Below are 42,853 nucleotides of genomic sequence, written 5' to 3' on the forward strand. Positions count from 1 at the left end.
AAAGGTTTGGTGAATATTCTTGGTGGTTGCTGTGGTACCACACCAGAGCATATTAAAGCTATTGCTGAAATTGCCAAAGATTATAACCCAAGAAAAATAGTGAAACCTGAATTTTCCACCGCATTATGATAGAAACAGTGAATCAAGAAAATATACAGGAAGAAATTTCCCCGGAAAAAGAACAACAAGAGATTAGGCCTTTAAAATTATCTGGTCTCGAACCTTTAATAATTACCCCCGATAGCAATTTTGTAAATGTTGGGGAAAGGACTAATGTAGCGGGTTCCAAAAAATTCCTTCGCCTAATTAAAGAGGAGAATTTTGAAGAAGCCCTGGAAGTAGCAAGAGACCAGGTAGACGGTGGGGCCCAGATTATCGACATTAATATGGACGATGGTCTTATTGAAGGCAAAGAGGCGATGGTGAAATTCCTTAACCTTATTGTTGCCGAGCCCGATATTGCCCGGGTTCCTATTATGATAGATAGTTCTAAATGGGAAATTATTGAAGCCGGCTTACAGGTAGTGCAGGGGAAATGTGTAGTGAATTCTATAAGCCTTAAAGAGGGCGAAGAAGAATTTATAGAACACGCTAAAAAAATAAAGCGTTACGGTGCAGCCGTAATTGTTATGGCTTTTGATGAAGTTGGGCAAGCCGATAATTATGAACGTAGAATTGAAATTGCAAAACGTTCCTACGACATTTTGGTTGATAAAGTGAAATTTCCACCAGAAGACATAATCTTCGACCTTAATATTTTTCCTGTAGGAACGGGGATGGACGAGCATAAACGCAATGCCATAGATTTTATTGAAGGAACGCGTTGGGTAAAAGAAAACCTTCCGCATTGCAGTATTAGTGGTGGTGTGAGTAATGTTTCATTTTCTTTCCGCGGAAATAACCCGGTGCGGGAAGCGATGCATTCGGTGTTCTTGTATTACGCGATTAAGGCAGGAATGAATATCGGGATTGTAAATCCTGCGCTTTTAGAAGTATATGATAATATTCCCAAAGACCTTTTAGAACACGTAGAAGATGTAATTCTTGACAAAAGGGAAGACGCTACCGAGCGTTTACTTGAATTTGCTGAAACCGTAGTGGGTTCTAAAAAAGCAAGCAAAGTAGATCTTTCGTGGAGGGAAAATCCGCTTCAGGACAGGATTACTCACGCTTTGGTAAAAGGAATAGACGCTTATATTTTAGAGGATATAGAACAGGCCCGCCAGGAAGCCAGCAAACCTATCGAAGTAATTGAAGGTCATTTAATGATTGGAATGAACGTGGTAGGCGATCTTTTTGGAAGCGGAAAAATGTTCCTTCCGCAGGTAGTAAAATCGGCCAGGGTAATGAAGAAAGCAGTGGCTTACCTTCTTCCTTATATTGAAGAAGCAAAAGAAGCCCCCCAACCCCCGAAGGGGGAGCGCTATTGGCAAACGGCTGAACCGGCACTCTACGGTTTAATGAAAGAATTTGCTAAAAAGCACCGATATAACCAGCCAACCGAAGCTGAAACTGTTCTTTGGGAATCATTAAAAAATAAGCAACTTGAAGGATTTAAGTTTAGAAGACAGCATATTATTGGAAGCTATATAGCCGATTTTGTTTGTCTTAAAAAGAAACTTGTAATAGAAGTTGATGGTTTAATCCATCAATTACCCGAAAATAAAAAAAGTGATAAGGAGAGGACGGCTTGGCTAAAAGAGCACGAATTCCGTGTGATTAGGTTTACCAATGAAGAAGTGCTTGGCAATTTAGATCAGGTATTGGATAAAATTTTACGTACGCTTAAGAAAGCTCCCCCATCGGGGGCGGGGGGGGCAGGAAAAGTCCTTATGGCTACGGTTAAAGGAGATGTGCACGATATTGGGAAGAATATTGTAAGTGTGGTTTTGGGCTGTAATAATTACGAAATTATTGACCTGGGCGTAATGGTGCCTCCGGAAAAAATTATAGAAACTGCAAAAGCTGAAGGTGTTGATGCCATTGGTCTCAGCGGATTAATAACACCTTCTTTAGACGAGATGGTGTTTTTAGCCAAGGAAATGGAACGCCAGAATTTTGACGTGCCTTTACTTATTGGTGGCGCCACGACTTCAAAAGCGCATACGGCGGTAAAAATAGACCCGCAGTATAAAAATGCGGTTGCTCATGTGAACGATGCATCGCGTGCTGTCACGGTAATTGGGGATCTTTTAAAGGAAGAAACACGCACTAAATATATGAGCGATCTTAAAGCCGAATATGATAAATTCAGGCTTAATTTTAAGAAAAGAAGTAAAGTGAAATCTTTTCTTTCAATTGAAGAGGCGCGAAAAAATAAGTATTCCATAGACTGGAAATCAACCCAGATTACAGAGCCAAACAAAATAGGAATTCAGCAAATAGATAATTTCGATTTAAAGGAACTGGAAGCTTTTATAGACTGGAGCCCATTTTTTAGAAGCTGGGATCTCCACGGGCGTTATCCGGATATTTTAACCGATAAAGTGGTGGGGGAACAGGCAACTTCTTTGTTCAAAGATGCAAAAGTTTTACTGAAAAGAATTCTGGATGAAAAGTTACTAAAAGCGAAAGCTGTCTACGGATTATTTCCGGCGAATACGGTTAATGATGATGATATTGAAGTGGAATATGAAGAAAATTCCGAAGAAAAAAAGATGCTTTTCAGAACGCTTCGGCAGCAATTAAAAAAACACGGCGGAAAGCCAAATTTTGCACTTTCCGACTTTATTGCGCCAAAGGAAAGCGGAATCCAGGATTATATAGGTTGTTTTTGTGTGACTACAGGTTTTGGTACTGCAGAATTAGCTAAAAAGTTTGAGGAAGATTTTGACGATTATAATTCAATAATGATAAAAGCCCTTGCCGATCGTCTCGCAGAAGCTTTTGCTGAATATTTACACAAAAAAATAAGACGGGAAGACTGGGGCTACGCGCCCGAAGAGAATTTAAGCAACCAGGAATTAATAAAAGAAACTTATAAAGGAATTCGCCCAGCTCCGGGTTATCCTGCCTGCCCAGATCATTTAGAGAAAATAAGTATTTGGGAAATTTTAAAGGTAAAGGAACGAATTGGAGTTGAACTTACCGAAAGTTTAGCGATGTGGCCGGCTGCGAGTGTAAGCGGATATTATTTTGCCAATCCCGAAGCGCGTTATTTTGGCCTGGGAAAAATTAAAGATGACCAGGTGAAAGATTTTGCTGAAAGAAAAGGAATTCCGCTGAAAAAGGCCGAAAAATGGCTTAATCCAAATATTGCAGATTAAGAGCTCTTGCTAGCCTCCCCAAAGGGAAGGAATCGGAAAAAATAAATTTAGATTAATTAATAATCCAACCAATATTTTCCTATTGGATAAAGAACTGGGAAGTATTTATGAAAGTAACAGAACATATAAACCGGGCAAAAGGAGAAACATTGTTTTCTTTTGAAATTGTTCCGCCGCAAAAAGGAAGAAGTATACAGGATCTTTATAATAATATAGATCCACTAATGGAATTTAATCCGCCGTTTATAGATGTAACTACCTCGCGGGAAGAACACGTTTACATTAAAAAAGATGATGGTTTACTGGAAAGAAAGATTACCCGTATGCGCCCGGGTACGGTTGGTATTTGTGCTGCAATAAAGCAAAAATATAATGTAGACACCATTCCGCATGTGCTCTGTGGAGGGTTTACCCGTGAAGAAACCGAGTATTTACTGGTAGACTGTCACTATTTGGGGATTGAAAATGTAATGGCACTTCGCGGGGATGCTATGAAACACCAACGCTATTTTGAACCAACCCACGGGGGGAATTGTTTTGCCAGTGAATTGGTAACCCAAATTAAAGATTTGGGAGAAGGAAAATATTTAAACGAAGTTATTGAATCTAATAACAATGCCGATTTTTGTATTGGCGTGGCCGGTTATCCTGAGAAACACCTGGAAGCTCCTTCTTTACAAACAGATCTAAAACGCCTTAAGGAGAAAATTAATGCAGGCGCAGATTATGTGGTTACACAAATGTTTTTTAATAATAAAGCTTACTTTGATTTTGTAGAACAGGCAAGGGAAGCAGGAATTACTGTTCCCATTATTCCCGGTATTAAACCCATAGCCGTTAAGAGGCATTTGCAATTATTACCACAGGTTTTCAGCATAGATATACCCGAGGATTTAATTAAAAATGTAGAAGCCTGTAAAGATAATAAAGAGGTAAGGAAAGTTGGTATTGAATGGGCCATATCACAATCTAAGGAACTGAAAGCTGCCGGCGTTCCTGTTTTGCATTATTATTCAATGGGAAAAAGTACTAATATTCAAAAAATTGCGAAAGCGGTTTTTTAAAATATTAGGCTACATTTGCGGGTAATGAAGAAAATTACCGCCCTTATTTTTCTTTTGAGCATTTTTAATAGTTCTGCCCAGGAGTTCGGGAAGAACTATTATTCTTTTGATGCCTTTTATTTCTACGGAACCATTGCCGAACATAATCCTGATATTGCCCATTTAATTACCGGGCATCCAACAGGTTTAATTCTTGGTTTTAATAAAAAAAGTTTCGGATTTGAAGATTGGGAAAAGCGCTATAATTATCCCGATGTTGGCGCTTCTTTTACCTATCAGGATATGAAAAATCCCAGTTTAGGTGAAAATTACGGACTCTATGCGCATATGAATTTCTACCTTTTTAAAAGAAATTTAATGTTTAGAATAGGGCAGGGCCTGGCGTATGCTTCCAATCCATATCATCCAGATGATAATTATAAGAATAATGCCTACGGTTCGCGCTTGCTAAGTTCTACTTACTTAATGGCGAATTACAAAAAAGAAAACATTTTTGAAGGTTTGGGACTACAGGCCGGGCTTTCTTTGATTCATTATTCCAACGCCGATTTTAAATCGCCGAATGCCAGTACAAATACCATCACTTTTAACCTGGGAGTAAATTATGCTTTAGATCATCAAAATCTGCCCAATTATATTCCAAAAGGGCCAAGAGAAAAATATACAGAACCCATTCATTTTAATTTTGTGTTGCGAAGTGGCGTAAATACTATGGGAATTATCGGTTCTAAACAGTATCCGTTCTTAACTTTTTCAGCTTATGCCGATAAGGTGCTTAATCATAAAAGTACACTGCAAGCTGGAACCGAAGTTTTCTTTTCCAAAGCTATGGAAGAACGTATTTATTACCAGTCGGTAGCTTTTCCTTCCGGAAATACCACCGGGGACGAAGATTCTAAACGGGTTGGGGTTTTTGTTGGGCACCAATTAAACTTCAATAAATTATCGGTGATCGCGCATTTGGGATATTATGCATATTATCCCTACGAGCATTTTGTAGATCAATTATATAATAGGGTTGGTCTGCAAAGAAAAATCACCGAAGATCTTTGGGCATCGCTTACCGTTCGCTCTCATTATGCGAATGCCGAAGCAGTAGAATTTTCAATAGGATATCGTTTATGAAAAAGCAGGTTTTAGGAATAGCGATATTGATTTTTAGCTTTTTCGGCTGTGATTCTGAAGAAGCACCGACTTGTGTACAAACTTCCGGGGAAATTATTACTGAAGAATTTAGCGTGGATGCTTTTGAAGAAATTATAGTTTATGAACGCGTAAAATTGTTTATTGAACAGGGCGATGAATATAAAGTGAAGATCGAAACGGGGGAAAATCTGCTTGAAAATGTTTTTGCTGAAGTTGTAGATAACCGACTTGAACTGAGAAATGAAAATTCCTGTAATCTTTTTAGAGATTACGAGATCACTAAAATTTATGTCACTACGCAGAGTTTAAACTGGTTGCAAAACAGCAGCGGCAGCGCGATTGAAAGTGTGGGAACGCTTAATTTTCCTGAGCTTTGGTTGCGCTCATTTAACCAGGAACGAGATCCCGAAATTCATACCAATGGTGATTTTATCCTTGATCTTGAGGTTGAAAACCTAAGAATTACTAACGATAATATTTCTAATTATTTCCTATCCGGAAATGCCGAAAATGTAAACCTTTTCTTTGCAAATGGAGACGGCAGGCTGGAAGCCGGTGAGTTGATTGTTCAGCATTATGATGTTTTACACCGTGGAACCAACAAATTAATTATCAATCCGCAGCAATCTTTAAAAGGTGATATTTTTGGTTTTGGAGATATAATTTCAAAAAACCGTCCACCGGAAGTTGATATTGAAGAACACTACACCGGCCGACTTATATTTGAAGCCCCCTAACCCCCGAAGGGGGGACTCTCAGCGTTTCGGAAATGATTCCCTGAAATATAATTACTTTAATTTTTAAAAAAAATCTTTGCAAATAAGATCAAACTAAACTCCCCCTTTGGGGGCCTGGGGGGCTGTAAGTTCCGCGAAGAGACTTTCTAAATTCTTTGTTTTTTGATTTAACTGAAGCGTTTTTAATCCGTTATCGTGGGCAAAATCGAATACTGCGGGACGCATATCTTTTTTGGTGTCGAATGTAAGTTCATAGGCAAATCCGCCTATATTTTTAGCTGAAATTAGGTTTGGAATTTTCTGAATGGCCACTTGCTCCACCCTGTAATCGAATTCCACTAAAATAACCTGTTCATTTTCTTCCCTTAAATCTTTTAAATTTTTATCGGCAACTACCTTTCCTTTATTAATAATAATCACACGGTCACAAACGGCTTCAACTTCCTGCATAATATGAGTAGAAAGAAAGATGGTTTTTCCAGATTTTTCCTTTCCAATATTCTTAATAAGATTCCTTATCTCTACTAATTGATTGGGATCTAATCCAGTAGTAGGTTCGTCTAAAATCAAAACCTGGGGATCGTGTAGCAGGGCAGTGGCGAGACCAACACGTTGGCGATAACCTTTAGAGAGCTGCTCTATTTTTTTATTGGCTTCGGGTTTTAGCCCTGTGAGTTCTATTATTTGCTCAATTCGGGATTTATCGGTCTTAAAGATCCTGGAATTAAATTCCAGGTATTCCCGAACGTACATTTCAGTATATAATGGATTGTGTTCGGGCAGATACCCAATTTGCTGTTGAATTTTATGTAAATCGTCATCCAGGGAAATTCCATTTACTTCTGCTTTTCCTTCTGAAGCACTTAAATAACCAGTAAGGATTTTCATTAAAGTGGATTTTCCGGCACCGTTTGGCCCCAAAAAACTAACAATCTCTCCTTTGTTCAGCTTAAAAGAAACGGAATCCAGCGCCTTTTGTTCGCCATAAAATTTTGAAATTCCCTCAACGTGAATAGACATAGCAAGCATTTTTTCAAAAGTAAGGATTTTTAACGCGCCAATAATAGTTCAAAATTAGATATAACAGGTTTCAGAAAAGTTATTCCGTTAGGAATTTCGGAATTACTAAGTGATTATTTTAAAAGCTATTATAAATCTTTCGATGAATCTTTATAAAAAAAATCAAGTCTGTAAAAAGCTTATGAAAGCTTAAAAAAATCTAAAAAATGGTTTTTGTTTAGGTAATAATATTCTAATTTAGCCCCATAACAACGAAACAATGAATCACTTAATTAGCTGGAACGCATTTTACTTTTTTTATTTCTATTTCAGAGATAGGAACGGGAATGCTATGTAATTAAGTAAGAAATTATATAAAAAAGTCCCGATAAACATCGGGACTTTTTTTTTACTCGATATCGAGATTAATTAGAAATTAATGGATAAAATTATCGCAATTCAGGGAGTGCAAGGCTCATTTCACCATTTGGTGGCCCAGGAATATTACCACCAGGAGGTTGAGGTTTTAGAGTGCATGTCTTTTGCCGAACTTACCAAAAGCATTTTAAATGGGGATGCCACCGAAGGTGTGATGGCTATAGAAAACTCTATCGCCGGATCAATTTTGCCGAATTATGCTTTGATAGATGAGAATAATCTAAAAGTGGTAGGTGAGCATTACATCCCGATAGATATGAATTTTATGGCACTGCCTGGACAAAAAATAGAGAACATTAAAAAAGTCTATTCGCACCCTATGGCGCTTTTACAGTGTAAGGAATTCTTTAAAAAGCATCCGCATATTAAATTAATTGAAGACAGTGATACGGCCGAAGTTGCCCGAAGAATTTCAGAAAAGGGTAGTACAAAAGTTGCGGCGGTGGCTAGTAAAGCGGCAGCGGGATTATTCGGATTGGAAATTCTTGCAGAAAGTATTCATACCAAGAAAAGCAATGCGACTCGTTTTTTGATTATCAGTACTAAGAAAAAAGAGCCAAATGGCGATAAAATAGATAAAGCTTCTTTAAAATTTGAATTGGAAAGTAGGCGTGGTAGCCTGGTTTCAGTATTGAATATTTTACGGGATTTCAATCTGGATATGACCAAAATACAGAGTATGCCCATTATAGAATTTCCGTGGAAATATTCATTTTTTATCGATGTGACTTTTGAAGATTATTCCGAATTCCAGAAAGCGATGGATATTCTAGAAGTAATGACCGAGCGATTAACAATTTTAGGAACCTACAAAAACAGTTTGTAATGATAGAGCAGGCAAAAAGGTTGAGCAACGTAAAAGAGTACTATTTTTCTACAAAATTGAAGGAAGTGCGTGCAATGGCAGCTGCCGGAAAAGATATTATTAATCTTGGTATTGGTAGCCCAGATTTGGCGCCACCGCAACAGGTTATCTCAGCTTTAAACTCAGCTTTGGTAAATACCGGTGCTCACCAATATCAGCCGTATAAAGGCACGCCAGATTTTAGAAATGCCATTGCTGAATTTTACCAAAATCATTACCAGGTTTCTCTAGATGCTGAAACTGAAATTCTTCCGCTTATGGGGAGCAAGGAGGGAATCACTCATATTTCTATGGCTTTTTTAAATGAAGGCGATGAGGTGTTAATTCCAAATCCCGGGTATCCAACGTATTCTTCGGTTACAGAACTAGTGGGCGCAAAAGCAGTTTATTACGATTTAAATGCTGGGGGAAACTGGTTGCCGAATTTAGAAGAATTGGCAAAGAAAGATTTAAGCAAAGTTAAATTGATGTGGGTGAATTATCCGCATATGCCAACCGGAGCTTCAGCAAACGAAAAGCTTTTTGCTGATTTGGTAAAGTTTGGAAAAGAAAATAACATCCTCATTGTAAACGATAATCCATACAGTTTTATCCTTAACGACAATCCAAAAAGTATTTTAAAAGCGGAAGACGCCAAAGATGTGATTTTAGAACTGAATTCTTTAAGCAAAAGCTTTAATATGGCGGGCTGGAGAATAGGAATGCTCTGCGGAAGCGAGAAAAATCTAAACACTGTTTTAAAAGTAAAAACCAATATGGATAGTGGAATGTTTTATCCACTTCAGGCTGGTGCTGCAGCTGCTTTGCGTTTAAACGGAGATTGGTTTTCTGCCCAAAATAAGGTTTATCAAAGCAGAAAAGAAAAAGTATTGAAATTGGCTGAAGCTTTGCAATGCGAACCCGAAAAAGATCAAACCGGAATGTTTGTTTGGGCAAAGGTTCCAAAGGGAACAAACGCAGAAGCTTTTGTAGATTTTCTGCTAAATAAATACCACATTTTTACCGCGCCGGGTTTTATTTTTGGAAGTAATGGCGAAGGTTATATAAGATTTTCACTTTGCGCTACGGAAGAAAATATAAACCGGGCAATTAAAAGAATAGTAGACTAATGAAAGTTCAAATAATAGGAATAGGACTTATAGGCGGCTCTTTTGCGCTGGATATTAAATCAGCTTTTCCCGAAGCAGAAATCTTTGGAAGTGATGCCGATGAGCAAAACTTAAAAAAAGCGAAAGAACTTGGAATTATAGATCATTTTTCGATAATGGAAGATGTACAACACGCCGATGTGGTTTTGGTAGCGGTTCCCGTAGATGTAGCCAATAAAGTGGTGGCCGAAGTTTTAGATCTGGCAGGTGAAAATACCCTGGTTTTTGATGCCGGTTCTACCAAATCCGGGCTTTGTAAAGAAATCGCAAATCATCAAAACAGAAGGAACTTTTTAGCGGCTCATCCTATTGCAGGAACCGAGTTTTCCGGGCCCGAAGCAGCAATTCCTAATCTATATAGGAATAAGACCAATATTATCTGCGAGGTAGAAAAAACAGCTTTTAAACTTCAGGAAAGAGCGCTGGATATTTTTCAGAAACTGGGAATGCGAATTCGATATATGGATCCGGTTTCGCACGACAGGCATATCGCTTATGTTTCGCATTTATCGCATATAAGTTCATTTATGCTGGGAAAAACGGTTTTGGAAAAAGAACGTAACGAGCGCGATATTTTTGATTTGGCGGGCAGTGGATTTGCTTCCACGGTAAGACTTGCCAAAAGTTCTCCGGCTATGTGGTCGCCAATATTCAGGGAAAATAAAGAGAATGTGCTGGAAACTTTAACTGAATACATTAATAATCTAACGCATTTTAAAGACTTGCTGGAGAATGATGATTTCCAGGAAGTTTATAATGAAATGCAGCGCACCAATCATATTAAATCAATTTTAAACGGAATAAATTAAAAATCAGGATTAAATTTTAAATTATGGAAAACAACAAAGAACAAAGAAAGTGGCTTGACGATTTCGGATTAGACCATCCGCTAGTAATCGCAGGTCCGTGCAGCGCTGAAACCGAAGAACAGGTTTTAAAGATCGCTCACCAATTAAAAGATACCGATGCTACGGTTTTGCGTGCCGGGATTTGGAAACCCAGAACCAGACCGGGAAATTTTGAAGGTGTTGGAGCGCTAGGTTTAAAATGGCTGAAAAAGGCCAAAGAAGAAACCGGGATGCTAACCACTACCGAAGTTGCGAATGCACACCACGTGGACCTTGCTTTAGAAAACGATGTTGATATTCTTTGGATTGGAGCCAGAACAACGGTTTCGCCATTTATTGTTCAGGATATCGCTGATGCTCTTAAGGGCACCGATAAAACTGTATTGGTGAAAAACCCGGTAAATCCAGACCTTTCACTTTGGTTGGGAGCTGTGGAAAGATTTCATACTGCCGATATCAAAAATTTAGGAGTAATTCACCGCGGATTTTCAGCTTACGAAAAAACCAAGTACAGAAATAACCCTGAATGGCAGATCGCTATTGAGCTTCAGAATAAATTTCCAGATCTTCCTTTAATTTTAGATCCGTCACATATTGCAGGACGTAGAGACATTATTTTTGATCTTTGCCAAACCGCATTAGACCTTAATTACGACGGACTTATGGTTGAGACCCACCACACTCCCGATGATGCCTGGAGTGACGCTGCACAGCAAATCACCCCCGCAACACTAGTTCAGATTATGAAAGATTTGAAGATTAGAAAAGAGGTTTCAGAAAGTGAAGAATTTCAGAATAAATTAAGCACTTTAAGAGCTAAAATTGATGTGGCCGATAATCAATTGATCGAGCTGCTTTCAAAAAGAATGAAAATTTCTGATGAAATTGGCCAGGTGAAAAAGGCACAGAACGTTTCGGTTTTACAAACCAAAAGATGGAACGAAATTCTTGGAAATATGGTATTGGAAGGAGAGCAACACGGATTAAGCGAAGAATTTATTCTACGTTTATTCAAAGCAGTTCACCAGGAATCCATTAACCACCAGGAGAAAATTATGAAAGCTTAAGAATCTTGTTTTCCATGATTTTTGGTTTAAAGGCAAGTAGTGAATGTTGCATTTGCTATTTTAGCAAAGTGGTTGTTTGAGAAAAATTAAAGGACGTCATCCTGTCCCGAGACTTCGGGATTGTTTCCGTCAAGCTGAACTTGTTTCAGCTTCTAATATGTTAACAACTTAGATCCTGAAACGAGTTCAGGATGACGGATTAAGTTAACTTTCAAACAGCCACTTAAAAAACCATAATGTGAATGAAAGGAACCGTTTATAAATCTACCGGAAGCTGGTACCAGGTGAAAAGTGAAGCGGGAACGTTTTATGACTGCCGAATTAAAGGGAAATTCAGGATTAAAGGTATTAAAAGTACCAATCCTGTGGCCGTTGGCGATAAGGTAGAATTTGATATTGAAGATAAGGAAGGTGCAGAGCAAGGAGTGATCAAAAAGATTGAAAAGCGGGAGAATTACATTATTCGAAAATCGGTTAATCTTTCTAAGCAAACCCATATCATTGCCTCCAATATAGATCAGGTTTTTTTACTGGTTACCCTTAATAATCCGCCTACACTTACCACTTTTATAGACCGTTTTTTAGTAACAGCTGAAGCTTACCATGTAAAAGCGGTTTTGCTTTTCAATAAAGTTGATAGCTATAATGAAGACGAACTGGTGGAGGTGAAATACCTGGCGGCCATGTATAGAAATGCAGGTTACGATTGTATAGGAATTTCAGCAACTACCGGAAAAAATGTAGATAAAGTTAAGGAGATGATGCTTGGTAAAACCAGTATGTTTGCCGGCCATAGCGGAACGGGAAAATCTACCTTAATCAATGCCATAGAACCCGGTTTAAATTTAAAAACTTCCCGGATTTCTGAACAGCATAAACAGGGACAGCATACTACTACTTTTGCTGAAATGTTTGATCTTACTTTTGATGCAAGAATTATTGATACCCCGGGAATTAAAGGTTTTGGAGTGGTAGAAATTGAGCGTGAAGAATTGGGTGATTATTTTCCTGAATTTTTCAGAATAAAACAAGATTGCAAATTTCATAATTGTTTACACCTGGAGGAACCAAAATGCGCTGTAAAAGATGCCCTGGAAGAAGGTAAAATTGCCTGGAGCCGTTATAAAAGTTATTTACAAATTTTGGAAGGAGAAGAAGACAATTACAGAACAGATATTTATCCAAAGAAATGAGAGTAGTTTTACAGCGGGTTTCTAAAGCTTCAGTACAAATAAACCACGAAATTAATGCGGTAATACGCACCGGATTATTGATCTTATTAGGAATAGAAAATGAAGACTCGCAGGAAGATATTGACTGGCTTTGCAATAAAATAGTAAAAATGCGCATTTTTAGCGATGAGAACAACGCGATGAATCTGTCTTTGTTAGATGTTGACGGCGATGCCATTGTAGTAAGTCAGTTTACATTACATGCTTCCACCAAGAAAGGGAACAGACCCAGTTTTATTAAAGCGGCCAAACCTGATGTTGCGGTTCCACTCTATGAAAAATTTATTGAGAAATTTGAAGAAACTTTAGGAAAACCAGTGGGAACCGGAGAATTTGGTGCAGATATGAAGGTGGAATTAATTAATGATGGGCCGGTAACAATAATTGTAGATTCTAAACAAAGGGAATAAAATGAACATAGAAAACGCGCAAAAAGCTGTAGACGATTGGATAAATGAACACGGAGTTCGATATTTTAACGAGCTTACCAATATGGCGCAACTTACCGAAGAAGTAGGCGAAGTTGCCCGAATTATTGCACGCCGTTATGGTGAACAAAGTGAAAAAGAATCTGATAAAGATAAAGATTTAGGAGAAGAGCTTGCAGATGTAATGTTTGTAGTGCTTTGTCTTGCCAATCAAACCGGGGTTGATCTCCAGGAAGCTTTTGATAAAAAACTGGATTTAAAAACTAAAAGAGATCACGACAGGCATCATAACAACGAAAAGTTAAAATAATGAAATTCAAAGAGATGATTTCGCAAAAAGCCTTCTGGAAATCGGTTTTATTCCTCGGCCTGGGCTTTCTAATTGTGTATGATATTGTAAGTATGCTGTTTGAATACGGCGGATTTCATTTTGAAGCCTATTTCACTGAACGTACAGAAGATGGGAAGTTATTTCGCTTTATTGTGGGCCAATTTCTTGCAGCTTTTGTTTATGGATTCATCATTTCGTTTGGGCAATTCAGGGCAAAAAAAAAGAAGGATGCTGAAAATTAATATAAGCAATTAATGAACTTAGAAATTTCAAATACAAAGAAGCACCTTAGCGGCACTATAAAAGTTACCGGTTCTAAAAGTGAATCTAACCGTTTACTAATTCTACAGGCTTTATATCCAAATTTAAAGATTAGTAATCTTTCTAATAGTGACGATACCCATTATTTGCAAAAAGCTTTAAAAAGTGAAGAAGAATTAGTAGATATTCATCACGCGGGTACGGCAATGCGATTTCTAACGGCTTATTTTTCTAGCCTGGAAGGTAGGGAAGTAGTTTTAACCGGAAGTAAAAGAATGACGGAACGGCCAGTTAAACTCCTCGTAGATGCACTAAAACAAATGGGAGCCGATATTTCTTATGAAAAAAACGATGGCTACCCTCCAATTAGGATTAAAGGAAAAAAACTTACCGCAAATCGTGTTTCTTTACAGGCTAATATTAGTAGCCAGTATATTTCGGCGTTAATGCTTATTGCACCTTCACTTCCCAACGGTCTCGAAATAAATTTGGAAGGCGAAATTACTTCTACCCCTTATATTAAAATGACTTTAGAAATCTTGCAACGCGCAGGAATTAAAGGAAGTTTTGAAGGAAATACTATTAAAATTGAATCTACACAAGAATTAGAAAGGCAAACTTTAGCCGTAGAGTCAGATTGGAGTTCGGCTTCTTACTATTATAGTTTGGCCGCTATAAGTGAATCTGCCGATCTTAAATTAAGCACTTATAGAAAAACCAGTTTACAGGGAGATTCCTGCCTGGCTAAAATTTATAAGCAATTTGGTGTAACCACTAAATTTGAAAATGATCATATTATTTTAGAAAAACGTCCTGGTACAAAACCAAAACATATTGAAGAAAACCTTCAAAATTCGCCAGATATTGCCCAAACAATTGCAGTAACCTGTTTGGCCTTAAATGTACCCTGCCACCTTACCGGTTTACATACGCTAAAAATTAAAGAAACCGATAGGCTGGTCGCTCTAAAAACCGAAATTGAAAAATTTGGCAGTCAGGTAAATGTGACCCATAACAGTTTAGAACTTCTTCCGAAGCAAAATTTCTCTCAAAATGTTTCAGTAGCCACCTATAATGATCATCGTATGGCAATGGCTTTTGCGCCTTTAGGACTTAAAATTCCTTTTGAAATTGAAGATGCTGAAGTAGTTTCAAAATCATACCCGGGGTTTTGGGAAGATTTTGAAAAACTCGGTTTTAAGATTGAAAAAACTTCAGTTTAAAAGCTTTTTTCAAATAAATCCTTAAATACTTGACAACCCCTATCTTGAGATTGTATATTTGCCGCTTCTAAAAATGCAATTATGGGAATGAAACTTTCACACTTCAATTTTGAACTTCCAGATGAACTTTTGGCAGAGTACCCTTCAGAGAATAGGGACGAAGCTCGCCTAATGGTTCTAAACAGGAAGGAGCAAACAATTGAACATAAACAATTTAAAGATATTCTTGATTATTTTGAGCCTGAGGATGTTATGGTATTGAACAATACCAAAGTATTTCCGGCGAGATTATATGGTAATAAAGAAAAAACCGGTGCCAGAATTGAGGTTTTTCTTTTAAGAGAATTAAATCCTGAAACCAAACTTTGGGATGTTCTTGTAGATCCTGCAAGAAAAATTAGAATAGGGAATAAGCTTTATTTTGGTGACGATGAAAGTTTAGTTGCTGAGGTTATAGACAACACTACTTCCCGTGGGAGAACACTTCGTTTTCTGTACGATGGTTCTTACGAAGATTTCAGAAAAAAATTAAAGGAATTAGGAGAAACCCCACTTCCAAAATATATTAAGCGTAATGTTGAACCTGAAGACCAGGAGCGTTACCAAACTATCTATGCGAAAGAAGAAGGGGCTGTAGCAGCACCAACTGCCGGGCTTCATTTTTCTAAACACCTTTTAAAGCGTTTAGAAATTAAAGGAGTAGATTTTGCTGAAGTTACATTACACGTAGGCCTGGGAACTTTTAGCCCGGTTGAGGTAGAAGATCTTAGCAAACATAAAATGGATAGTGAAGAAGCTTTTATTGAAAAGAAAGCTACACAAACCATTAACAAAGCAAAACTGGAAAACAGGCGGGTTTGTGCCGTTGGTACTACGGTAATGCGTGTTCTGGAAAGCTCGGTTTCTTCAAACCATACTTTGAATGAGTTTGGTGGATGGACCAATAAATTCATCTTTCCTCCTTACGATTTTAGTATAGCGAACTGTATGATCACTAATTTCCATACTCCAAAATCTACGCTGCTTATGATGATCTCGGCCTTTGCCGGTCACGATTTTATGAAGCGAGCTTACGAAGAGGCGGTAAAAGAGAAATACCGTTTCTATACTTATGGAGACGCGATGTTGATTATCTAGTTCTTAATTTGATATAATCTTAGGCCACGAATTCATTAATATTAATGAATTCGTGGCTCTTTTATTTTTTAGAAAAAAGATGTTATTACTGTACGGTTTAAAAATCTATAGCATTAAGTAGTTTTTCAACTTCAAATTTTTCTTATCATCACAATTTAAAACACTTAGCTTCAGCTTAACTTAAAAATCCTTTAATTCTTAGTACTTTTGCAGCGTGAAAAATAAGAAGAAAGACATACGGGCACTTACCAAAGAACAACTGCAGGAATTTTTTGTAGCCAATGGCGATAAATCTTTCCGCGGAAGCCAGGTATATGAATGGCTTTGGAATAAAGGCGCGCACAGTTTTGAGGCGATGACCAATATCTCTAAGGCTACCCGCGAAATGCTGGACGAGAATTTTGTGATTAATCATATTCGTGTAGATCAAATGCAGCGCAGCAGTGACGGTACCATTAAAAATGCCGTAAAATTACACGATCAACTTACGGTAGAATCGGTTTTAATTCCTACAGCTAGCCGAACCACGGCCTGCGTTTCTTCGCAAGTAGGCTGCAGCTTAGATTGCCAGTTTTGTGCTACCGCAAAGTTAAAAAGAATGCGAAACCTGAATCCTGATGAAATTTACGATCAGGTGGTTGCTATAGATAATGAAAGTCGTTTGTATTTTGACAGGCCGCTAAGCAATATTGTTTTTATGGGAATGGGAGAGCCCCTTATGAACTACAATAATGTAATGAAGGCCGTAGAAAAGATCACTTCCCCCGAAGGTTTGGGAATGTCCCCAAAGCGAATTACAATTTCTACCTCGGGAGTTCCAAAAATGATTAAAAAACTGGCCGATGATGAAGCGAAGATTAAGCTCGCTGTTTCCCTTCACTCTGCTATAGATGAAGTGCGAACACAAATAATGCCTTTTAATGAAACCTTTCCTTTAAACGATCTTCGGGAAGCTTTAGAATATTGGTATTCTAAAACTAAAAGCCGAATTACGTACGAATACATTGTTTGGAAAGATATTAACGACTCTCGAAAAGATGCCGAAGCCTTGCTGCGCTTCTGTCAATATGTGCCGTGCAAGGTGAACTTAATTGAATACAATCCTATAGACGATGGCAATTTTCAGCAGGCTTCTTCTAAAGCTACAGATATGTACCAGCAAATTTTAGAAAGCAATGGAATTACAGTAACGGTAAGACGCTCCCGCGGAAAAGATATAGATGCTGCCTGTGGTCAATTAGCTAATAAATCGGCTTAAATTACACTTTAAATTTACTTAATCTTTCAAAGAAAAACCACTGATGAATATTCTCTATAAATAATTATCTTTGGTGGCTTAATGAAAGTAATTTCCCAAATAAAACTTCCGGTTGAGAAAGAGATGGAGCTTTTTGAAAAAAAGTTCCTGGAATCTATGTCCTCCAAAGTTGCACTGCTCAATAGGATAACTCATTATATTGTTAACCGCAAAGGAAAGCAGATGCGGCCTATGTTTGTTTTCCTGGTTGCCAAAATGGTTTCAGACGGGAGTGTGAACGAGCGTACTTATCGCGGTGCTTCGGTAATAGAGCTTATTCATACCGCTACTTTGGTTCATGACGATGTGGTAGACGATTCTAATCGCCGCCGCGGATTCTTCAGTATAAATGCGCTATGGAAGAATAAAATTGCCGTTTTAGTGGGCGATTATTTGCTTTCTAAAGGTTTATTGCTTTCTATAGATAATAATGATTTTGACCTGCTGAAAATTATTTCGGTTGCGGTTAGGGAAATGAGTGAAGGTGAATTGCTTCAAATAGAAAAAGCCAGGCGTTTAGATATTACTGAAGCTGTTTATTACGATATAATTCGGCAAAAAACCGCTACACTTATTGCGGCTTGTTGCAGTTTGGGAGCGGCCTCGGTGAAACCAGATTCTGATGCGATTGCTAAAATGAGACGATTTGGCGAGTTAATAGGGATGGCATTTCAGATTAAAGATGACCTTTTTGATTATGGTGATGAACAAATTGGTAAACCCACCGGAATTGATATTAAAGAACAAAAAATGACTTTGCCTTTAATTTACGCCCTAAATAATTCGACTAAAAAAGAGAAGGATTGGGTGATTAATTCGGTTAAAAATCACAATAAAGATAAGAAGCGGGTAAAAGAAGTAATCCAGTTTGTAAAAGACAAAAACGGTCTTGATTACGCAGTAAAGCGTATGGAAGAATTTCAACGGGAAGCTTTATTAATCCTGGAAGATTATCCGTCATCACCTTATCGCGAATCGCTGGAGCTTATGGTAAATTACGTAATAGAGCGAAAAAAATAAGGCTGTTCGTTAGGTTTAATGAAGTAACGAAACAGCCTTAAATAGTTCTTAGAGAAATTATAGATTAGTTATCGTCTTCGTGAATTTCTTCATCTATTTCTCTTTCTACTTTTTCTGCGCCTTCCTCAACTTTTTTGGCACCCTCTTTTACTTTATCCCCGGCTTTATTCACATTGTCTTCAATGTCTTTGCCAATTGCTTCTACAGCATCTTCTGTTTTTTCCTGGGTAGTTTCACGGCAGGAATATGAACTAAGCGTAAAGATGCTAATTAATAATAAAACTAACTTTTTCATTGAAATTTGATTTTGGTTTAAACTAAAAAAAGCCACTATCTATTACAAAAGTGGCTTTAGAATTTCTTAGAAAGAAACGATTACATATTATCGTCTTCGTTCATTTCTTCTTCCATTTCTTGCTCAGCTTCGTTAGCTTCAGCTTCTATTTCGTTACCAGCTTCTTCCATCTCGTTTCCTGCTTCATCAGCAGCGTTTTCGATGTCTTCACCAGCAGACTCCATAGCATCTTCTGTTTTTTCTTCAGTAGTTTCTCTACAAGAGTAGATAGAAAGTGACATTGTTGCAACAGCAAAAAGTAAAAATAATTTTTTCATTTTAGAATATGTTAATTAGTTGAAAGAACAAATTTAAACTATTTTTTAATTGTGCAAGGGATTCTTTTCAATCAAATATTTCCAATATCTTTTGGGGACGTGTTGGTGATGAAGCCTAATGTTTATGCGGGATTTGATGGTGGTAGCTTCAAAATAATTTTTCCATAAATTCTGAAAATCTTCTTCGCGAGTATCGAAAAAATAATCATTTTCTTCTGAAGAACGTATATTTTTAGCAAAATCAATATTGATAATATCGGTGGTATGTAAATTATAATAGAGTCCGAATTTGCGTTTCAAATCATAAATTATCCACTCCTGGTCGCTATAGCGGGAGGTGAAATGATGCTTTATAACCGGAAGAACATTAAAATCTGGCTCAATCGTGGCAAAATAGATATTGTCTTTAGTAAGCTGAAATCTAACAAAAGCTTCCATACGGTGTTTTTCCCGACTTACCTTTTTAGCGGTTTGCACAATTTTAAGCACATGTGGGCTAGCAAAATCTCCATCTATACTTTTTTTATGCTGAAATGTATGCTGAAGATATTTTAATATTTCCAATTCAATTCCCGGTGCTTCACTTAGGTAAGCGAAATATATACTTTTAGCCCCGCGAGATGAAGCAATCTTTTTAAAAGCTTTCCAAACCCTATCAGCCTTAAATTTATCTGTTATTACCTCAAGACTTTCGCTAAATAATTCCTCATTTGCCATCCCCGTTGGATTTATCCCTACTACCTCTAATTTTTCCTCATAACTTAGAAAAATGCAGCTAAGAAGACCATTAAAAGTGCCGTCGTAAATTAATGAGGTTGTAGGTTGCATTTAGAATAAGCTTAACTGACTGCTATAATCTTTTCTAAATTTTCCAACCGAATTTCGAAGAATAAGGGATTTAATTTTTGCTGAACCTAAATCCTTTGTTTCCCAGCCCCGTGAGTCACAAATTATAAAATACCTTGCACGGTTAAGGGCAACCCCGATGGCTTTTAAATGATCGTAGTTTAACTTTCGGTATCTTCTTGCTTTTAAAATCTTGCTTACCGATTTTAAACCAACTCCCGGAATTCTTAACAAAGTTTCTTTTTCAGCTCGATTAATATCTACAGGGAAATGCTGCGGATTTCTCAAAGCCCAACTTAATTTTGGGTCTACTTCTACATCTAAATTTGGAAATTGCTGGTTTAATAATTCGTTTACATTAAAACCGTAGAAGCGCATCAACCAATCGGTTTGATATAGGCGGTTTTCCCTAAGCATTGGTACTTGCGAGCCAAGCGATGGTAAACGCGGATCATTTCGAATGGGAACGTAACCGGAATAATACACCCGTTTCATATTATAATTCTGATAATAATGATTTGCTGAAAGCATTATATCGCGGTCACTTTCTCCCGTGGCTCCCACAATCATTTGCGTGCTTTGGCCGGCCGGGGCGTATTTTGGAGTGCTTTTAATTAATTTTTTCTCTGAATTATATTGAATAATTTCATTCTTCACCTTTTCCATAGGTTTTATAAAATCGGCGTGATCTTTTTCGGGGGCAAGTTTTTTTAATCCCGAAACTGTTGGGATTTCAATATTTACACTCAACCTATCAGCGTAAAGTCCAGCCTCGTGCATTAACTCATCGCTGGCTCCTGGAATTGATTTTAAATGAATATAGCCGTTAAAATTTTCTTCCAGTCGCAGTTTTTTTGCTACCTGGATAAGCCTTTCCATCGTGAAATCGGCATCTTTAAAAATCCCTGAACTAAGAAACAAACCTTCAATATAATTACGCCTGTAAAAATTGATGGTGAGATCTACCACTTCCTGAACTTTAAAAGCTGCTCGTTTAATATCGTTACTGCGGCGGGTTACACAATAGGCACAATCAAAAATGCAATGATTGGTAAGCAGAATTTTAAGCAAAGACACACATCGACCATCCTCCGTATAAGAATGGCAAATTCCCATTCCGTCAGAATTTCCAAGGCCTTTATTTTTATTGGAGCGCTTACTGCCACTACTGGAACAGGAAACATCGTATTTTGCGGCATCAGCCAGAATTTCCAGTTTTTCCTTAATTCGGTCAAACACCATAGTATTCGAAATTTGAGTCAAAAATAGGAAAAAATCCGATAATTTGGAATAAATACTAATTTTTAAAATCTGGGTAGTTTTCAGGATCTTCCCCCGCCATTTTTGCGAAATTACGGTAAGCCCTTTCTACCTGTTCTTCTGGAGTTGTTTTAAATTCTTCCTTCGTAACATTATATTTTTGCTGAAGGGAATCCAGGCTTTGGTGCATTTCTTCCCTAACTTCGGCATAATCTGGATGATTATATAGGTTGGTCATTTCTGTTGGATCTTCTTTGAGGTCGTATAATTCCCATTCATCTATATCATCATAAAAATGTATTAATTTAAAACGATTGGTTCTTATACCGTAGTGTCTTTTCACCATATGAAAGGCCGGGAAATCGTAATAATGATAATAAATTGCATTCCTAAAATCTTTATCTGAAACTGAATTATTCATTAAAGTGCGTAAAGATTTTCCCTGCATATCCTGGGGGATTTCTGCATTCGCAAAATCGAGAAAAGTTGGCGCAAAATCCAGGTTTTGCGTTAGCGCATTTATTTCGCTTCCTGCTTCAATATCGCCTGGAAGTTGCATTAACATAGGCATAGCCAAAGATTCTTCGTACATAAACCGCTTGTCAAAAAATCCTTTTTCACCTAAATAAAAACCCTGGTCTGTGGTATAAACAATTAGGGTATTTTCATCTAGACCCGATTCTTCAAGATAATCTAAGATTTCCCCAACCCCTTCATCTACGGATGCAACAGTGGCAAGATAATCTCTTAAATAACGCTGGCCTTTCCATTCTGCTAATTCTTTCCCGGTCAAATTAGCATCGTGAAAAGCATCATTTTTAGGTCGGTAAGCTGCATTCCAGGTATCGCGTTGTTCTTTGGTCATTCTGCCAAAATCTGTTTTCCAGGGATTATGCCTTAAAGAATCGCTACCTTTCTCTACACTCATTTTTAGATCGTGACCTTCGTACATATCTTCATAAATGGTTTGCAGCTGTTGTTGTGCGGCTACCTGGCCTTCGTGATCTGAAAAATAACTATCGGGTAAAGGGAATTCAATAGAATCATATTTATTTAAATGCCTTAAAGCGGGCATCCAGTTCCTGTGGGGAGCCTTATGTTGCACCATAAGCATAAAGGGTTTGTCTTCTGCACGGTTATTTTTTAACCAGTCCAGGCCCATTTCGGTAATAATATCGGTGGCATAACCTTCAATCCTGGTCGTATCTTTTCCTTTAATGAAATCTGGATTATAATAATTTCCCTGATCTACAAGTATATTCCAGTGATCAAAACCTTCAGGTAAACCGTGAAGATGCCATTTTCCTACCAGGGCGGTTTGATAGCCCACTTCTTTTAAGAATTTTGGAAGGGTAGGTTGGGAACCATCAAAAACTTCCCCATTCATTCTAAATCCGTTTTCGTGGCTATGTTTTCCTGTTAGGATTACAGCGCGGCTGGGCCCGCAAATGGAATTAGTGCAAAAGTTATTATTAAATTTTACACCATTCTGGGCAATTCTATCAATATTAGGTGTAGGAGCTAATTTACTAACGGGATGACCGTATGCACTAATGGCCTGTGCCGCATGGTCATCGGTCATTATAAAAACTATATTGGGTCGTTTTGTTTCAGAATTTTTATCTTCTTCTTTTTCTGAATTATTGTTTTTACAGGAAATCAAAGAAATACTTAGTAGAAAAAAGCTGAAAAATAGGAGAGAAATTTTGTTAGAAAACATAAAGGAAGATTTTGGTGAGTAAGAACTAATGTACAAAAAGTATGTAATTTTGTTTTAAATTAGACCTATACAAAAACTGCTCAATTGGAATTTATGAAGTTTTTTAAACTGAAAATATTATTTCTTTTCTTATTTGGTTTTCAGTGCTATAGCTTGTTTTCACAACAGCTTACGCCTCCCATACATAATTATTCTTCTACAGCTTATGAAGCAGCCAGCCAGAATTGGGATATTGATGTAGATGAAGAAGGTGTGATTTACGCCGCAAATAATCAGGGTCTCCTAAGTTTTGATGGTCAAACCTGGGAATTATCTTCTTTGCCCAATGGTAGTATTATTCGTTCAGTTTTCGTTTATGAGGATAAAATCTTTACGGGGTCTTATAAGGAATTTGGATATTGGAAGAAGGATGATACGGGCAAATTGTTCTATACTTCACTTATTCCAAAGCTTGGAAAATACGCAATGCAAAGTGAAGAATTTTGGGAAATCCTGGAGTTTAACGGTGATATTTATTTTAGATCCTTTGGAGCGATTTATAAATATGATAATAAGACTATAAAACCTATTCAGAATATTGTAAGTAATAAGATGTTGGTTTATAGAGATAAGCTCTTGTTTGCGGTGAGAAAGAATGGGATACATTTTTTAGATGAGAATAACGAATTACAAAAACTTCCAAATCAGGAAATTTTAAATGATGAAGTAATCGTAGATATGGCAATCCAGGGAGAAAATCTCATTATTGGAACCCGGGAGAAGCTATTTAAGTACAACACCACGGGCTGCAAATTGTTGAAGGATACTAAATTGATGAATGAGTTGGAAAGTTCTGAACTTAACCACATCATGACCTTAGATAACCAAAGAATACTTTTAGGTACTGTTAAGAACGGAATAATAAACTATGATGAAGCAACGCAATCTTACACTATTTTTAACCGAAATAGCGGACTTCAGAATAATACCGTCCTGGGCTTTGTAGAGAAACATGGTAATATTTGGTTAGGCCTGGATAACGGAATAGACCGGATAGAAATTGACTCTCCAGTAGAGTTTTACACCGATGATACTGGCGAATTGGGAGCAGTTTATGATCTCGTTTTTTATAATAATAAAATGTTCCTGGCCAGTAATACCGGCGTTTATACTTTTAATAATAATCAGCTTGAAATTATTAAAGGTGCAGAGGGCCATACCTGGAACCTCGAGATCCTGAACGATACATTATATGTAAACCATAATACGGGCACTTATTACTTAATTCAGGATAGACTGATGCCTGTAGAAACTTCTACAGGAAGTTTTAAAATTAGTGCGGTACCCTACAGCAGAAATGATTATTTAATTAGCAGTTATACCGGAATTCGAAATTTTAGCAGAAAAGATGACAGCATCTATAATCTTGACAGTTTAAATTTTCCGGTTAAAAATGTTGTTTTTGAAAATGAAACCAGCCTTTGGGCAGCACACCCTTACGAAGGTTTTTACAGGGTAGGATTAAAAAATAACTTCAAGGAAACTCAGTTTATAGATAAAATCAAAATCCCCGACGGCGGGAACAGTATTAATACGAATGTTTTTGTAATTAATAATCAAATAGCTGTTTTTAATGGCGACCAATGGTTTAAATACAATTCGTTTAAAGATTCATTATTTGTTTTTGAAGAATTACAGGCTTTTAGAAAACATAAAATGTTACTGAAAGATGCAGGTTCATATTGGTTTAGCCATACCGAAAACAATTCGCTTAAATTAACCAATTTTGATGATGAAAATATTGTAATTGCTCCCGGAAACCTCAATAACAGGCTGGTAAAGAATTATGAGGAAATATTAAAAAATGGAGATTCGCTCTACTATATTGCCTTAAATGATGGTTTCGCAAAATTAGACCTGGCCAGATATGTAAAAAATTTAGATGATGTTCATATTAGCACGCCTACAGTTAAGGGTTTTCTTAATATTAATGGCCGCCATTCTCTGGAAAATAATCCTGAGATTCCTTATAAAAGTTCAAGGGACCTAAATATATATACTTCTTTTCCGGTCTCTGAAGCTATGGGATTACGGTATCGTTTAAGGGGAGAAGATACACTAAGCGGAGAAGTTAAAAATGGAGTGATAAATCTGCAAAACCTTAATCATGGCGATTATGAGTTGCAACTTCTGGCCGTAGGGCCGCAAGCTAAAATAGCAAAAAAGAACAGTTTTAATTTTAGTATTCAGCCCCCGTGGTATCTCTCTAACTTAATGAAACTGGTTTATATGCTTATTATTTTGTCTTTGGTGGTTTTGGTGTATTGGTATAACCAGCGGAAACTTAGAAAACACCAACGAGTGTTAGAAGAGAAATTTGAAAAAGAACACCAGGAAAGGCACAATAATCTTGAAAAAGAAAGATTAAAGAATCAAATAAACTTAAAAAGAAAAGAGTTGGCTAATACTACTATGGTGGCGGCAAAGAAAAATGAAATGTTGATGGAAATTCAAAATGAATTGAATAAGGATAAAAGTAGTTTTCCCAATCAATTTAAAATGAAGCATATATTAAATAAGATAAACCGTGCTATTAAAAATAAGGATGAATGGCAGGTATTTGAAACTAATTTTAATGAATTGCACCAGGATTTCTTTAAAGATATTCTGGATAGTTATCCTCATCTTACCAGCAAAGATTTAAAGCTTTGCTCTTATCTTAAAATGAATCTTACCTCAAAAGAAATTGCTCCATTAATGGGTATTTCTATACGCGGTGTAGAAGTACATCGTTATCGCCTTCGGAAGAAAATGGACCTGGATAAAAAGGAGAATTTGACAAATTTTCTTATAAAAAATTTCTAAGTTCTTAAATTAAACCTCCAAAATTAACATAAAAAGAATACATCATTACTACATCATCGATTTAAAACAATGTTAAAAATTTACTTCAAAATGTAATTAAATGACTGTTAATCAATCAATTAAAACCTTAATTTTTTTGATGTAGCGGTAGTGTACTATATCGTTTGCGTAAAAACTAAGCTTGGTTGTATCTTTCTGTTAAAATTCAGTAAAAATTCAACCGTATGAAATTAAAATTATTTGCCATTTGTATGGTCTTATTATCCAGTTTTGGATTTGCCCAGGAAACCAAATCCATTACCGGGATAATAACAGACCAAAATGAAATGCCTTTACCGGGAGCCGAAGTAAAGGTTATTGACAAAGAGATTTTTGATGTAACCGACTTTGATGGGAATTTTAGTCTCGACAATGTTGAAGTTGGTGATGCCGTAAGAGTAACGTTCCTTGGTTTTATGCCGCAGGAATTTAAGGTGGGACAAAATAATCAATACACCATAGCATTGGAAGAAGATACCGATCAACTTGAAGAAGTTGTGGTAATTGGTTATGGTACCCAGGAGAAAAGGGATTTAACAGGTTCTATTAGTACGGTGTCTGCTGAGGAGATTGAAAAAACACCTACCTCTAACGTTATGCAATCTTTACAGGGAAAAGTTTCCGGGGTGCAAATTGTTAACTCCGGTTCACCCGGTGATTCTCCTACAGTAAGAATTAGAGGACTGGGCACCTTTGGGGAAGGCACCAATGTACTATATGTAGTAGATGATGTTTTGTATGATAATATTGATTTCCTAAACACAAAAGACATTAAATCTATAAACGTTTTAAAAGATGCCTCATCTTCTGCTATATATGGAGTTAGAGCGGCAAACGGGGTTGTGATCATCGAAACAAAATCTGGTAGAAAAAACCAGAAACCTCAATTTGAGTATGATGGTTATACCGGTTTTCAACGTGCACAAAATGTTGTGAAACTTGCCAATACAGAGCAATTTGCTACTATGGCAAGGGAATCTGGGTCTGCGCCAGATGCTCAATTTATTGAAAATGCAATTCAGCGTTATGGCCGTAGCCGAATTAATCCTAATGTTCCCGCTGTGAATACCGATTGGTATAAGGAAATTCTTAGAGAAGGTTTAATTCAAAACCACAGTATTTCTGCTTCAGGTGGAGGAGAAAGTGTGGTTTATGCGGTTGGAGCCAACTATACCGGGCAGGAAGGTATTCTTGATATGAAAAATGATTACGAACGTTTTAATATTCGTGCTAAAGTAGATATAGATTTAACCGATAGGTTAAAAATGGGAGTAAATTCTATATTTAGTAACGCGACCAAACATGCTCCAGAGAACGGAGCCTGGTTTAGAGCTTACTTTGCAGTGCCTACAATGCCGGTAATTGATGAAACAAATACAGAAGCCGGACCTACTCGTTACTCTAATGCTCAACTTCTTGGGTATAGAAGTACGCAAAACCCATTTCAGGATCTTGCTTATAACGAGAATAGGCAAAAAATAAGAAAACAACTTACTTCTGCATTTTTACAGTATGAATTAATAGAAGATAAATTAGATATTAAAACTACTTATAGTCACGATTATTCCAGTTTAGAAATACGCGAAGTAAACCTTCCTTATACACTTGGAAATAATTATGAAAGACGTTCTAGTATTAAAAGAGAAAATAATAATTTCTCCAATCAATACTGGGATAATGTATTGACTTATGAAGATACTTTTGGGGATCACGATTTAACTTTAATGGCCGGTACATCATTTAGAGATGAAGCCAGGAACGAATTTGAAGCCACCGGTTTTGATATATCGGGAATTGGTCTTGAAACAAGCTGGTACCTGGATTTTGCTGATCCGGATTCTTTTGCTAATAATGTAGGAGAAGTAGGTAGAAGATTTTACGGGCTTTCATACTTTGGTAGGGTAGCCTATACCTTTAAAGATAAATACATATTTTATGGTACGTTTAGAGCCGATGGATCTTCCAAATTTACCTTAGATCCCTGGGGCTATTTCCCTTCTGTTGGTTTAGGTTGGGTTGTTTCTGAAGAAGAATTTCTTGTAGATAATGATCTTATAGATTTCTTTAAATTAAGAGCCAGTTGGGGTAAATTGGGTAATGATAATGTAGCAGCCAGTGCAGGTTCTAACACTATTGAAGTGGTAACCGCTCCAATAGGCGATCAGCCCAGAACTGGTTTAACTTCTACCAGTGTATTTTCCAATAATACCTGGGAGGTTATTGAAGAATATAACTTCGGGTTAAATCTTGAAGCATTCGATAGAAGGTTATCTCTTGATGCCGACTATTATATACGTGATACCCACGATGCAATTCTTCCTGTTTTTATTCCAATTGTGAATAGAAGTATAGATAGAAATTCGGGAGTAATAAGAAACGAAGGGCTTGAACTTGTAGCAAACTGGAGTCAACAGGTGTCTGAAGATTTTAGCTTTAGAATAGGTGCAAATTTCACTACGCTAAAGAACGAAACTCTTGAAATTGAAGATGAAAGAGGTTATATCGATTCCGGTTCAGCTGAATTTAGACAGCGAACTACTATTGGTGGTCCTTTACTTGGTTTTTATGGATATGAAAGAATTGGGGTATACCAAAACCAACAGGAAATAGATGCCGATCCTGTTGCTGTAGAAAACAACCTTGTTCCCGGAGATTTAATTTATAGAGATCAAAATGGCGATGGTGTAATAGATGATTCCGATAGGGTAATCCTGGGATCTTTTTTACCTAAATATACCTTTGGTGGTAATATTGGCGTAAGCTATAAAGCCTTTGATTTTTCAATGGACTTTTACGGGCAGGCCGGGAATAAGATATTAAATAGAAAACGTGGGGAAATTATTTTCACCCAGGATACAAATATTGATGCCGATCTTGCTGTTAACAGGTGGCACGGGGAAGGAACAAGTAATACCTACCCTTCTTCAGCAGGACTACGTAAAGCCTGGAACCAGCGTTTAAGTGATTTCTGGGTAGAAGATGGAGATTTCTTCCGCATTCAAAATATTCAAGTAGCTTATAATATTGAAGCAGAGGGTCTTCCTGATACCAGGATATATTTTACTGCTGAAAAACCATTTTCATTCTTTAACTACAATGGTTTTAATCCTGAAGTATCAGACGGGGTAGATAGGCAAACATACCCAGTTCCTGCAATTTACACTATGGGTGTTAATTTAAAATTCTAAAAAAATTATTATGAAAAGATATAGTTTCACAAAAATTTTCCTCCTGTGTCTTATTTTGGGCTTTGGAGTTAGTTCCTGTACCGATAAACTTGAAGAAAGAGAAGGGCAATTAGATACCGGTGATCTTGATGTTACCGATGCCAGTAATATGGTACAGCCTTTAATTGGTGCTTATTACGAATTTGCTACACGTGGTTGGGAAGAACCGCTATTATTAGGGGTAAGAGGTGATGACGTAAACGCAGGTGGTTTGGGAGACCAGCAACAGTTTGCAGATACCGACAGGTATGAGTATGACCAGGGCTATTGGATGTATAATTCGCTTTGGAATGTTCATTATAATGATATTGTTAATATGAACAGCGCAATTTTACAGCTTGAAAGCTTTAAAGAGTTTGCTGATGCCGGGGATATAGATAGAGCAGATCAATATATAGCTGAGATAAAAGTACTGCGAGCTTATCTTCATTTTAACCTGGCCAGAACCTGGGAAGATGTATTTATTATTACTTCCAATCAGCCAGAGGAAGAACTGGAACAGGGAGTTTCTTCAAAAGCAGAGGTAATGCAATTTATTTCAGATGAAATGGATATGGCTATAGAAAACCTTCCAGACGCGCGTCCAAACGAGCGTACCGATATCCAGGGTGGAGTTACGCGATATACAGCTTATGCTCTTAAAGCACTTGCACATCAGGAATTAGAGAATTATCAGGAAGTTGCCGATGCTGCGGGAGCTATTATTAGCTCAGGGAAATTTTCTCTTTATTCAGATTTCTACCAACTTTTTAAAAAACCAGGAGAACTAAGTAATGAGAGTTTGCTTGAAATACAATATTCAGATTATGGAACTGAAGCAGGAGGTGAATTATATCATCTTTTTGCACCTTTTGGTCCGCAAAACTGGACACCCGCTCGTGAGAACGCGCAGAGTGGATGGGGATTCTACGAACCAAGTGATAAATGGATAGAATTCATGATAAACCGGGGTGAAGAAACCAGGTTGGAAACAAGTGTACTGTTTACCGATAGAGGTATTGCAGAGCTGGAAGAAAATGGGGTTGAAGTACCAGGATTTGTTACTAATACTACTCCTTCTGGAGATATTATTAACGATTATGCTCGTGCAAAATTCGCCAGTGGGAAGCATTATCTTCCTTCCATTCAGCTTACCGATGGAAGAAATCAATATAGCGCCGGAAAAAATATGATCGTAATTCGTTATGCCGAAGTGCTACTGATGTATGCTGAGGCTATAACTTTAGGCGCAAGCGGTTCCAGCATTTCTGCTGATGAAGCAGTGAACATAGTGAGAAACCGTGCCGGTATGCCTTCTTTAAGCGGGGTTACTCACGAACAGGTTTTAGATGAAAAATTCGCTGAATTAGCAATGGAATGGGGAATAAGATATTATGATATGATTCGCCATGATAAGTATGGGGAATTAAGTTATGATGGTAGAAATTTCACCGCAGATAAGGAATATTTACCATATCCGCAGGAGCAATTAGATGCCTTACCTATTGAGGCCACAGCAGTAGACAGAAATACTGTGATGAACGATATTTTGTCTGACTTAAACTAAAAAACAATGAAAAAAATCAATAAATATTATTTCGGAATATTTTCATTCATCCTGCTGCTCACTTCCTGTGAGTATGATGGAATAGATCCGCTTACCCAGGTAGATCCGGGAGAAGATGCCGGCGCGCCCGAGGTTACTATTAACTATCCTAACGAAGGGACTACAATTCAGGTGCCTGAACCGGTAGCTGCAATTAACATTCGGTTTGAGGTGGTTGATGATATCGAGGTAGATATAATTGAAGTTCTGGTAAATGGAGATCAAATTGCAACTTTTAACGAGTTTCTCGATTATCGTATAGTAAACCGGGAAGTAAGTTTTGAAAATGTTACCAACGGGGAACATACCTTAACTATTAATGCTACAGATATTGCCGGAAATACTACGAGTAAAACCGTTAATTTTAGTAAAGAACCTCCTTATACTCCAAAATATGCTGGAGAGTTTTTCTATATGCCTTTTGATGCAGATTTTACCGAATTGGTAAATATTTATATGGCTAGTGAAACAGGAGATCCGGCTATTTCAGGAGATGCTTACCTGGGAACAGGAGCCTACGAAGGTGTAGCTGAATCTTATATAGACGTGCCACTGGACCAGGAAGACCTTGGTAGCGAATTTAGTGGTGCCTTTTGGTATAAAGTTAATACTGATGAAGCTAACCGGGCAGGGATTCTTGTAGCGGGAGCTAACGAGGAGCGCCAGCAAGGTTTCCGTCTATTTAGAGAAGGTTCTGCTGAAGAGCAAACCATTAAAATGAACGTTGGAACCGGTACCGGGGAAAGCTGGAATGACGGTGGAATAATAGAGGTAACCAACAACGAATGGGTTCATATCGCGTTCAGCGTAACTCCTACAGAAACTGTGCTTTATATTAATGGAATGCCAGTAAATACAGGAACCATGACTGCAGCTATAGACTGGACCGGAGTAGAACAACTTACCATAGGTGCCGGTGGAGAGACCTTTAGCTATTGGGATCATAAATCTGATATTGGTAGTAATATAGATGAACTTAGATTGTTTAATACTGCTTTAGCCCAGGAAGATATTCAGCAACTAATCAATGCTTCTTCCATTACTTTAGATATGCCTTTTAACGGTGACTTTAGAGATATGGTTTCCAACCGTGAAGTATTAGAAGTTGGTTCTCCGGGATTTGCTGGAGAAAGTGTAGAAGGGAACAATGCTTATGCCGGTGCTGAAGGATCTTACCTGCAATTACCGTCAGATGGTCTGTTAAGCGAAGAATTTAGTACTACTTTCTGGTATAAAGTTAATGCCGATCCAGATCGTGCCGGGATTATTGTTATAGGACCTGAAGATGAAGAAAACCCTGATGCACAAAATAATAGAACCAGTGGCTTCCGTCTCTTTAGAGAAGGCAATGCCGATGAACAACGTATTAAGGCAAATGTTGGAAATGGATCTGCCGATAGTTGGAATGATGGTGGTGTGATTGATGTTGCTGCAGGAGAATGGGTACACGTTGCCCTTGTAATCACCGATTCTGAAAGCCATATTTATTTGGATGGTGAACTGGTGAATACCGGTGATGTTCCTGGCGGAGTAGACTGGACGGGAACCGATATTGTTTCTATTATGTCTGGTGCTCCAAGATTCACAGGATGGAACCACCTGGCTGATAGAAGTTATATGGATAACCTCCGTTTCTATAACAAAGCTCTGACCGCTGAGGAGGTAGAAGCAGCGATGGAAGAATAGAATAATTTTAGAAATAATTCCGGCTCTAATTAGGGCTGGAATCTTTACATCCTACTATCACACTTAGTAAGATGGACCTATGCATCTCAAATTTTGACAAATCTATGTTATCCGCTCCTTCATTAATAAAATTCAAAATGTTTAGAAGTTTATATTTTATAGGATTAATACTTATTTTTTCTTCCTGTTCTTCTGATGATGGACCTGGTTACCAGGAACCCTACCAACCAGGACAGGAGCCCGAAGAAGAGGAGGAGAGTTTAAGTGATTCAGAGCTGTTGGAAAAAGTTCAGCAACAAACCTTTAAATATTTCTGGGATTTTGCCGGCACAAATTCCGGGTTAGCGCGTGAACGCTCCCAGGATGATGCATATGGTGGTGAAGGAAGAAATATTGTTACCATTGGAGGCTCCGGTTTTGGACTGGCAGCTTTTCCGGTAGCTGTAGAGCGTGGCTGGATAAGCAGAGCTGAAGCAGTTGAAAGGCTGGAAAAAATTCTTAACTTTTTGGAAGAAGCTCCTACCTATCACGGCGCTTTTTCACATTGGTATTTAGACGATGTTGCCCAAACACGCCCCTTCGGAGATATGGATGATGGTGGCGATCTTGTAGAGACTTCTTTCCTAATGCAGGGTTTGCTTATAAATCGACAGTATTTTTCTGAAGAAACAAGTATTTCAGAACGAATTACTGAACTGTGGGAAGCTGTAGAATGGGATTGGTACACCCAGGGAGAAAATGTGCTTTATTGGCACTGGTCCCCAACTTATAATTTTCAGAAAGATTTAAAAATTCAGGGGTGGAATGAATCTCTAATGGTATATGTACTTGCGGCATCATCACCCACTCATTCCATTGAACCTAAAGTTTATCACCAGGGTTGGGCATCAAATGGCGCTATGGTCAATAATCGTCAGCATTACGGACTTGAGTTACCGCTTGGGCCATCATATGGCGGTCCTTTATTCTTTGCCCATTATTCTTTTATAGGGCTTGATCCCCGAAACCTGAGCGATCAATACGCAAATTACTGGGATCAAAACACGGCGCATAGCCTAATTCATTATAATTATGCGATAGATAATCCACGGAATTATGAAGGTTATGGAGAAAACAGCTGGGGTTTTACCGCCAGCGATAATTATGAAGGTTATTCGGCACACAGTCCTGCAAACGATTTGGGAGTGATCACACCAACAGCAGCTTTGTCTTCTTTCCCATATACTCCGGGAGAATCTATGAAAGCCCTGCGTTATTTTTATGAAGAAATGGGAGATCAACTTTGGGGTCCTTATGGATTTTATGATGCTTTTTCTGAAGAAGAGAATTGGGTAGCAGATGGCTACCTTGCTATAGACCAGGGTCCCATAATTTCAATGATAGAAAATTACCGAACAGGTTTACTTTGGGATCTTTTTATGCAAGATGAAGAAATACAAGCCGGTTTAGACAAACTGGAGTTTAATTATTAATTCCGAAAATTAAAAATTATACAAAATGACTAACTATAAATTAATTCTAAGCTTTCTTTTAATCGGTTTCGTGCTTTTTAGCTGTAAAAACGAATCAAATAAAGATGAACAGGAATTAGAAAAAACTGAAACCACGTCTCTTTCCAGGGAAGCTTTATTAGATACGGTTCAAAAGCAAACTCTTAAATACTTCTGGGATTACGCCGAACCAAATTCCGGAATGGCGCGAGAACGCTATCATCCTGATGGGGAATATCCAAAGAACGATGCCCACGTAGTTACCACCGGAGGCTCCGGGTTCGGACTTATGGCTATAGTTTCAGGAATGGAACGGAAATGGATTCAGCGTGATTCCGCAGTTGCCCGCTTGGATAAAATTGCTGATTTTTTAGATAATGCTCCAAGATTTCACGGGGTATGGCCACACTGGTTAAACGGTGAAACAGGCGATGTACAGGCTTTTAGCGATAAAGATAATGGAGGAGACCTTGTGGAAACTTCATTTTTGGCGCAGGGATTTATTGTAGTTCGTGAATATTTAAAAAATGGAAACGAAGAAGAAAAAGCGGTAGCTGCTAAATACGATGAGCTTTGGAAGGGCATTGAATGGGAATGGTACACCAACAATAAAAACGGACTCTACTGGCACTGGTCACCAGATTATCAGTGGGAAATGGATTTTATGATTGAAGGTTATAATGAGTGTCTCATCACTTACGTAATGGCTGCTTCTTCTCCAGATCACGCAATTGAACCTGCCGTTTATCACGAAGGTTGGGCTCGTAGCGGTAATATTGTAAGCGATAAAAAAGCTTATGGAATCCCGTTAATTCTAAAGCATAACACCCGTGGCGATAAAGCCGGTCCGCTTTTTTGGGCACATTATTCTTATTTAGGGTTGAATCCGAAAGGTCTTGAAGATAAATATGCTAATTACTGGGATCTGAATGTAAATCATACCAAAATCAATTACGAATACACACAGGAAAACCCGAATGATTCTGAAACTTATAATGAAAATTCATGGGGTCTAACTGCAAGTTATACCCGTAACGAAGATGATGGGATAGGCTATACCGCCCATTCTCCAGATGATGATAAAGGAGTGGTTTCGCCAACTGCGGCGATTAGTTCTATGCCTTATACGCCAGAACTTTCTTTGAATGCGATGAGGTATTTCTTTGAAGATCAAAACGAATTGCTTTGGGGACCAGCCGGATTTTACGATGCTTATAGTCTTGAAGGTGAGGATTGGGTAGCTCCGAAATATTTGGCAATAGACCAGGGGCCACAAGTGGTAATGATAGAAAATTACAGATCAGGCCTGATCTGGGATCTATTTATGGGCGCTCCCGAAGTGCAAAATGGTCTCGAAAAATTAGGATTTAATACTTCTGATTAATTTATATGAATTACGAGCTAACATATTTTAACCGTATTCGGAGTCTTATTCTAATTCTTGTCGCAGTATTGATTACAGGTTCTTCATTGGCTCAACAGAAGTCTTTTGAATTTGTAGTACTGCCGGATACCCAGACATATGTTGAAGAGTATCCAGAAATCTATTTGCATCAAATGCGTTGGTTGGCCAATAATAATGATAGATTTTCCTTCGCCCTGCACGTTGGTGATATTACCCAGAATAACAACGGTAAGGAATGGGATGTGGCTAAGGAGGGCTTTAATATTATTGACGAAAAAGTACCATTTTCCTTTGTGTTAGGTAATCACGATATGGGAAGTGCCAGCGGTAAATTTGCCGATACCCGGAATACCGCTATGGCCAATGCCTACTTTTCACCAAATGAGATTCCTAATCTTGTAGCTTCATTCCCTGAAGGAAAAATTGATAATCTTTTAAGTGAGTTTAAGATCGGGGATCAAAATTGGATGGTATTGTCCTTAGAGTTTGGCCCCAGGAATAAAACGATTAAATGGGCAGATGAGATGATAGAAAAATATTCTCAACATAATTTCATAATTGTAACCCACGCTTATGTTTACGAGGATAGCACACTGCACGACAGTGAGGATTGGTGGCTTCCTGAAAACTACGGAATAGGGAAGGATGCCGGCGAAGAAGCTCCAAATAACGGCGCTCAACTTTGGGAAAAACTAATTAAAAAGCACGAGAATATTTCAATGGTATTTTCGGGACATATTCTTAAATCTGGCGTTGGAACTTTAGTAAGCGAAGGTGAAAATGGGAATAAGGTTTACCAGATGCTTGCCAATTATCAAAAAGGGGTGGAAGGCTCAGAAAATGGTGGAAATGGTTTTTTAAGAATTATTAAAGTTAATCCCGAAAATCAAAGAATTGAAGTAAAAACCTACTCGCCCTGGCTTGACGAGTTTAAGAAAGAGAAGGAGCAAAATTTCACTTTTGAAAATATTCAATTAAAATAATAGCATCAAAAAAATAAATATGAAAAATAGATTTTTATACGTCTTAGCGGTTTTCCTGATAATTTTTCTCATTGTCCCATTTTCAGTAGAAGCACAGGAAAATGAAGCTTTTAAAAAAGAACTATTTATTAAAAATTCTGATACTCTAAATTACCGTATTCTCTTTCCGAAGGATTTTTCTGAGGAAAGGGAATATCCTGTGGTTTTGTTTCTACACGGTGCGGGAGAAAGAGGTAGCGACAATGAAGCTCAACTAACCCATGGCAGTAAATTATTTCTGGAAAAACAGGAAGAATTTCCCGCGATTGTGATCTTTCCGCAGGCCCCAAAAGAAGATTATTGGGCAAAGGTTGAGGTGAACCGCGATAGCGTTCCGCTTCAATTCAATTTTATGAATAAAGAAACGGCTACGAAATCTCTACAATTAGTTATGGAGCTCATGGATAAAATGGCTTCCAAAGATTACGTCAATAAAGATCAAATTTACGTTGGCGGACTTTCCATGGGAGGAATGGGAACTTTCGAGATAATCTATAAAAAGCCTGAAATGTTTGCAGCAGCCTTTGCTATTTGCGGTGGGGCCAATCCGGAAATAGCAAAAGAATATCCGGAAGGTTTTAATATTTGGCTTTTCCACGGAAAGAAAGATGATGTAGTGCTTCCAAAATATTCTGAAGCAATGGCCCGATCTATTAATCACTACGGTGGGAATGCGAAGCTTTCTTTATATCCGGACGACAATCATAACAGCTGGGATTCAGCATTTGCAGAACCTAATTTATTGCCCTGGTTATTCTCGCATAGCCTGGAAAATGAAAATGGAAAATAATTAGTAGATGAAAAATTTCAAATACATACTTATAGGTACGGCCTTGCTTATTAGTCCTTTTATAAGTGCACAGGAGGTAGTGCCGGAAACCTATATCAATCCGTTGGATATTGATTACACCTATATGGTGTATAATTCCAGTAAGAATATTTCTTATCGTTCAGGGGCTGATCCTGCCGTAATTGAATTTCAGGGTGAATATTATATGTTTGTTACCCGATCTTTTGGGTACTGGCATTCTAAAGATTTGATCAATTGGGAATTTATCAAACCAGAACAATGGTATTTTGAAGGTTCCAACGCACCAACCGCTTTTAATTATAATGACTCCCTTGTTTATTTTGCCGGTGATCCTGCAGGTTACGGTAGTATTCTTTATACCGATGATCCTAAAAGTGGTAAATGGACTCCTACGGCTTCTATTTCTAATAATATTCAGGATTCAGAACTGTTTATCGACGATGACGGGAAAACCTATTTGTACTGGGGCTCTTCGAATGTGCATCCCCTTAAGGTTAAAATGCTGGATAAAGACGATCGTTTTCTTGAAACCGGGGTTGAAAAGGAACTTATTAACCTGGTAGAAGAAGAACACGGCTGGGAACGCTTTGGAGAGAATAATTACCATCCAACCTTAAAAGAAGGTTATATGGAAGGGGCTTCCATGACAAAGCACGACGGGAAATACTATTTGCAGTATGCAGCGCCCGGGACACAATTTAATGTTTATGCCGATGCCGCTTATGTGGGCGAAACACCGCTTGGTCCTTTTAAATACATGAAAAACAATCCCATGAGTTTAAAGCCGGGCGGATTTACCAATGGTGCCGGCCACGGGATTACTATGGAACAAACCAACGGACAATACTGGCATTTTGCTACCATGGCTCTGGCTTCCAATTCTCATTGGGAACGCAGGCTGGCTATGTTTCCAACCTATTTTGATGACGAAGGTTTAATGTACACCATTACAAGCTACGGTGATTATCCTTTGTACGGACCCGATCATTCTACAAAAGCTGGACTTCACAATGGCTGGATGTTGCTTTCCTATAAAGGAGAGACAACAGTATCCTCTTCTCAAATGCAAATTAGAAAAAGTACGGCCACAGATGGTGATTTTGATATTACCGAAATGCCACTGGAAAAGAATAGTGAAGGTGAAATTATCTCGAAGTTGTTAACCGATGAAAGTCCGAAATCTTTTTGGGTTGCTGAAGCTAATGACGATAATCAATGGGTGGAGATAGAAATGCTGGCGCCGGGAAACATCTATGCGTTTCAACTAAATTTTCACGACCAGGAGGCTGGTATTTATACCCGTACCGAAGGTTTACGTCACCGGTATACATTGGAGCTTTCAGAAGATGGCGAAAACTGGAAAACCGTTGTAGATAAAAGTAAGAGCTTTGAAGATACGCCGAATGCCTATATCACGCTTAACCAGCCTGTAAGAGCAAAATACGTGCGTTATAACAATATTGAAGTGCCGGGGAATAACCTGGCTTTATCTGAAATTAGGGTGTTTGGAAAAGGTTTTGGCAAGAAACCTGCAAGGGTAAAAAGCTTCGAAGTTTCGCGCCAGGAAGACCGAAGAGATGCATCTTTCACCTGGAAAGCAGTAGAGGGAGCTCAGGGCTATAATATTCGCTGGGGTATTGCTCCTGATAAATTATACCACGCCTGGTTAATTTATGATAGCAATGAACATTTTATGCGCAACCTGGATCGGGATACCGAATATTACTTTCAGATTGAAGCATTTAATGAAAATGGGATTTCAGAGAGATCTGAAGTTATATATGTAGAATAAAAAAATTGAGAATTAATTAAACCAATCGATATGAGAAAGATTTATATGTCAATTAGCCTATTCCTTATGGCAGGAGCCTCTGTGTTACAGGCGCAAACGCAAATTCCGGAGGTAGAAGAAATACTGGGGAAAATGACGCTGGAAGAGAAAATAGGTCAGTTAAACCTCGTAACACCCGGTGGTGGCGTTGCTACAGGATCTGTAGTAAGTGAAGGCGTAGAAAACAAAATTAAAGAAGGAAATGTTGGTGGCGTTTTTGGTGTTTCCAGCCCCGAAAAGGTAAGACAGGCGCAAAAATTAGCCGTTGAGAATTCCCGTCTTGGAATTCCGTTGCTAATTGGCTCTGATGTTATTCACGGATATAAAACCACTTTTCCTATTCCTCTGGGACTTTCTTCCAGCTGGGATATGGATTTGATAAAAGAAACCGCTCAAATTGCGGCAAAAGAAGCCACGGCCGATGGGATTAACTGGAATTTCTCGCCAATGGTAGACATAGCTCGCGATCCGCGTTGGGGTCGTATTGCTGAAGGTGCCGGGGAAGATCCTTATTTGGGTTCCCAGGTTGCAAAAGCAATGGTGGAAGGTTACCAGGGAGATGATTTTACTGCGCCTAATACAATGATCGCTACCGTAAAACATTTAGCGCTATATGGAGCTTCTGAAGCCGGCCGGGATTACAATTCGGTAGATATGAGTAAGATAAAAATGTTCAATGAATATTTGCCACCGTATAAAGCTGCGGTAGATGCAGGAGTTGCCAGTGCAATGACTTCCTTTAATGATATTCACGGAGTTCCGGCTTCGGGAAATAAATGGTTAATTACAGATTTATTTCGTGAGCGTTGGGGTTTTGAAGGTTTTGTAGTTTCCGATTATACTTCGGTAAACGAAATGATTGCCCACGGAATGGGAGACCTGCAGGATGTTTCGGCTTTGGCCATAAACGCCGGACTGGATATGGATATGGTTGGAGAAGGATTTTTAACGACTCTGAAGAAATCTGTGGAAGAAGGCAAAGTTTCCGAAGAACAGATCACCAAAGCGGCTCGCCGAATTCTGGAAGCAAAACATAAATTGGGTCTTTTAGATGATCCATATTTATATTCAGATGAAAGCAGGCCAGAAAAAGATATTCTTTCCGAAGAAAATAGGGCGGTAGCCAGGAAAGCAGCAAAACGTTCTTTTGTGCTTTTAAAGAAGCATGAAAACACACTTCCATTGGCCAAAAATGCAAAAATTGCATTAGTTGGACCGCTGGCAAATAATAAGAATAATATGTTGGGAACCTGGGCACCAACCGGAGATCCTCAGCTTTCAGTTCCGGTGATGGAAGGGATAAAAAATGTAGCTCCAAATGCTGAAATCTCTTACGCAAAAGGTGCCAATATTAGTAACGATACCACTTTTGCTAAAAATGTAAATGTTTTTGGGCCACGTATCGAAATTTCAGAAGAAACTCCTGAAGCAATGATAGAAGAAGCTTTACAGGTTTCTGAAGATGCAGATGTAATTGTTGCTGTGGTTGGAGAAGCTACCGAAATGAGCGGGGAAGCTGCAAGCCGTACCAATTTAAATATTCCTGATAGTCAGCAGAAATTGATTAGGGAACTCGTGAAAACCGGGAAGCCTGTAGTTTTGGTATTGATGAGTGGCCGTCCGTTGGTGATTTCCGAAGAAATGGAAATGCCGGTGAGTATTCTTCAGGTTTGGCATCCGGGTGTAGAAGCCGGAAATGCCATAGCCGATGTGCTTTTTGGAGATTATAATCCTTCAGGAAAGTTAACGGCTACCTGGCCAAGAAATGTTGGGCAAATTCCAATTTACTACCGAATGAAAACCACCGGTAGACCAGCGGCATCACCTTCTGAATTTCAGAAATTCAAGTCTAATTATTTAGATGTTGAAAATACTCCGCAATTGCCTTTTGGCTACGGACTTTCGTACACCGATTTTGAATACGGGGAGACTACTGCAAGTACCGATAAATTAAATAAAGACGGAAGCATCACCATTGCTACTACAGTAACCAATACAGGTGATTATGAAGGAGAGGAAGTGGTGCAGTTATATACGCACGATAAAGTGAGAAGTATTACGCCGCCAATGAAAGAGTTGAAGGCGTTTAAAAAGATAAGTTTAAAGAAAGGTGAAACAAAAGAAGTGAGTTTTGAGCTTACCGCAGAAGACCTGAAATTTTATAATGCAGATCTGGAATTTGTAGTAGAACCCGGCGAATTCGAGTTTTTCGTTGCCGGAAGTTCAGACCACAAATTTACCAATGAATTTACGGTAGAGGAGTAGTTTTTTATTGATGCGCACAACCTTGAGATACCCTACTATCTCTGGGTTATTGAATCCCGCTTCGGCGGGATTTTTTATTTTAAGCGTTTAAACAAATTCTTTGATCGCTCTTTACTTAAGCGGTTGGTTGCTATTTCCATACTTCAATTTGCTGATTTTCTCCATTTAAAAATACCGAATTAAAAAAGTGGAAAACTTCAGGGAAATGGTCGAATGGCATTCCGGAGTGTTCGTGTTTTCCGCCTTCGAAACTGTAAAGTAAGTATGAGGTATTCAGTTTTTTAAGTTTTTCAGTAATTGTTTTGGAGCCGTCCAGCATAATATATCCCGGTTGGTCCCGATCACACCAGTGATGAGGTGCGCTTGCATAGGGCACAAGATTATCTTCAGTACCGTGGAAAAATACCCCGGGAATAGCGTTTTCTTCAGTAATATATCGCGCATCTACAATAGCACCGGCAAGAGAGAAAACCCCGGCAAAATCAAAGTTTTGGTATTTAGAAAAATCCTCGAGCATAAGTTTTTCGTTGTATACCGCGTTTAAAACTGCTTCTGCGCCAGCACTACTTCCGCCCACAATTATCTTTGCTGGATTTATATTAAATTCTTCTTTATTTTTAACCATAAAATTCACGGCATCCATAAAATCTTCAGCAGCCATTTTAAAGGTTTCCATTTTCCCAGATGCGTTATAATCACAACCAAAAGATTGTCCTTTTCGGGTTAACCGGTAAGAAATTTGTACAGCAACATAACCTTTTTTTGCAGCAGTTCTAGCAAAATCTACTTCGGCGGGATTAGTTCGGGTGCCGCCTGCAAATCCGCCGCCGTGCATAAAAATTATTACAGGTCTGTGCTGCATAGTATCATTTTTAGGCTGATAAATGTCCAGTTTTAATTCTTCGCCTTCCTTAGTAGCATAGGTTTTGGTTTCAGTCTCTTCTAGCTGAAAAGATTCGTCTATAAATCTTTGCTGGGCTGAAATTGAAAAACTTAGCAAGAACAGGAGGATGAAAATCGGGTTTTTCATAAATGAATTATAATTTAGCGTCTCAAGATACTTAATTTTGCAGGGAGAATAAGTGGGGATTTTAATTTTAATATTTTATCTTCGCTGCGAAATTAAGATTTCCGCCTGCGCGGAAATGACACTAACAAGTTATGAGTTTACAGGATAAAGTAATGGCAGAGATGAAAGCTGCTATGAAAGCTAAGGACAGTGAAAAACTGGAAGCTTTACGATCGGTTAAAAGTGCTATTTTATTAGCCAATACTGAAAGTTCTGCAAAAGACGGTTTAACTGATGATGAAGAACTTAAAATTTTGCAGAAACTTGTAAAACAACGCAAGGAAAGTGCTGCGATTTACAGGGAGCAAAACAGGGCAGATTTGGCCGAGCCTGAAGAAAAACAGGCCGCAGTGATTGAGTCTTTTTTACCTGAACAGTTGAGTGAAGCTGAAATTGAAGCTAAAGTAGACGAAGTTATCGCTAAAACCGGAGCCAGCGGAATGCAGGATATGGGAAAAGTGATGGGAATGGCAAGCGCTGAATTGGCCGGTAGAGCCGATGGCAAAACCATTTCTACTATTGTTAAGAAGAAATTGAGTAAGTAATTTTTCAGAATAGATTTGATAAAAATATTTTTTAGTTTTTGCTAACTGCTAACTGCTAACTGCTAACTGCTAACTGCTAACTGCTAACT

The 42,853-nt window shown here is 38.1% G+C and carries 35 protein-coding genes; 28 read left to right on the plus strand and 7 right to left on the minus strand.

Annotated features, from left to right (window positions below):
• From AACZ30_RS02770 to AACZ30_RS02790, 5 genes are all read left to right on the plus strand, one after another.
• The coding region (locus tag AACZ30_RS02770) for a homocysteine S-methyltransferase family protein (protein WP_339647727.1) at positions 1-129 on the plus strand (129 nt) is incomplete at its 5' end.
• Between the two features lie 23 nt (positions 130-152).
• Positions 153-3,266: a vitamin B12 dependent-methionine synthase activation domain-containing protein gene (locus tag AACZ30_RS02775; RefSeq protein ID WP_339647728.1), complete on the plus strand. Its 3,114-nt coding sequence runs from the start codon at positions 153-155 to the stop codon at positions 3,264-3,266.
• Positions 3,267-3,373: 107 nt separating this feature from the next.
• Positions 3,374-4,330 (plus strand): methylenetetrahydrofolate reductase [NAD(P)H], encoded by a 957-nt coding sequence (gene metF / locus AACZ30_RS02780; RefSeq protein ID WP_286760881.1) that lies wholly within the window; start codon positions 3,374-3,376, stop codon positions 4,328-4,330.
• Positions 4,331-4,354: 24 nt separating this feature from the next.
• A complete protein-coding gene (locus tag AACZ30_RS02785) occupies positions 4,355-5,455 on the plus strand; it encodes an acyloxyacyl hydrolase (protein WP_339647694.1) in 1,101 nt (366 codons plus the stop codon).
• On the plus strand, positions 5,452-6,213 hold the full coding sequence (locus AACZ30_RS02790) for a head GIN domain-containing protein (RefSeq protein ID WP_339647696.1): 762 nt from the start codon (positions 5,452-5,454) through the stop codon (positions 6,211-6,213). Before AACZ30_RS02785 ends, AACZ30_RS02790 begins: the two co-directional genes overlap by 4 nt.
• Before the next feature lie 93 nt (positions 6,214-6,306).
• Here AACZ30_RS02790 and gldA read toward each other — a convergent pair whose 3' ends face one another.
• On the minus strand, positions 6,307-7,242 hold the full coding sequence (gene gldA / locus AACZ30_RS02795; protein ID WP_339647698.1) for a gliding motility-associated ABC transporter ATP-binding subunit GldA: 936 nt from the start codon (positions 7,240-7,242) through the stop codon (positions 6,307-6,309).
• A 409-nt stretch (positions 7,243-7,651) separates the two neighbouring features.
• On the opposite strand from gldA, the gene AACZ30_RS02800 reads away from it, so the two are divergent.
• The 12 genes from AACZ30_RS02800 to AACZ30_RS02855 all read left to right on the plus strand — a co-directional run bounded on the left by AACZ30_RS02800 (position 7,652) and on the right by AACZ30_RS02855 (position 18,507).
• The gene (locus AACZ30_RS02800) at positions 7,652-8,476 is read left to right on the plus strand and encodes a prephenate dehydratase (RefSeq protein ID WP_339647700.1); all 825 of its coding nucleotides are present in this window, start codon (positions 7,652-7,654) and stop codon (positions 8,474-8,476) included.
• A complete protein-coding gene (locus AACZ30_RS02805; protein WP_339647702.1) occupies positions 8,476-9,624 on the plus strand; it encodes an aminotransferase class I/II-fold pyridoxal phosphate-dependent enzyme in 1,149 nt (382 codons plus the stop codon). The genes AACZ30_RS02800 and AACZ30_RS02805 overlap by 1 nt, the downstream gene beginning before the upstream one ends.
• The gene (locus AACZ30_RS02810) at positions 9,624-10,472 is read left to right on the plus strand and encodes a prephenate dehydrogenase (protein WP_339647703.1); all 849 of its coding nucleotides are present in this window, start codon (positions 9,624-9,626) and stop codon (positions 10,470-10,472) included. The genes AACZ30_RS02805 and AACZ30_RS02810 overlap by 1 nt, the downstream gene beginning before the upstream one ends.
• Before the next feature lie 23 nt (positions 10,473-10,495).
• Entirely contained in the window at positions 10,496-11,578 is a 1,083-nt protein-coding gene (locus tag AACZ30_RS02815) for a bifunctional 3-deoxy-7-phosphoheptulonate synthase/chorismate mutase type II (RefSeq protein WP_057480513.1), read from the plus strand.
• Positions 11,579-11,820: 242 nt separating this feature from the next.
• Entirely contained in the window at positions 11,821-12,771 is a 951-nt protein-coding gene (gene rsgA / locus AACZ30_RS02820) for a ribosome small subunit-dependent GTPase A (protein ID WP_339647704.1), read from the plus strand.
• Positions 12,768-13,220: a D-aminoacyl-tRNA deacylase gene (gene dtd, locus AACZ30_RS02825; RefSeq protein ID WP_339647705.1), complete on the plus strand. Its 453-nt coding sequence runs from the start codon at positions 12,768-12,770 to the stop codon at positions 13,218-13,220. The genes rsgA and dtd overlap by 4 nt, the downstream gene beginning before the upstream one ends.
• A gap of 1 nt (position 13,221) precedes the next feature.
• The gene (locus tag AACZ30_RS02830) at positions 13,222-13,548 is read left to right on the plus strand and encodes a nucleotide pyrophosphohydrolase (RefSeq protein WP_339647706.1); all 327 of its coding nucleotides are present in this window, start codon (positions 13,222-13,224) and stop codon (positions 13,546-13,548) included.
• Positions 13,548-13,811: a hypothetical protein gene (locus tag AACZ30_RS02835; protein ID WP_339647707.1), complete on the plus strand. Its 264-nt coding sequence runs from the start codon at positions 13,548-13,550 to the stop codon at positions 13,809-13,811. The genes AACZ30_RS02830 and AACZ30_RS02835 overlap by 1 nt, the downstream gene beginning before the upstream one ends.
• Before the next feature lie 12 nt (positions 13,812-13,823).
• Entirely contained in the window at positions 13,824-15,053 is a 1,230-nt protein-coding gene (gene aroA / locus AACZ30_RS02840; RefSeq protein WP_339647708.1) for a 3-phosphoshikimate 1-carboxyvinyltransferase, read from the plus strand.
• Between the two features lie 81 nt (positions 15,054-15,134).
• Complete coding sequence (gene queA / locus AACZ30_RS02845) at positions 15,135-16,190, plus strand: tRNA preQ1(34) S-adenosylmethionine ribosyltransferase-isomerase QueA (RefSeq protein ID WP_177195650.1); 1,056 nt, start codon at positions 15,135-15,137, stop codon at positions 16,188-16,190.
• 214 nt (positions 16,191-16,404) lie between these two features.
• Complete coding sequence (gene rlmN, locus AACZ30_RS02850; protein ID WP_339647709.1) at positions 16,405-17,448, plus strand: 23S rRNA (adenine(2503)-C(2))-methyltransferase RlmN; 1,044 nt, start codon at positions 16,405-16,407, stop codon at positions 17,446-17,448.
• An 81-nt stretch (positions 17,449-17,529) separates the two neighbouring features.
• Positions 17,530-18,507 (plus strand): polyprenyl synthetase family protein, encoded by a 978-nt coding sequence (locus tag AACZ30_RS02855; RefSeq protein ID WP_079733861.1) that lies wholly within the window; start codon positions 17,530-17,532, stop codon positions 18,505-18,507.
• A 64-nt stretch (positions 18,508-18,571) separates the two neighbouring features.
• On the opposite strand, the gene AACZ30_RS02860 is transcribed toward AACZ30_RS02855, so the two are convergent.
• The 5 genes from AACZ30_RS02860 to AACZ30_RS02880 all read right to left on the minus strand — a co-directional run bounded on the left by AACZ30_RS02860 (position 18,572) and on the right by AACZ30_RS02880 (position 22,945).
• On the minus strand, positions 18,572-18,802 hold the full coding sequence (locus tag AACZ30_RS02860; RefSeq protein ID WP_339647710.1) for a hypothetical protein: 231 nt from the start codon (positions 18,800-18,802) through the stop codon (positions 18,572-18,574).
• Positions 18,803-18,882: 80 nt separating this feature from the next.
• The gene (locus tag AACZ30_RS02865; RefSeq protein ID WP_339647711.1) at positions 18,883-19,083 is read right to left on the minus strand and encodes a hypothetical protein; all 201 of its coding nucleotides are present in this window, start codon (positions 19,081-19,083) and stop codon (positions 18,883-18,885) included.
• Between the two features lie 81 nt (positions 19,084-19,164).
• Positions 19,165-19,947 carry a TIGR03915 family putative DNA repair protein gene (locus tag AACZ30_RS02870; RefSeq protein ID WP_339647712.1) on the minus strand — a complete coding sequence of 261 codons (783 nt, stop codon included), beginning with the start codon at positions 19,945-19,947 and terminating at the stop codon, positions 19,165-19,167.
• Positions 19,948-21,207, minus strand: a complete 1,260-nt coding sequence (locus tag AACZ30_RS02875; protein ID WP_339647713.1) for a putative DNA modification/repair radical SAM protein — start codon at positions 21,205-21,207, stop codon at positions 19,948-19,950.
• Between the two features lie 55 nt (positions 21,208-21,262).
• A complete protein-coding gene (locus AACZ30_RS02880) occupies positions 21,263-22,945 on the minus strand; it encodes a sulfatase (RefSeq protein WP_339647714.1) in 1,683 nt (560 codons plus the stop codon).
• A gap of 93 nt (positions 22,946-23,038) precedes the next feature.
• Here AACZ30_RS02880 and AACZ30_RS02885 point away from each other — a divergent pair, with 93 nt between their 5' ends.
• The 10 genes from AACZ30_RS02885 (at position 23,039) to bglX (ending at position 41,150) form a co-directional block, all read left to right on the plus strand.
• On the plus strand, positions 23,039-25,789 hold the full coding sequence (locus AACZ30_RS02885) for a LuxR C-terminal-related transcriptional regulator (protein ID WP_339647715.1): 2,751 nt from the start codon (positions 23,039-23,041) through the stop codon (positions 25,787-25,789).
• Positions 25,790-26,013: 224 nt separating this feature from the next.
• The gene (locus AACZ30_RS02890) at positions 26,014-29,016 is read left to right on the plus strand and encodes a TonB-dependent receptor (RefSeq protein ID WP_339647716.1); all 3,003 of its coding nucleotides are present in this window, start codon (positions 26,014-26,016) and stop codon (positions 29,014-29,016) included.
• Positions 29,017-29,026: 10 nt separating this feature from the next.
• On the plus strand, positions 29,027-30,601 hold the full coding sequence (locus tag AACZ30_RS02895) for a RagB/SusD family nutrient uptake outer membrane protein (protein ID WP_339647717.1): 1,575 nt from the start codon (positions 29,027-29,029) through the stop codon (positions 30,599-30,601).
• Between the two features lie 6 nt (positions 30,602-30,607).
• The gene (locus tag AACZ30_RS02900; RefSeq protein WP_339647718.1) at positions 30,608-32,326 is read left to right on the plus strand and encodes a LamG-like jellyroll fold domain-containing protein; all 1,719 of its coding nucleotides are present in this window, start codon (positions 30,608-30,610) and stop codon (positions 32,324-32,326) included.
• 137 nt (positions 32,327-32,463) lie between these two features.
• Complete coding sequence (locus AACZ30_RS02905; protein ID WP_339647719.1) at positions 32,464-33,798, plus strand: glucoamylase family protein; 1,335 nt, start codon at positions 32,464-32,466, stop codon at positions 33,796-33,798.
• A 25-nt stretch (positions 33,799-33,823) separates the two neighbouring features.
• The gene (locus AACZ30_RS02910) at positions 33,824-35,200 is read left to right on the plus strand and encodes a glucoamylase family protein (RefSeq protein WP_339647720.1); all 1,377 of its coding nucleotides are present in this window, start codon (positions 33,824-33,826) and stop codon (positions 35,198-35,200) included.
• Between the two features lie 5 nt (positions 35,201-35,205).
• Complete coding sequence (locus tag AACZ30_RS02915; protein WP_339647721.1) at positions 35,206-36,204, plus strand: metallophosphoesterase; 999 nt, start codon at positions 35,206-35,208, stop codon at positions 36,202-36,204.
• A gap of 19 nt (positions 36,205-36,223) precedes the next feature.
• Positions 36,224-37,033 (plus strand): prolyl oligopeptidase family serine peptidase, encoded by an 810-nt coding sequence (locus AACZ30_RS02920; protein WP_339647722.1) that lies wholly within the window; start codon positions 36,224-36,226, stop codon positions 37,031-37,033.
• Between the two features lie 7 nt (positions 37,034-37,040).
• The gene (locus tag AACZ30_RS02925; RefSeq protein ID WP_339647723.1) at positions 37,041-38,846 is read left to right on the plus strand and encodes a family 43 glycosylhydrolase; all 1,806 of its coding nucleotides are present in this window, start codon (positions 37,041-37,043) and stop codon (positions 38,844-38,846) included.
• Between the two features lie 30 nt (positions 38,847-38,876).
• Positions 38,877-41,150, plus strand: a complete 2,274-nt coding sequence (gene bglX, locus AACZ30_RS02930) for a beta-glucosidase BglX (protein ID WP_339647724.1) — start codon at positions 38,877-38,879, stop codon at positions 41,148-41,150.
• A 130-nt stretch (positions 41,151-41,280) separates the two neighbouring features.
• Here the strand turns inward: bglX and AACZ30_RS02935 are convergent, their stop codons facing one another.
• Entirely contained in the window at positions 41,281-42,180 is a 900-nt protein-coding gene (locus AACZ30_RS02935; protein WP_339647725.1) for an alpha/beta hydrolase, read from the minus strand.
• Positions 42,181-42,311: 131 nt separating this feature from the next.
• On the opposite strand from AACZ30_RS02935, the gene AACZ30_RS02940 reads away from it, so the two are divergent.
• On the plus strand, positions 42,312-42,764 hold the full coding sequence (locus AACZ30_RS02940) for a GatB/YqeY domain-containing protein (protein ID WP_339647726.1): 453 nt from the start codon (positions 42,312-42,314) through the stop codon (positions 42,762-42,764).
• The last annotated feature ends 89 nt before the right edge of the window (positions 42,765-42,853 follow it).

Origin of the sequence: uncultured Salegentibacter sp., assembly GCF_963972535.1 — a bacterium.
In the GTDB taxonomy this organism is placed as follows: Bacteria; Bacteroidota; Bacteroidia; order Flavobacteriales; family Flavobacteriaceae; genus Salegentibacter.

Excerpts from the sequence above, each read along its gene's own strand:
- queA (WP_177195650.1), top strand. The coding sequence starts at position 15,135 with ATGGGAATGAAACTTTCACACTTCAATTTTGAACTTCCAGATGAACTT.
- AACZ30_RS02895 (WP_339647717.1), top strand. The coding sequence starts at position 29,027 with ATGAAAAGATATAGTTTCACAAAAATTTTCCTCCTGTGTCTTATTTTG.
- AACZ30_RS02910 (WP_339647720.1), top strand. The coding sequence starts at position 33,824 with ATGACTAACTATAAATTAATTCTAAGCTTTCTTTTAATCGGTTTCGTG.
- AACZ30_RS02860 (WP_339647710.1), bottom strand. The coding sequence starts at position 18,802 with ATGAAAAAGTTAGTTTTATTATTAATTAGCATCTTTACGCTTAGTTCA.
- gldA (WP_339647698.1), bottom strand. The coding sequence starts at position 7,242 with ATGCTTGCTATGTCTATTCACGTTGAGGGAATTTCAAAATTTTATGGC.
- AACZ30_RS02830 (WP_339647706.1), top strand. The coding sequence starts at position 13,222 with ATGAACATAGAAAACGCGCAAAAAGCTGTAGACGATTGGATAAATGAA.
- AACZ30_RS02805 (WP_339647702.1), top strand. The coding sequence starts at position 8,476 with ATGATAGAGCAGGCAAAAAGGTTGAGCAACGTAAAAGAGTACTATTTT.
- AACZ30_RS02810 (WP_339647703.1), top strand. The coding sequence starts at position 9,624 with ATGAAAGTTCAAATAATAGGAATAGGACTTATAGGCGGCTCTTTTGCG.
- metF (WP_286760881.1), top strand. The coding sequence starts at position 3,374 with ATGAAAGTAACAGAACATATAAACCGGGCAAAAGGAGAAACATTGTTT.
- AACZ30_RS02940 (WP_339647726.1), top strand. The coding sequence starts at position 42,312 with ATGAGTTTACAGGATAAAGTAATGGCAGAGATGAAAGCTGCTATGAAA.
- dtd (WP_339647705.1), top strand. The coding sequence starts at position 12,768 with ATGAGAGTAGTTTTACAGCGGGTTTCTAAAGCTTCAGTACAAATAAAC.
- AACZ30_RS02905 (WP_339647719.1), top strand. The coding sequence starts at position 32,464 with ATGTTTAGAAGTTTATATTTTATAGGATTAATACTTATTTTTTCTTCC.
- AACZ30_RS02785 (WP_339647694.1), top strand. The coding sequence starts at position 4,355 with ATGAAGAAAATTACCGCCCTTATTTTTCTTTTGAGCATTTTTAATAGT.
- AACZ30_RS02885 (WP_339647715.1), top strand. The coding sequence starts at position 23,039 with ATGAAGTTTTTTAAACTGAAAATATTATTTCTTTTCTTATTTGGTTTT.
- AACZ30_RS02880 (WP_339647714.1), bottom strand. The coding sequence starts at position 22,945 with ATGTTTTCTAACAAAATTTCTCTCCTATTTTTCAGCTTTTTTCTACTA.
- AACZ30_RS02900 (WP_339647718.1), top strand. The coding sequence starts at position 30,608 with ATGAAAAAAATCAATAAATATTATTTCGGAATATTTTCATTCATCCTG.
- AACZ30_RS02800 (WP_339647700.1), top strand. The coding sequence starts at position 7,652 with ATGGATAAAATTATCGCAATTCAGGGAGTGCAAGGCTCATTTCACCAT.
- aroA (WP_339647708.1), top strand. The coding sequence starts at position 13,824 with ATGAACTTAGAAATTTCAAATACAAAGAAGCACCTTAGCGGCACTATA.
- AACZ30_RS02920 (WP_339647722.1), top strand. The coding sequence starts at position 36,224 with ATGAAAAATAGATTTTTATACGTCTTAGCGGTTTTCCTGATAATTTTT.
- rsgA (WP_339647704.1), top strand. The coding sequence starts at position 11,821 with ATGAAAGGAACCGTTTATAAATCTACCGGAAGCTGGTACCAGGTGAAA.
- AACZ30_RS02890 (WP_339647716.1), top strand. The coding sequence starts at position 26,014 with ATGAAATTAAAATTATTTGCCATTTGTATGGTCTTATTATCCAGTTTT.
- AACZ30_RS02875 (WP_339647713.1), bottom strand. The coding sequence starts at position 21,207 with ATGGTGTTTGACCGAATTAAGGAAAAACTGGAAATTCTGGCTGATGCC.
- AACZ30_RS02915 (WP_339647721.1), top strand. The coding sequence starts at position 35,206 with ATGAATTACGAGCTAACATATTTTAACCGTATTCGGAGTCTTATTCTA.
- AACZ30_RS02935 (WP_339647725.1), bottom strand. The coding sequence starts at position 42,180 with ATGAAAAACCCGATTTTCATCCTCCTGTTCTTGCTAAGTTTTTCAATT.
- AACZ30_RS02855 (WP_079733861.1), top strand. The coding sequence starts at position 17,530 with ATGAAAGTAATTTCCCAAATAAAACTTCCGGTTGAGAAAGAGATGGAG.
- AACZ30_RS02835 (WP_339647707.1), top strand. The coding sequence starts at position 13,548 with ATGAAATTCAAAGAGATGATTTCGCAAAAAGCCTTCTGGAAATCGGTT.
- AACZ30_RS02870 (WP_339647712.1), bottom strand. The coding sequence starts at position 19,947 with ATGCAACCTACAACCTCATTAATTTACGACGGCACTTTTAATGGTCTT.
- AACZ30_RS02790 (WP_339647696.1), top strand. The coding sequence starts at position 5,452 with ATGAAAAAGCAGGTTTTAGGAATAGCGATATTGATTTTTAGCTTTTTC.
- bglX (WP_339647724.1), top strand. The coding sequence starts at position 38,877 with ATGAGAAAGATTTATATGTCAATTAGCCTATTCCTTATGGCAGGAGCC.
- AACZ30_RS02925 (WP_339647723.1), top strand. The coding sequence starts at position 37,041 with ATGAAAAATTTCAAATACATACTTATAGGTACGGCCTTGCTTATTAGT.
- AACZ30_RS02865 (WP_339647711.1), bottom strand. The coding sequence starts at position 19,083 with ATGTCACTTTCTATCTACTCTTGTAGAGAAACTACTGAAGAAAAAACA.
- AACZ30_RS02815 (WP_057480513.1), top strand. The coding sequence starts at position 10,496 with ATGGAAAACAACAAAGAACAAAGAAAGTGGCTTGACGATTTCGGATTA.